Source organism: Pradoshia sp. Z4_20, from assembly GCF_058216035.1.
The window spans coordinates 517,349-575,019 of the sequence record NZ_JBZAJD010000001.1; the positions used below are offsets into that span (position 1 = coordinate 517,349).

65 protein-coding genes and 2 pseudogenes (1 of these 67 cut by a window edge) are annotated in these 57,671 nt (G+C 36.1%); 51 read left to right on the forward strand and 16 right to left on the reverse strand.

Translation table 11 applies throughout. The annotated features are described in order from the left end of the window. The first annotated feature begins 9 nt into the window (after positions 1-9). The 3 genes from AC4BHP_RS02480 to AC4BHP_RS02490 all read left to right on the forward strand — a co-directional run bounded on the left by AC4BHP_RS02480 (position 10) and on the right by AC4BHP_RS02490 (position 1,816). The gene (locus AC4BHP_RS02480) at positions 10-513 is read left to right on the forward strand and encodes a DUF2798 domain-containing protein (protein WP_490551191.1); all 504 of its coding nucleotides are present in this window, start codon (positions 10-12) and stop codon (positions 511-513) included. A 313-nt stretch (positions 514-826) separates the two neighbouring features. After that, complete coding sequence (gene yiaA, locus AC4BHP_RS02485) at positions 827-1,294, forward strand: inner membrane protein YiaA (protein ID WP_490551192.1); 468 nt, start codon at positions 827-829, stop codon at positions 1,292-1,294. Between the two features lie 171 nt (positions 1,295-1,465). Continuing rightward, the gene (locus tag AC4BHP_RS02490) at positions 1,466-1,816 is read left to right on the forward strand and encodes a VOC family protein (RefSeq protein WP_490551193.1); all 351 of its coding nucleotides are present in this window, start codon (positions 1,466-1,468) and stop codon (positions 1,814-1,816) included. A gap of 158 nt (positions 1,817-1,974) precedes the next feature. On the opposite strand, the pseudogene AC4BHP_RS02495 reads toward AC4BHP_RS02490, so the two are convergent. The 3 genes and pseudogenes from AC4BHP_RS02495 to AC4BHP_RS02505 all read right to left on the reverse strand — a co-directional run bounded on the left by AC4BHP_RS02495 (position 1,975) and on the right by AC4BHP_RS02505 (position 4,227). Continuing rightward, positions 1,975-2,658: pseudogene (locus AC4BHP_RS02495) on the reverse strand (amino acid ABC transporter permease). Positions 2,659-2,678: 20 nt separating this feature from the next. Then, positions 2,679-3,539, reverse strand: a complete 861-nt coding sequence (locus AC4BHP_RS02500) for a transporter substrate-binding domain-containing protein (protein WP_066104615.1) — start codon at positions 3,537-3,539, stop codon at positions 2,679-2,681. Between the two features lie 262 nt (positions 3,540-3,801). Continuing rightward, entirely contained in the window at positions 3,802-4,227 is a 426-nt protein-coding gene (locus AC4BHP_RS02505; protein ID WP_066104612.1) for an HIT family protein, read from the reverse strand. Between the two features lie 109 nt (positions 4,228-4,336). Between AC4BHP_RS02505 and AC4BHP_RS02510 the strand changes: the two genes are divergently transcribed. After that, positions 4,337-4,690 carry a DUF3221 domain-containing protein gene (locus tag AC4BHP_RS02510; RefSeq protein ID WP_175354268.1) on the forward strand — a complete coding sequence of 118 codons (354 nt, stop codon included), beginning with the start codon at positions 4,337-4,339 and terminating at the stop codon, positions 4,688-4,690. Between the two features lie 71 nt (positions 4,691-4,761). On the opposite strand, the gene AC4BHP_RS02515 is transcribed toward AC4BHP_RS02510, so the two are convergent. Then, positions 4,762-5,859: a YkvI family membrane protein gene (locus AC4BHP_RS02515; RefSeq protein WP_066104608.1), complete on the reverse strand. Its 1,098-nt coding sequence runs from the start codon at positions 5,857-5,859 to the stop codon at positions 4,762-4,764. A gap of 185 nt (positions 5,860-6,044) precedes the next feature. Between AC4BHP_RS02515 and AC4BHP_RS02520 the strand changes: the two genes are divergently transcribed. The 3 genes from AC4BHP_RS02520 (at position 6,045) to AC4BHP_RS02530 (ending at position 9,254) form a co-directional block, all read left to right on the forward strand. Next, positions 6,045-7,019, forward strand: coding sequence for an ADP-ribosylglycohydrolase family protein (locus AC4BHP_RS02520; RefSeq protein ID WP_257469140.1), 975 nt, complete (start codon positions 6,045-6,047; stop codon positions 7,017-7,019). Positions 7,020-7,498: 479 nt separating this feature from the next. Further along, entirely contained in the window at positions 7,499-7,585 is an 87-nt protein-coding gene (locus AC4BHP_RS02525; protein WP_490551652.1) for a GH32 C-terminal domain-containing protein, read from the forward strand. A 409-nt stretch (positions 7,586-7,994) separates the two neighbouring features. Next, positions 7,995-9,254 (forward strand): cytochrome P450 family protein, encoded by a 1,260-nt coding sequence (locus AC4BHP_RS02530; RefSeq protein WP_066104602.1) that lies wholly within the window; start codon positions 7,995-7,997, stop codon positions 9,252-9,254. Between the two features lie 84 nt (positions 9,255-9,338). Here the strand turns inward: AC4BHP_RS02530 and AC4BHP_RS02535 are convergent, their stop codons facing one another. Together AC4BHP_RS02535 and AC4BHP_RS02540 are read right to left on the reverse strand one after the other, a co-directional pair. Beyond that, positions 9,339-10,073: a glucose 1-dehydrogenase gene (locus tag AC4BHP_RS02535; protein WP_066104599.1), complete on the reverse strand. Its 735-nt coding sequence runs from the start codon at positions 10,071-10,073 to the stop codon at positions 9,339-9,341. A gap of 311 nt (positions 10,074-10,384) precedes the next feature. After that, the gene (locus AC4BHP_RS02540; RefSeq protein ID WP_066104589.1) at positions 10,385-10,780 is read right to left on the reverse strand and encodes a SpoIIAA family protein; all 396 of its coding nucleotides are present in this window, start codon (positions 10,778-10,780) and stop codon (positions 10,385-10,387) included. A gap of 386 nt (positions 10,781-11,166) precedes the next feature. Between AC4BHP_RS02540 and AC4BHP_RS02545 the strand changes: the two genes are divergently transcribed. Next, positions 11,167-12,246, forward strand: coding sequence for a hypothetical protein (locus AC4BHP_RS02545; RefSeq protein WP_066104585.1), 1,080 nt, complete (start codon positions 11,167-11,169; stop codon positions 12,244-12,246). A 216-nt stretch (positions 12,247-12,462) separates the two neighbouring features. Here the strand turns inward: AC4BHP_RS02545 and AC4BHP_RS02550 are convergent, their stop codons facing one another. Both AC4BHP_RS02550 and AC4BHP_RS02555 read right to left on the reverse strand, forming a co-directional pair. After that, positions 12,463-12,804, reverse strand: a complete 342-nt coding sequence (locus AC4BHP_RS02550; RefSeq protein WP_490551194.1) for a GNAT family N-acetyltransferase — start codon at positions 12,802-12,804, stop codon at positions 12,463-12,465. Further along, entirely contained in the window at positions 12,761-12,952 is a 192-nt protein-coding gene (locus AC4BHP_RS02555; protein WP_490551195.1) for a hypothetical protein, read from the reverse strand. Before AC4BHP_RS02555 ends, AC4BHP_RS02550 begins: the two co-directional genes overlap by 44 nt. 509 nt (positions 12,953-13,461) lie before the next feature. On the opposite strand from AC4BHP_RS02555, the gene AC4BHP_RS02560 reads away from it, so the two are divergent. The 4 genes from AC4BHP_RS02560 (at position 13,462) to AC4BHP_RS02575 (ending at position 19,015) form a co-directional block, all read left to right on the forward strand. Continuing rightward, complete coding sequence (locus AC4BHP_RS02560) at positions 13,462-14,418, forward strand: acetylxylan esterase (protein WP_490551196.1); 957 nt, start codon at positions 13,462-13,464, stop codon at positions 14,416-14,418. Beyond that, positions 14,411-16,645: an alpha-galactosidase gene (locus AC4BHP_RS02565; RefSeq protein ID WP_490551197.1), complete on the forward strand. Its 2,235-nt coding sequence runs from the start codon at positions 14,411-14,413 to the stop codon at positions 16,643-16,645. Before AC4BHP_RS02560 ends, AC4BHP_RS02565 begins: the two co-directional genes overlap by 8 nt. A gap of 21 nt (positions 16,646-16,666) precedes the next feature. Then, the gene (locus AC4BHP_RS02570) at positions 16,667-18,058 is read left to right on the forward strand and encodes a glycoside hydrolase family 1 protein (RefSeq protein ID WP_490551198.1); all 1,392 of its coding nucleotides are present in this window, start codon (positions 16,667-16,669) and stop codon (positions 18,056-18,058) included. Between the two features lie 72 nt (positions 18,059-18,130). After that, positions 18,131-19,015, forward strand: a complete 885-nt coding sequence (locus tag AC4BHP_RS02575) for an ROK family protein (RefSeq protein WP_490551654.1) — start codon at positions 18,131-18,133, stop codon at positions 19,013-19,015. Between the two features lie 423 nt (positions 19,016-19,438). On the opposite strand, the gene AC4BHP_RS02580 is transcribed toward AC4BHP_RS02575, so the two are convergent. Together AC4BHP_RS02580 and AC4BHP_RS02585 are read right to left on the reverse strand one after the other, a co-directional pair. Continuing rightward, positions 19,439-19,732 carry a hypothetical protein gene (locus AC4BHP_RS02580; protein WP_066104564.1) on the reverse strand — a complete coding sequence of 98 codons (294 nt, stop codon included), beginning with the start codon at positions 19,730-19,732 and terminating at the stop codon, positions 19,439-19,441. A 153-nt stretch (positions 19,733-19,885) separates the two neighbouring features. Then, positions 19,886-21,079, reverse strand: a complete 1,194-nt coding sequence (locus tag AC4BHP_RS02585) for an AGE family epimerase/isomerase (RefSeq protein ID WP_066104561.1) — start codon at positions 21,077-21,079, stop codon at positions 19,886-19,888. A gap of 455 nt (positions 21,080-21,534) precedes the next feature. On the opposite strand from AC4BHP_RS02585, the gene AC4BHP_RS02590 reads away from it, so the two are divergent. From AC4BHP_RS02590 to AC4BHP_RS02605, 4 genes are all read left to right on the forward strand, one after another. Continuing rightward, positions 21,535-22,470 carry a glycoside hydrolase family 113 gene (locus tag AC4BHP_RS02590; RefSeq protein WP_140462073.1) on the forward strand — a complete coding sequence of 312 codons (936 nt, stop codon included), beginning with the start codon at positions 21,535-21,537 and terminating at the stop codon, positions 22,468-22,470. A 155-nt stretch (positions 22,471-22,625) separates the two neighbouring features. Continuing rightward, a complete protein-coding gene (locus AC4BHP_RS02595; protein ID WP_490551199.1) occupies positions 22,626-23,930 on the forward strand; it encodes an ABC transporter substrate-binding protein in 1,305 nt (434 codons plus the stop codon). Between the two features lie 136 nt (positions 23,931-24,066). Continuing rightward, a complete protein-coding gene (locus tag AC4BHP_RS02600) occupies positions 24,067-24,948 on the forward strand; it encodes a carbohydrate ABC transporter permease (protein ID WP_066104552.1) in 882 nt (293 codons plus the stop codon). Between the two features lie 2 nt (positions 24,949-24,950). Beyond that, positions 24,951-25,832, forward strand: coding sequence for a carbohydrate ABC transporter permease (locus tag AC4BHP_RS02605; protein ID WP_139063833.1), 882 nt, complete (start codon positions 24,951-24,953; stop codon positions 25,830-25,832). An 85-nt stretch (positions 25,833-25,917) separates the two neighbouring features. Here the strand turns inward: AC4BHP_RS02605 and AC4BHP_RS02610 are convergent, their stop codons facing one another. Then, entirely contained in the window at positions 25,918-26,514 is a 597-nt protein-coding gene (locus AC4BHP_RS02610; RefSeq protein ID WP_490551200.1) for a hypothetical protein, read from the reverse strand. A 266-nt stretch (positions 26,515-26,780) separates the two neighbouring features. Here AC4BHP_RS02610 and AC4BHP_RS02615 point away from each other — a divergent pair, with 266 nt between their 5' ends. Then, positions 26,781-27,494: a GntR family transcriptional regulator gene (locus AC4BHP_RS02615; RefSeq protein WP_066104544.1), complete on the forward strand. Its 714-nt coding sequence runs from the start codon at positions 26,781-26,783 to the stop codon at positions 27,492-27,494. Positions 27,495-27,700: 206 nt separating this feature from the next. Here AC4BHP_RS02615 and AC4BHP_RS02620 read toward each other — a convergent pair whose 3' ends face one another. The 3 genes from AC4BHP_RS02620 to AC4BHP_RS02630 form a co-directional block, all read right to left on the reverse strand. Further along, positions 27,701-28,150, reverse strand: coding sequence for a DUF3021 domain-containing protein (locus AC4BHP_RS02620; RefSeq protein WP_225983598.1), 450 nt, complete (start codon positions 28,148-28,150; stop codon positions 27,701-27,703). A 10-nt stretch (positions 28,151-28,160) separates the two neighbouring features. After that, complete coding sequence (locus AC4BHP_RS02625) at positions 28,161-28,601, reverse strand: LytTR family DNA-binding domain-containing protein (protein ID WP_066104538.1); 441 nt, start codon at positions 28,599-28,601, stop codon at positions 28,161-28,163. Positions 28,602-29,124: 523 nt separating this feature from the next. Beyond that, a complete protein-coding gene (locus AC4BHP_RS02630; RefSeq protein WP_490551201.1) occupies positions 29,125-30,186 on the reverse strand; it encodes a YkvI family membrane protein in 1,062 nt (353 codons plus the stop codon). A 280-nt stretch (positions 30,187-30,466) separates the two neighbouring features. On the opposite strand from AC4BHP_RS02630, the gene AC4BHP_RS02635 reads away from it, so the two are divergent. The 15 genes and pseudogenes from AC4BHP_RS02635 to AC4BHP_RS02705 all read left to right on the forward strand — a co-directional run bounded on the left by AC4BHP_RS02635 (position 30,467) and on the right by AC4BHP_RS02705 (position 40,890). Then, entirely contained in the window at positions 30,467-30,979 is a 513-nt protein-coding gene (locus AC4BHP_RS02635; protein WP_490551202.1) for a GNAT family N-acetyltransferase, read from the forward strand. Positions 30,980-31,260: 281 nt separating this feature from the next. Then, complete coding sequence (locus tag AC4BHP_RS02640) at positions 31,261-31,866, forward strand: uridine kinase family protein (RefSeq protein WP_148630028.1); 606 nt, start codon at positions 31,261-31,263, stop codon at positions 31,864-31,866. Positions 31,867-32,103: 237 nt separating this feature from the next. After that, positions 32,104-32,427, forward strand: a complete 324-nt coding sequence (locus AC4BHP_RS02645) for a YjcN family protein (protein WP_490551203.1) — start codon at positions 32,104-32,106, stop codon at positions 32,425-32,427. 141 nt (positions 32,428-32,568) lie between these two features. Beyond that, the gene (locus AC4BHP_RS02650; protein ID WP_490551204.1) at positions 32,569-32,994 is read left to right on the forward strand and encodes a hypothetical protein; all 426 of its coding nucleotides are present in this window, start codon (positions 32,569-32,571) and stop codon (positions 32,992-32,994) included. Positions 32,995-33,468: 474 nt separating this feature from the next. Continuing rightward, a complete protein-coding gene (locus AC4BHP_RS02655; RefSeq protein ID WP_490551205.1) occupies positions 33,469-34,071 on the forward strand; it encodes a CPBP family glutamic-type intramembrane protease in 603 nt (200 codons plus the stop codon). A 138-nt stretch (positions 34,072-34,209) separates the two neighbouring features. Beyond that, positions 34,210-35,213: pseudogene (locus AC4BHP_RS02660) on the forward strand (serine hydrolase domain-containing protein). Positions 35,214-36,064: 851 nt separating this feature from the next. Then, on the forward strand, positions 36,065-36,508 hold the full coding sequence (locus AC4BHP_RS02665) for a GNAT family N-acetyltransferase (RefSeq protein WP_066104516.1): 444 nt from the start codon (positions 36,065-36,067) through the stop codon (positions 36,506-36,508). 607 nt (positions 36,509-37,115) lie between these two features. Then, positions 37,116-37,331 carry a PspC domain-containing protein gene (locus tag AC4BHP_RS02670; RefSeq protein ID WP_066104510.1) on the forward strand — a complete coding sequence of 72 codons (216 nt, stop codon included), beginning with the start codon at positions 37,116-37,118 and terminating at the stop codon, positions 37,329-37,331. Positions 37,332-37,676: 345 nt separating this feature from the next. Beyond that, complete coding sequence (locus AC4BHP_RS02675; protein ID WP_066104506.1) at positions 37,677-37,859, forward strand: hypothetical protein; 183 nt, start codon at positions 37,677-37,679, stop codon at positions 37,857-37,859. A gap of 189 nt (positions 37,860-38,048) precedes the next feature. Further along, positions 38,049-38,567, forward strand: coding sequence for an NUDIX hydrolase (locus AC4BHP_RS02680; protein WP_066104503.1), 519 nt, complete (start codon positions 38,049-38,051; stop codon positions 38,565-38,567). Positions 38,568-38,688: 121 nt separating this feature from the next. Beyond that, a complete protein-coding gene (locus AC4BHP_RS02685; RefSeq protein ID WP_490551206.1) occupies positions 38,689-39,309 on the forward strand; it encodes a metalloprotease family protein in 621 nt (206 codons plus the stop codon). Beyond that, positions 39,282-39,695 carry a hypothetical protein gene (locus AC4BHP_RS02690; protein ID WP_262365980.1) on the forward strand — a complete coding sequence of 138 codons (414 nt, stop codon included), beginning with the start codon at positions 39,282-39,284 and terminating at the stop codon, positions 39,693-39,695. Before AC4BHP_RS02685 ends, AC4BHP_RS02690 begins: the two co-directional genes overlap by 28 nt. A 169-nt stretch (positions 39,696-39,864) precedes the next feature. Continuing rightward, positions 39,865-40,182, forward strand: a complete 318-nt coding sequence (locus tag AC4BHP_RS02695; protein ID WP_262365979.1) for a hypothetical protein — start codon at positions 39,865-39,867, stop codon at positions 40,180-40,182. Continuing rightward, positions 40,179-40,307 (forward strand): hypothetical protein, encoded by a 129-nt coding sequence (locus AC4BHP_RS02700; protein WP_262365978.1) that lies wholly within the window; start codon positions 40,179-40,181, stop codon positions 40,305-40,307. The genes AC4BHP_RS02695 and AC4BHP_RS02700 overlap by 4 nt, the downstream gene beginning before the upstream one ends. A gap of 133 nt (positions 40,308-40,440) precedes the next feature. Then, on the forward strand, positions 40,441-40,890 hold the full coding sequence (locus AC4BHP_RS02705) for a GNAT family N-acetyltransferase (protein WP_490551207.1): 450 nt from the start codon (positions 40,441-40,443) through the stop codon (positions 40,888-40,890). 27 nt (positions 40,891-40,917) lie between these two features. Here the strand turns inward: AC4BHP_RS02705 and AC4BHP_RS02710 are convergent, their stop codons facing one another. Next, on the reverse strand, positions 40,918-41,076 hold the full coding sequence (locus AC4BHP_RS02710; protein WP_490551208.1) for a hypothetical protein: 159 nt from the start codon (positions 41,074-41,076) through the stop codon (positions 40,918-40,920). A gap of 271 nt (positions 41,077-41,347) precedes the next feature. Between AC4BHP_RS02710 and AC4BHP_RS02715 the strand changes: the two genes are divergently transcribed. After that, positions 41,348-41,899, forward strand: a complete 552-nt coding sequence (locus tag AC4BHP_RS02715; RefSeq protein ID WP_490551209.1) for a ribonuclease FAU-1 family protein — start codon at positions 41,348-41,350, stop codon at positions 41,897-41,899. 434 nt (positions 41,900-42,333) lie between these two features. Continuing rightward, positions 42,334-42,531, forward strand: a complete 198-nt coding sequence (locus AC4BHP_RS02720; protein ID WP_148630004.1) for a DUF4177 domain-containing protein — start codon at positions 42,334-42,336, stop codon at positions 42,529-42,531. A gap of 575 nt (positions 42,532-43,106) precedes the next feature. Here the strand turns inward: AC4BHP_RS02720 and AC4BHP_RS02725 are convergent. Next, positions 43,107-43,475: a VOC family protein gene (locus AC4BHP_RS02725; protein WP_490551210.1), complete on the reverse strand. Its 369-nt coding sequence runs from the start codon at positions 43,473-43,475 to the stop codon at positions 43,107-43,109. Positions 43,476-43,749: 274 nt separating this feature from the next. Between AC4BHP_RS02725 and AC4BHP_RS02730 the strand changes: the two genes are divergently transcribed. The 17 genes from AC4BHP_RS02730 to AC4BHP_RS02810 all read left to right on the forward strand — a co-directional run. Then, positions 43,750-43,935, forward strand: coding sequence for a hypothetical protein (locus AC4BHP_RS02730; RefSeq protein WP_066104479.1), 186 nt, complete (start codon positions 43,750-43,752; stop codon positions 43,933-43,935). A gap of 137 nt (positions 43,936-44,072) precedes the next feature. Beyond that, a complete protein-coding gene (locus AC4BHP_RS02735; RefSeq protein ID WP_490551211.1) occupies positions 44,073-44,459 on the forward strand; it encodes a GNAT family N-acetyltransferase in 387 nt (128 codons plus the stop codon). A gap of 244 nt (positions 44,460-44,703) precedes the next feature. Continuing rightward, positions 44,704-44,940, forward strand: a complete 237-nt coding sequence (locus tag AC4BHP_RS02740) for a hypothetical protein (RefSeq protein WP_490551212.1) — start codon at positions 44,704-44,706, stop codon at positions 44,938-44,940. Between the two features lie 216 nt (positions 44,941-45,156). Then, positions 45,157-46,026: an SMI1/KNR4 family protein gene (locus tag AC4BHP_RS02745; RefSeq protein ID WP_490551213.1), complete on the forward strand. Its 870-nt coding sequence runs from the start codon at positions 45,157-45,159 to the stop codon at positions 46,024-46,026. A 607-nt stretch (positions 46,027-46,633) separates the two neighbouring features. Then, positions 46,634-46,951 (forward strand): PadR family transcriptional regulator, encoded by a 318-nt coding sequence (locus tag AC4BHP_RS02750; protein WP_066104469.1) that lies wholly within the window; start codon positions 46,634-46,636, stop codon positions 46,949-46,951. Next, on the forward strand, positions 46,948-47,655 hold the full coding sequence (locus AC4BHP_RS02755; protein ID WP_490551214.1) for a DUF2812 domain-containing protein: 708 nt from the start codon (positions 46,948-46,950) through the stop codon (positions 47,653-47,655). Before AC4BHP_RS02750 ends, AC4BHP_RS02755 begins: the two co-directional genes overlap by 4 nt. A 235-nt stretch (positions 47,656-47,890) precedes the next feature. Next, entirely contained in the window at positions 47,891-48,088 is a 198-nt protein-coding gene (locus tag AC4BHP_RS02760; RefSeq protein ID WP_066104464.1) for a helix-turn-helix transcriptional regulator, read from the forward strand. After that, positions 48,085-48,543, forward strand: coding sequence for a DUF3278 domain-containing protein (locus AC4BHP_RS02765; RefSeq protein WP_139063831.1), 459 nt, complete (start codon positions 48,085-48,087; stop codon positions 48,541-48,543). Before AC4BHP_RS02760 ends, AC4BHP_RS02765 begins: the two co-directional genes overlap by 4 nt. A 209-nt stretch (positions 48,544-48,752) precedes the next feature. Continuing rightward, positions 48,753-49,637, forward strand: a complete 885-nt coding sequence (locus tag AC4BHP_RS02770; protein ID WP_490551215.1) for a M23 family metallopeptidase — start codon at positions 48,753-48,755, stop codon at positions 49,635-49,637. Positions 49,638-49,765: 128 nt separating this feature from the next. After that, positions 49,766-50,227, forward strand: a complete 462-nt coding sequence (locus AC4BHP_RS02775) for a hypothetical protein (RefSeq protein ID WP_490551216.1) — start codon at positions 49,766-49,768, stop codon at positions 50,225-50,227. A gap of 113 nt (positions 50,228-50,340) precedes the next feature. Then, positions 50,341-50,703 carry a YciI family protein gene (locus tag AC4BHP_RS02780; RefSeq protein WP_490551217.1) on the forward strand — a complete coding sequence of 121 codons (363 nt, stop codon included), beginning with the start codon at positions 50,341-50,343 and terminating at the stop codon, positions 50,701-50,703. Positions 50,704-51,115: 412 nt separating this feature from the next. Next, on the forward strand, positions 51,116-51,817 hold the full coding sequence (locus AC4BHP_RS02785) for an MBL fold metallo-hydrolase (RefSeq protein ID WP_490551218.1): 702 nt from the start codon (positions 51,116-51,118) through the stop codon (positions 51,815-51,817). A gap of 584 nt (positions 51,818-52,401) precedes the next feature. Beyond that, the gene (locus AC4BHP_RS02790) at positions 52,402-53,508 is read left to right on the forward strand and encodes an amidohydrolase (protein WP_490551219.1); all 1,107 of its coding nucleotides are present in this window, start codon (positions 52,402-52,404) and stop codon (positions 53,506-53,508) included. 43 nt (positions 53,509-53,551) lie between these two features. Continuing rightward, positions 53,552-54,985: a Na+/H+ antiporter NhaC gene (nhaC, locus tag AC4BHP_RS02795; RefSeq protein WP_490551220.1), complete on the forward strand. Its 1,434-nt coding sequence runs from the start codon at positions 53,552-53,554 to the stop codon at positions 54,983-54,985. Positions 54,986-54,997: 12 nt separating this feature from the next. After that, positions 54,998-56,104 (forward strand): mandelate racemase/muconate lactonizing enzyme family protein, encoded by a 1,107-nt coding sequence (locus tag AC4BHP_RS02800; RefSeq protein ID WP_490551221.1) that lies wholly within the window; start codon positions 54,998-55,000, stop codon positions 56,102-56,104. A gap of 15 nt (positions 56,105-56,119) precedes the next feature. After that, positions 56,120-56,803, forward strand: a complete 684-nt coding sequence (locus AC4BHP_RS02805) for a GNAT family N-acetyltransferase (protein WP_490551222.1) — start codon at positions 56,120-56,122, stop codon at positions 56,801-56,803. Positions 56,804-57,112: 309 nt separating this feature from the next. Then, on the forward strand, positions 57,113-57,671 hold the beginning of the coding sequence (locus AC4BHP_RS02810) for a helix-turn-helix domain-containing protein (protein WP_490551223.1). It continues 1,184 nt past the right edge of the window; the window shows 559 of its 1,743 coding nt (coding positions 1-559); the start codon lies at positions 57,113-57,115; its stop codon lies off the right edge, out of view.

The following is a 57,671-nucleotide window of genomic DNA, read 5'->3' on the forward strand; positions in this document are numbered from 1 at the left end:
AGGGTATATATGCATAGAGAAGATAGGTTGCCACAAAACGCAAGAGAAGGCATATTATTTATGCTCATCATTTCAATCATCTCAGTAAATACGATTGCACCAATTATTATGGGATTGGAACGTGGTTTCAGTAAAGAAAATTATATCGAAACCTTAAAGATTATACCATTTATGTGGATCATTGTTGTTTTATTGGTGAGATTTGTTGCTGGACCTGTGGTTGGTAAAATAATGCCTAAATTCATAGGTAAAACAGATGGATTCAATGCAAGAGTTTTAATGAATACATTTTTCAATGTAACTGTTCTATCCGTCCTTTTAACCATTATCGGTACCTGGGTTGGCTCAAAACAAATCAGCTTAGAACCTTTTCAAAATTTCTTTTTGAGCTGGTTTAGGAATTTCGGTGTGGCATTTTGGATTGAATTAATAGTAGCACAGCCAATTGCCAGATTTGTAATGAAGAAAATCCATAAGAGAAAAGCGAATAGAGCAGAGGCAGTTAACGTATAAGATCTGTGAGATTCTCAGAGATTGTGAGATCAATCTGCAAAATAATAAAGTTCAACCAGAACAAGACTGGTTGAACTTTTTATTTTGCTCATTATATTTTTTGTGTCGGTACTTATGTTGGGTGTTAAAAGGCTAGGATATTCACCACAATCTTGATTAGTCGCATGCTATAATAGGCCCTTGTGAAGACAATTGAATAACGAAAAAAGGATAATATGTACTAATTCGGAAGAATATTCTATACAATAGATATAGAGGCGGAATTCCGCTTTACATAATTACTATTTATATAGAGGAGAGGTGAAAAGACTCAGTGTCGAATGAGAATGAATATTTATTAGATAACGAACAAAGTGTTCCAAAAAAGAAGGTCGAAAGACATCCTGGGGAACCAACGACTGCTTTTAAAGGTGCTACCTGGGCGGCTTTATTGGTAGGGATTGCTGCTTATCTAATAGGATTATTTAATGCTTCAATGGAATTAAACGAAAAAGGGTATTATTTCGCAGTATTAGTATTTGGACTTTATTCAGCAGTATCATTACAAAAGGCGGTTAGAGATCGAGATGAGGATATACCTGTGACAGCCATCTATTATGGAATTAGCTGGTTTGCTCTTATTGTTGCAATCGCCTTGATGGGCATCGGTCTTTATAATGCGGGAAGTATTGATTTAAGTGAGAAAGGATTTTATGGTATGTCCTTTGTATTAAGTGTATTCGCTGCCATAACTGTTCAAAAAAATATTAGGGATACACAGAAGGCTAAAGAAAAAAATTGAGTCATTTATGAAATCAAAAGCAGATACTCCTTTTTGTTTCAAGGGCTATCAGAAGTGGCCCCCAAAAGTCGGATATCAATTCTAACTTTCGGGGGTTATTTCAATTTCTATAGGAAATACACTTTCTTTGATAGAATTTAATTATGGAAAATAATTAGAAGGAGTAGAAGAATGGAAGGACTAGTAAAGAGAATTGATACCGTATTTTTAGAGGTAAGTGATTTAGACTACTCGATTAAATGGTATTCAGAAAAATTAAGATTAAATATGAGATGGAATCGAAATGGGTATGCTGCCTTCACAATAGGAGAAACCTCGTTAACCCTTGTTCAATCAACAGACGTAAAACCTGCAAAACACTACCCATTTATTTTCTTTACAACTAACATAGATGAAGTATATAAGTTCTTTATAGAAAATGAAGTAGATGCCGACGAAATAGCTGATTACCCGGATATACGAACCTTCGATTTTAAAGATCCGGATGGTCATATTCTTAACTTCTGTCAATTTAACGAATAACGACTTGATAGCAGGGTATGTTCCCTGCTTATTTTCTATCAATATGAAAAAATGATAGATTCTCTATCCTTTTTATCCAATAAACTGTGCCCTGCGGAATTTCATATAAATGTCTCCGAACAATAGAAATTGAGTGAGGAGTGGCTTTAGCAGCCATTCTATTTCTGCAAATACACCTCAGCTCTTTTTTCTAAACAGCGCTGCAGAAGAGAAACAGCCGCACATATGCACCAATAGATCATCGCTACAAGTATGTACATAGTCATATAATCAAATTCCCGTCCTCCGACGATTTTGGCATGCTGAAATATTTCAGGGACCGTTATCATCGCTGCCAATGAAGAAGCTTTGATTAAATCCAGCAACACATTAGAGAGAGGTGGTAGCGCAATTCGGACAGCCTGCGGAAGGATAATCCCTCCCATGGTTTGCCAATAGGATAAACCCAATGATTGTGAGGATTCCCATTGTCCTTTATCGACAGAACCAAGCGCAGAACGGTTGATTTCAGCAATATAAGCTGCACTGTTAAAACTGAATCCAATAATAGCCGCTTGCATGGCAGTAAATTCAATTCCGATAATCGGAAAGCCAAAATAAAGAATAAAAATAATCACAAGAATGGGTACACCGCGCATAAAAGAGATGTACATGCTGGCTGGCCACCGCAGTCATTTACTTTTAGAACTCCGTCCAAGAGCCAAAAAGAAACCAATGATCAATCCCAAAGCCATACTGATAAATGAAATCAAGAGGGTATTCGATAAGCCTTCAAGAACATATGGCAATGAATCGATTGCTAATTCTGGGTTAAATATATATTGCCATTGGATATCTGCCATATAAATTCCCTTTCAATCACTTATTTAACTGAGTCCAACTGAACTTCTTTTGTAACGTCTGCGCTGTCATAGAATTTTTTAGAGAGCTCCGCCATTGTTCCATCCGTTTTCATTTCTTCCAATACCTTGTTTATTTCGTTCAACAAGTCACTGTTATCCTTTTTCATCAATATGGCTTGATTGCTTGGGTTGTATTTTATATTAGGATGTACGGTAATATCGAATTCTGGAAATGCAGCTACAGCTAAACGCTGAGTATAATAATCATTTAGAATAATGTCAGTTCTGCCAGTAGAAACATCTCGCAAATATTGATCATTTGTTGCATTGTCATAGATGACTTCTTCAGCTCCATGTTCACGTGCCACTTCCATATATGTAGTTGTTGCTTCTCCAGCTGCTTTTTTCCCTTTTAAACTATCAAGATCTTTAATGCCGGATAAATCTGATTTTCTAACGATGGCAGCGCCGAAGGAATATTTATAGGGTTCAGAAAAAGAAAATTTTTCTCTTCTTTCCTCAGTAGCTGTAATATCATTGACAGCGATGTCAGTTTGTCCATTGTTGATGGAGGCTAGCATTCCATCAAAGGCCATTTCAGTAAATTCAGCTTCTAGGTTTAATCGTTTAGCTACTTCACGTGTTACTTCCACATCGTATCCGGTTAATTCATTTGTTTCAGAATCATGATAGGAAGCGGGATATAAGGTTCCGGAAGTTGCAACTTTTAATTTGCCGGATTCTTTAATGGCTTCCCAGCCGGTTTTTTCCTCTTTTTTGCTTTCTTCCCCTTTGTTATTACTGCATGCAGCAGTAACCAAAGCTAGCATTGCAATTGCTAGAATTGATACAAGTCTTTTAAAGCTATTTGTGGTTATCATATTTTCACCTCGCCTACCATTATATTTGAAAAAAATGTATATGTCATTTGGGAATAAACTTGAAAGGGTATCGCGCGAAATAGAGCGTAGAAGAAATGCAAAAGGGAACAAAATTACTAATGAATGGGAGGGCACAGATGAAGGGGATAGCAGGAGTGATGCTAGTTTACTAAATTTAATAAGTTTAGTCTGGTATACAAAGCAATAAAAAAGAAATAAACGGGTGTAGTATAATGGAATGAATAAAAAAAGGTAGTGGAAATTAATCCAAAACCTTTAGCATTTCGGTGATCTTTCTTTTCGTCTCTTCCAAGTCGTATTCCTTTTCTCCAAGTGTTTCTCCATCTTCAGAATAGAAATCTGCAAAATTTTGTCCTTCATACCGCGGAACTACATGCATATGAAAATGTGTTAATTCATCAAATGCTCCACCGTTCTGACAGACTGTAATGCCATCCGGATTAAACAAAATTTTTATCACTTTTGATAGCCTCTTTGCTGCCATCATTACGGAGCTTGCCGTATTATCGTCAAATTCATTAAAGTATCGAACATGTTTTTTAGGTAAAATCAAAACGTGTCCTTCGTTATAAGGATCAATATCTAAAATACAACAAACATAATCATCTTCAAAAACTACATAAACATTTTCTTTTTTATGTGCTAAATTACAGCCTAAACAATTCATTACAGCTCCCCCTTTATTAAATTATATACGTAATTAAAAAAGTGCAGAGGGGAATTTTAGGAATAACAGAATGAAGGTATTGATAAAGGTGGGTAAGGGAGGTGGAATCTTGAAGATTACGACGAAAGTTTCCCTATATATCGGGTTATCCTTATTGCTTCTCATCGTTCTTTATCTGTATGAACTTGAACGACAAATCGACTCACCTGGAATCGAAGGAACAATTATCATTAGCGAAGCCGATGCTGTATTCATTGTGCTCGATTCAAATTTTGAGAATGAGGACGTGGATTTGCCGATTGAGGAGCTGCAAGCCAAATATAAAAATGTCGGGCGTCTATCCATCCATCAAAGTGATTATAGAGGTGAACTAAAAACCGGACAAAGGGTGAAAGTATGGATGAGCCAAACAATGGAATCCTCTCCCCCTATCTTTAAAGCGATAAAACTGGAAAGATTGTAGCAGTATTTTCATTTATTACATTAAAAAAGCCCCGTGCCATAAATAGTACGGGGATAGAATCCTTTGAAGTTCTAGACTATTTTCTTTTCTTTTTCAGCTACGGGGTTTATGCGATTGATTTCAGGAGCATGGTGCTTAGATTTAATCCAGGACCAGCCAATTGCTGCCAGTAAAATAAATCCCACATAGCCCATGATTGGATACACGGTGTTTACCAATGTAGTAAAACCAGCAAAGCTAAGACCAAAACCAATTGCTCCGAATATCACAACTGAAGGATGAAAGAAGCGTCCTTGAGGAATGATTCGCACTGTGAATGCATAAAACATTCCCACGCATGTATTGTAAATCATAGCCAATAGAATAATAGATAGCAGGTTCCCGATTAAAGGTGAGATACTATTAGCTAAAAATAAAGTAGGCATTTCTACAATTTGCATATTAGCCATATCAGTCATCATACCTATATTAATCAGCAGCATGAGTACACCGAGCAGGATACCGCCCATAATTCCGCCAATAGCTGCTTGTTTTTTATTTTTAAACGTTCCGCTAATAACAGATAGCATAGAGAAACCGACAGCAACATTAAAGGATACATAAAGTAATGCGGACATGAACCAATTTGAAGCCGCTGCTTTGTCTAAATCAACATTACGCTCTATGTCTATAGGAGTGATTCCATTTTTAATTAGCGCGTATCCTGATATAAAAATCATAATAACTAATAAAAATGGTGTGATTGAGCTAATGATAGAGATGATTTTCTCTACCTTCAATAGCATGGTCAGGATGGTGATAACTGTCATAAATAGTGAACCCCAGATGGCAGAAATCCCAAACTGTTCCTCAACAATTGATCCTGCGCCTGCTATCATAATTACACCAACGCCAAATAAAAAGAACGATAAAATTATATCCAGTGCTTGACCAAGAAAACGTCCGCAAAGAACCTCGATGATTTCTTTATGTGAGGTGGCTTGCATATGGCTGCTCAGTTGAGAGAGCTGCATGGCAATAAAGGAAAATAAGACAGTTGCCAGCAAAATAGCAGGTATACTGTAAAAGCCAAAATTCGTAAAAAACTGCATGATTTCTTGGCCAGAGCCAAATCCCGCTCCAACAATGACTCCTACAAATGCACCTGCTAGGTATAAACTTTGTTTCATTTTATCAGTCCTCCTTTATGGTAGTTTGGAGGGATATCCAAAAATTAAGTATTCTGATATATTAACATATTCATTCTATTTTAACAAATTGAAGGAAATGGAATTAAGTTTTTGGGAAATCCCGTTATAGAAGAAAGGTTAGTTTGGTAAAATGAGATAAAAGACAGTATAAGGGAGGATTCCATATGACAAGAAAAGTAGATGGAGTTCCAGCAGATACAATGAAGGAAAAGATATATTCAACCATTATAGGCGGGATTATTGGGGATGCTCTTGGTGTACCGGTAGAATTTAAAGCCAGAAATGCCGGCGTTACAGATATGATCGGTTATGGGACCTATAATATGCCTCCTGGAACATGGTCTGATGATACATCACTAACGATGTGCCTGATTGAAAATTTAATTGCAGGAAAAGATGAAAATGATTTGATGAATCGCTTTGTTTCCTACCAGGATAAAGGCTACTGGACCCCATATGGTGAAATGTTCGATATCGGCATTGCAACCGCAAATGCTATTAGCCGTTATAAGCAAGGTGTACCGGCTGTTCAGTGTGGTGGGAAAACGGAATATGATAATGGCAATGGCGCACTTATGCGTATAGTGCCACTTGTATTTACATTATCGAAAGAGCCAGATTTTCAGACGAGGAAAAAGGAAATAGAGAGAATTGCGCATGTCACGCACGGCCATCCAAGATCTACCCTTGGTACAATTATTTATGTGGAATTTTTGCTGAATATGTACGATCAACATTCACCTTTAGAATCCTTGAAAATTGCACTCAATACATGCTGGGAACAGCTTGGATCAGAGAATGAGTATCAACAAGAATTTGCTTCATATGAAAGAATCTTTAGTCTAAGCTTGCTTGAAGCAGACCGCGATGATATTCGCTCGGATGGATATGTTGTTCACTCACTTGAAGCTGCTTTGTGGTGTTTCTTTAAATCTCAAACCTATGAAGATGCCGTTCTTGAAGCGGTCAATCTGGGCAATGATACTGATACGATTGCTTTTATAACGGGAACTATAGCTGGTATGTATTACGGGATGAAAAATATTCCGGAAAAATGGGTGAATGCCCTGGTCAGTCAAGATAAAATCATAGACCTCTGTGATCGCTTTTATGGCTATTGCGTGGAGAAAGCGAAATAATTTTATAGATAAAATATATGAAATCACTAAAATAGACCTGCTCAGGAAGTCTGCAAAAACGACTTTAGGACAGGTCTTTTTTAAAAGGCTTTTTTTTCGCATAGATTGTTGCTCTGAATAGAAAGAAAGAAGTACTTCTTATATAGATAAATATGTCTAAAGGTAGTGAAATCCCATTAATCTCAACCTTTCGTAAAAAGTATGACAAGAATAATTTACTTTTTATGGTATTGTAAAAAGACATATTCGGCTGAAGAGCAGGCTAATCAGATAAATTAAACTTTTAGACGGGAGAAGCTATCTTGATGGTTATCTATAATAGGCAGTAGAGTTTTCTAGGGCTTGAGACTTAACTTAAAATACTTCTATAGCTCATTTTTATTAGCTTGTTAGTAACGTATGCTTGAAAAAAAGAAAGTGGGTTATAGAAAGCAATGAAGATAGAGTCAAGAACGTGTAAACTGGATAGCCTAAAGACGATGCAAATATTTATAGATACCTCTTCATTAGAAATATTTATTAATGAAGGAGAAGAAACATTCACAGCCGTTATTTCCCTAAGCTAAAAGAAAAAGAAATTCTTTTTAGTAGAGAAGGACGATTTGATTTGATGAAATGGGATCTTGCTTAAATAATTTCCTTATCATGACTTGTATAAATGCCTATTATGGCTTTTGTGCAGGTCTTTTTTTGTAAATATAAGTTTTTTCACCCATGACATTGTGTCTAGATGAGCAAAAAGTATTTATTATAAAAGGGATATATTTGCATATGACAGAAAGGGATTCTTTGAAGCTACACATTCATTCTACCTATATTAAAAAAGTACTTTACTCGCATTTACTCTATAGCAGGGTAATAGTATCCTAAGAAATAGTACACAAATTAGAGTACTAAAAATAGAGTATTGTATCAGAGCTTACAATCATTAAGAATATGTAAGGCTAAAAGAAAAGATGGAAGGAAGGTAGATTGATGAATAAGACAGAAGAAATGGTTTCCAACCAGGTTCTGGGTGTATTAAGTGGAAAGAGTAATGAAGATCCATTTTCTGTATTTGCAAAAATGCGCGAGCTTGGGCCTATCGTTTCTATTCCCAACCCTTTGGGAGAGGCAGATCGTCAAGCTTGGATGGTTGTACATATGGATGAGGCAGTCCAAATCCTTAAAAATCATAAACAATTTACTGTAGATCCTTCCTCTATTGATGGAGAAAAGGGTTTTAGAGATAAAATTTATAGCGAGGTAGATACATCAGCACCTGACACATTTTTTACCGGCAAATCAATGCTTTTTGTTGATGGTATGGACCATAGGAGATTACGGATGTTGGTCTCAAAAGCATTTACACCAAGATATATGGAAGGCTTGCGACCGCGTATTCAAGAAATTGCAGATGAATTACTTGATAAAGTTCAATCTAAGGGTGAAATGGATCTTGTAAAAGACTATGCTTACCCATTACCAATTAATGTGATTTCTGAAATGTTGGGGGTGCCATACGCAGATCGTGAAAAACTCAATATATGGTCCTCCGCGATTGCGAAGGGGATGGGCTGGGGGAGACAAGACCCTACTGTAGCAGCCCATTTACAGGAATTTGGAGAATACACCCAAAACCTGGTTGCAGAAAAGAGAGCCAATCCTTCTGATGATTTAATTAGTCAGCTTATTGCGATTGAAGCAGAAGGAGAACGTCTTGAAGAATCAGAATTAATCTCAATGATTACTTTATTAATTTTTGCTGGGCATGAAACCACCTCAAACTTAATCGCAACGGGATCGATGTTGTTGTTTGAACATCCTGAACAACTTGAAGCATTAAAAAGCGATCTAAGTTTAGTTCCATCAGCTGTAGAGGAATTATTACGTTTCAACGGTCCATCTACAAGTGTGGGTCCACGCTTTGCAAAAGAGGATGTAGAGATAGGCGGCAAAAATATTAAAAAAGGAGATATGGTTCTTGTGACGGTAAAAGCCGCGAATCGAGATGAGGAAGTATTTACTGATTCAGAAGGGTTAGACGTGAAGCGGAAAATAGATCATCACCTAGCATTTGGACATGGTGTCCACACCTGCTTAGGAGCTCCGCTTGCAAGAGTAGAGGGAGATATTGCATTTACTACCCTATTAAAACGTTTTCCTGACTTAAGACTGAATGTACCTCAGGAGGAAATTCAATGGCAATTTGCCCTTTCCTCAAAAGGAATCGATTCACTTCCTGTTGCTTTTTAGTATATATAATAGCAAAAAGCCAAGACCTTGATTTAAAAGGTTTTGGCTTTTTGGTTATAAGTATTAAATTAATGCCTTTAAGTTTTATTGTGCTGTTAAACCACCATCAATGATGAATTCACTGCCAGTTGAGTAGCTGGACTCATCAGATGCCAAGTAAAGCACTAAGTTAGAAACTTCTTCAGATTGAGCCACACGTTTAAGAGGAATGTGTTTAGCAAATGCTTCTACGGCTGCTTTTGTATCTTCTTGTACAACCATTGGTGTAGCAATGACACCTGGGTGAATAGAGTTTACACGAATACCGTAATTTGCACATTCGATTGCAGCTGCTTTTGTCATACCGCGTACTGCAAATTTAGTATCTGTATAACCGATAGCACCAGCAACGATTCCGTTCATAGACGAGATATTAACAATCGATCCACCGCCAGCTTTTTGCATGGCTGGAATAACTGCTTTCATTCCTAAGAATACAGAAAGTTGGTTAATATCCACGATACGGCGATAATCTTCCTCAGTCATGTCTAAAATAGATTTTGCCATTGTAATACCAGCGTTATTGACTAAGACATCGACTTTTCCAAATGCTTTTTCCGCTTCTTCTACAACCTTTGCCCAATCTTCAGCACTAGTAACATTTTGTTTTACAAATAAAGCGTTTTCCCCAAGTTCAGCAGCTGTAGCTTGACCTTTTTCTACATTAAGGTCTGTTAAAACTACTTTAGCGCCTTCTTCTACTAATCTACGAGCATGTGCCGCGCCCATACCTTGAGCCGCTCCAGTAATAATAGCAACTTTACCTTCCATACGTGCCATGATGGCATTCCCCCTCAGCGCCTAATATTTAGTATTAGGCATATTATCCTACACTTATAAATTACCAAATAAATGTTCCGTTTGTCCATTATTTAGGATTAAATATCATTATATTTACATAATTTATCCATTTTTGACGAATGTTAAGAAGGCACTGCTTTCATTAGAAAAAAGAAAGTAATATAGTAGAAGATTACTCTCTTTTAAGGATCGTTAATTTATAACTGAATCGAAGTATGGCTAGCTAATAGATTAATAACACAACCAAAATAACTCCCTAAAAAACTGTAGGGAGTTAATTACTGGCTATTTTAAAGAATGACATTTGTCGGATCGTCACTGAGTTGTCTATATCCGAGTATCCAATTCCAAGCATCATCCAGCTGATCGGAGTCAAAATGCTTAGCTTCAATGCCCGGTACCAAATTACTGAGCGTTGCAATCATATTGGACCAACTCTGATCTGCTACAATTGCAATCTTGTTAAATTGATTCATTCGTTTTGTATCGAATTTGATTCCTTCTGCCAGACCTTTAAGGCTGGCTCCATCAACGTTTTCAATGACAGCTAGTAAATTAAATTCCTTACCATCCAATAAATTTTCTTTTACAAAGTTATCTAATTTACGTGCATCTTCTTCAGTCGATTTCCCGTACATTTCTACTGCGATAGTAGAAGGATCCTTACTTGGTAAAAATGTTAGCATTTCTATTCCTCCTTATGCATCGTTTTATTACACAATTCCCCTGTAGAACAATGTCAAACCAATAATTTACTATTTACAGATACTTGAAAAAACCATCATAATACATATGAGCAAATTTTAGGTATTTTATACTGATAAATCAATTAGAAGGGCGGGTAACTTGGACTATATAAAGTGATATAACAATTTTTTTATCTATTCTTTAGTTTTAACGCTCGACCGTAACATGGATTCTTGGCATGGAATAGAAGCGAAAAGGTATTTAGGCCTCTAAAAATCCAAGTGGTAAAGGAAGCGTTAGTAAAACAATAGAGGTGACAGGTATATTGCCATATACCTTGGCAGGATTAACCTATAAATAACATCATAGATTGGAGATATGTACAGTGTTTATGTTTATCGGTATGGCTGGTTTTTTAGCATTTATAGTTTATTTGATTTTGTCAGTGATTTCCGGCTTACGAAAAACAGGTAAGGCAAAGAAACATCTTAAAATGGCTGCAATCATGTTTGTCGTGTTTATGGTTGGTGCAATGAACAGTTCAGATGAGCTGGAAGAAGCTCCAGTGGAAACAGAGGCAACCGTAACGGATGAAAAGCAAGAAACAGCAAAAGAAGAGCAAAAGGAAGAGATTGCTCCTTCTGCCGTAGCAGATGTAAAAAATGCCATTCAAAAAGGGATGGATTATCAGGATTATAAGCAAATAGAGCAAGATCAATTGAACGTGGAAACAGGAGAGACCTACTCAATTGGAAATGGAAATGAAGGACATGTATTAAAAGCGACAGATGGATACGTGGTAGTAGGAACGGACTATTCGAAAGTGCTGTCAGTTGAATCATTTGCGAGTAACGAAGAAGCTAAATCCTATGCAGACAGATTAGTAAAAGAAGCTGAGGCAGCTGAGTTGGCTGCAAAGGAAAAAATCTATGAAGAGTCCAAAATAAAACTAAGCGGTTCAGGTGATGAATCAACAGATATGATTAATCTGCAAGCTGGATTTGCCGTTTTTGAAGGAAACTACACTGGCGGTAGTAACTTCATTGTGAAATTGATGGATGAAGCAGGCAATAATGTAGAATTGTTAGTCAACGAGATTGGCAGCTACAAAGGAAAGACGTTTGCCATGATTAATACGACTGGTAACTATTATTTAGATATTAAGGCATCTGGTAACTGGAATTTCTCTATAAGTCAGCAAATTCCACCAACCCCAGCTGAACTTCCAACTGAAATCAGTGGAGAAGGGGATGATGTTGTTTTTGTAAGAGCCGGCGGCGGAAACTATAAATTTACATCCACACATCAGGGATCCTCTAATTTTATCGTTCGTATTAATGGAACGGGCTTACTTGTCAATGAAATAGGAAACTATAGCGGCTCCACCCGCAATAAACTGGAAAACGGTGATTTTGCGATTGTAGTCAAAGCCGATGGAAAATGGTCAATTAAGATAGAAGAATAAAAACAGCTCAGTAGAATGATGTTTCACCCCGAAAGTTAGAGTGAACTGCACCCCCAATTGTTAAACGTGTGTCTAACAATTGGGGGGCAGTTCACTTTTGGGGTATTTTTGTTTTGAGAAGGCTCTATTCGTAAACATTGTTGTTAATGAAAAAAGAGAGATAGCATACCGCTGTCTGCTTGTGCCTCTGCAGTCGTTAGCATAATAAGGAGGTATTTAGAAGTAGTCAGGAATATCAAGTGATAGCGTGGCGAAAACATTTTTCTTCGAATAATACATGCAAATGCTGTCTTCATATTTTTGACTATCATTTGGTAGAACAACAAAACCTAATCTTTTGTAAAAGTCTATCCCAATATCACTATAAAGGAAAAAGTTATTACAGTTATCATCCTGTTCTAATTTATTTATTGTTTTATTGACCAAAGTAGTAGCATATCCGTTTTTTCTTAAATAAAAAGGAGTAACAATTGAACCAATACCTTTTACAACTTGTTTTCCAGAAAGATTTAGTTCATATACGACGAGGGAGCTTAATAATTGCTCCTGTTGCTTCAAGAACGTACCATTTCCCCTTTTTATACTTACTAGAGTTTTCACACATAGTTATATATTCTTTAAATGGTAATTTATCTCCCCAAACATCATAGCCCATCTTATAAATTTCTATCATATCCTCTTTTGTTGCTTCCCTAATTTTTCTCAAAGTATATCTCCTTGTATTTATACGGTTTATATTTTCTTTTTGATTTTAAGGTTATTAAGACCTCTATTCTAATTGCACTAAACTGTATCTTAGCAACATAAAGAGTTCAACAGAAAGGGATATTAATCCTACTTGTAACAATGCTCTGTTAGTAGTGAATATATATATAATGACTTAGGCTTTAACTTAATAGAAGGACATGACCCTCCGAATTAAATATGATGGCATGAGAACCAAATCTAAAAGTATCATTAAAAGCCAAGTTTATCTCCCATCCTTAGATTATTTTGTTGCATTTTACTAGATAACTTATTCTCCGCCATTACTGTTTAATCCTCTGTTCAGCCATACTAACAAGTAAAATGTGAATATTTTATGTAAAATGATAAGTCTATTTTACTAGTAGAATTAAATTTAAAAGGATTTACATATTTTCATAAAATATATACATTTACATAATTTTGTATATTCTTTATAATGAAAGCGATACCAAAAGAAGGGGTGTTCTTATGAAAGCAGAAAAAGTCATCCATCAATATCAGAATTATCTTGGAAGTGGAATAAAACCTGCGAATTTTGATGAATTTTGGGATAAACAACTGGAAGAGCTTGAACGGCTTCCAGTGGATTATGAATTGGAGAGAGTTGAAATTCCTTCCCGAGTCGCTGATTTTTATAATTTGTATTTTATTGGTGTTGAAGGAGCAAGGGTGAGATGCCAATATGTTTGTCCGAAACAAGTAAATGGAAAAATACCCGGAATGCTTATGTTCCATGGATATCATGGAGACAGTGGTGATTTTGGCGATAAAGTAAGCTGGGCTGCTGAAGGCTTTTCTGTCCTTGCTATGGATTGCCGCGGACAGGGCGGGCTTTCTGAGAACAACTCTAAAGTAAAAGGAACAACGATGAAGGGACTCATCATCCGCGGTGTCGAAGAAGGGCCGGAAAGTTTGTATTTCCGTTCTGTATTTCTTGATACTGTACAGGCTGCCAGAATTTTAATGTCGATGGATGAGGTCAATGAAGAGGAAATATATATTCAGGGTGCCTCACAGGGCGGAGCTCTATCATTGATTTGTGCAGCGTTGGAACCAAGAGTGAAAAAGGTTGTTGCGCAATATCCATTTTTAAGTGATTACCGTAAAGCTTTTGAATTTAATATTACTTCTTCTGCCTATGAGGAACTTCATTATTGGTTTCGTTTCCGTGATCCGATGCATGAGCGTGAAGATGAATTCTTCAACACTCTTGAATACATAGATTTGCAACACTTTGCACCGCGAATTAAGGCGGAAGTAAAATGGGCGATTGCCCTTGAGGATGATGTTTGTTATCCAGCCCAGCAATTTGCGGTCTACAATCAAATCACTTCGCCAAAGGAAATGATTATCTTTCCGGAATATGGTCACGAATATTTGCCGAAGCTTGGTGACCGCGTAAAGGGGTTCCTATTATATGAATAAATTGATTAAAGTAAATAAAAACAAGCTTGAGTTTCATCTATCAAACAGTAAAGTAAGTTATTTATTCCGCGTGATGGACCAAATCAATCAGCTGGAGCATTTATATTTTGGGAAAAGTATTCGTCATCAGGAAAACTTCGACTTTTTAATGGAAAGAGAAGTACGTCCATCGAATAATCAGTTTGAGGGTGATCATACTTCATCACTGGAACATATCAGACAAGAGTATCCTGGTTTTGGTACCTCGGATTTTCGCTACCCAGCACAGCAGGTTCGCTATCCAGCGGGTGACAGAATCAGTCGTTTTGAATATGCAGATTATCGAGTCATGGAAGGGAAACCAGTCCTTGATGGTCTGCCGGCTACATATACGGAATCTCCTGAGGAGGCAGAGACGCTCGAAATTCTGCTGAAGGATGCGTATTCTGAGCTGACATTATATATATTCTATACGATTTATAAAGATCGGCCGGTTATTGCCAGAAGTGCTAAATTTACGAATAATGGTTCTGAAGACTACGAGCTTGAAACAGCGATGAGCTTAAGCATCGATTTTTCAGATGATAATTTTGAATTGATTCACTTAAATGGTGCCTGGACCCGCGAAAATCATCTTGAAAGGAAACCGGTTATAACAGGCGTCCAATCGATTTCCAGTACACGTGGAGCAAGCAGTCATGCTCATAACCCATTTATGGCGTTGGTTCGACCCGAGACAACGGAGCATGCCGGTGAGGCATATGGCTTCAGTTTAATTTACAGCGGTAATTTTCTCGCCCAGATTGAGGTGGATACATACAAAGTAACAAGAGCGATGATGGGCATTAATCCATTCCAATTCGCATGGAAGCTGAAGCAGGGTGAAAGTTTCCAAACACCAGAAGCCGTACTGGTTTATTCTGACTCTGGTTTAAACGAAATGAGTCAGGCATTGCACGACCTTTATCGTACTCGATTGGCGAGGGGAGTTTGGAGGGATAAAGAACGTCCGATTCTTATTAACAACTGGGAAGCGACCTATTTTGATTTTAATGAAGAAAAAATTCTTGAGATTGCACGTAGTGGTGCTGAGCTTGGAATGGAGCTGTTCGTCCTTGATGACGGCTGGTTTGGTCAGCGTAATGATGATAGCTCTTCATTAGGGGATTGGTTTGTTAATAGTGCTAAATTGCCTAATGGAATGAAGGGGTTATCAGAAAAGATACACGCCTTGGGATTAAAGTTTGGTCTATGGTTTGAACCGGAAATGGTCTGCAAGGATACTAAGCTATTTAAAGAACATCCAGACTGGCTAATCCAGGTTCCGGGCAAGAGACTATCTCACGGCCGAAATCAGTTTGTCCTGGACTTTTCCCGATCTGAAGTAGTCGAAAATGTATACGAACAAATGGATGCGATTCTATCAGACTGTCAAATTGACTACATCAAATGGGATATGAACCGCTATATATCAGAGGCCTATTCCATAGCATTGCCGGCGGATCAGCAAGGAGAGGTATGGCATCGTTACATTTTAGGTGTTTACTCCTTATACGAGAGGCTGATAGCGAAGTATCCTGATATATTATTCGAATCCTGTGCAGGCGGTGGAGGACGTTTCGATCCAGGGATGCTCTACTATGCACCTCAAGGCTGGGCAAGTGATGATACAGATGCAGTTGAACGGTTAAAAATTCAATATGGAACTTTATTCGTTTATCCATTATCCAGTATTGGCAGTCATGTATCTGCTGTTCCGAATCATCAGGTGGGAAGGACAACAAGCATGGAAATGCGCGCTAATGTTGCCTTCTTCGGTACATTTGGATATGAGCTGGATATTACCCTTCTATCGGAGGAGGAAAAGGACCAGATTAAGAAGGATATTACCTTTTTCAAGCAGCATCGCGCTTTGATCCAGCAAGGGACATTTTTCCGGTTATTAAGTCCGTTTACCAACAATGAAACGGCATGGATGGTTGTTTCAAAGGATCAAACGGAGGCGATTGTTGGCTATTATGAGGTTTTATCAAAGCCAAATCGTCCATATGAACGATTAAAGCTAAAAGGATTGGCAGAGGACAAAATGTACCAAATCAATGGAGACGGGAAAAGGTTTGGCGATGATTTAATGCAAATCGGTCTTCTTTTCGGAGAAAACTTTACCGGAAAAGCGGATGAATTTTGGTCCAGAGAGAAAACGAAGGATTACAATAGCAAACTATTTTATTTGAATTCAATAAACTAACTGTTTAGGAGAGAGGCAATCATGAAAAAGTTTCCGGATAATTTTTGGTGGGGTGCAGCTACCTCTGGTCCCCAAAGTGAAGGTAGATTTAATAAAAAACATGCAAATGTATTTGATTACTGGTACGAATTGGAACCCGAGGAGTTTTACAAACAGGTTGGACCTGATACCGCCTCCAATTTCTACAATAGTTATGTAAAAGATATTCAATTAATGAAGGAAATTGGTCTCAATTCTGTCCGGACCTCAATTCAATGGACAAGATTGATTGACGATTTTGAAACAGCGACTGTCAACGAGGATGGTGTTCGCTATTATAATGATGTGATTAATGAGTTCATTAAGCAAGGAATCACGCCTGTTATGGCACTCCACCATTTTGACCTTCCGGTTGAGCTATACAAGAAGTATGGCGGCTGGGAATCAAAGCATGTAGTTGACTTGTTTGCTAAGTTTGCGGGCAAATGCTTTGAGCTGTTTGGCGACCGCGTTAAGTACTGGTTTACTTTTAACGAGCCGATGGTCATTGTGGACGGCCAGTATTTATATCAATTCCATTATCCAAAGGTGGTTGATGGAAAAAAGGCAGTCCAAGTTGCGTATAACTTAAATCTGGCTTCTGCTAAAGCGATTAAGGTTTTCAGGGAGTTGGGTCTTCATAATCAGGGTGCAAAAATTGGAATCATTCTCAACCTGACTCCATCCTACCCGGCATGCAATAAGGAAGAAGACGTAAAAGCAGGGAAAATTGCGGATCTATGGCGCAATGAGATGTTCTTAAATGCGGCTATATATGGAGAATTCCCGGCACAATTGGTTGAGATTTTAACAAAAGATAAAGTGATTTGGGAATCAACGGAGGAAGAACTGGCGATTTTGAAGGCAAATACGATTGATACCCTTGGTGTTAATTTCTATCATCCGTCTCGCGTAAAGGCGCCGGATATCTCACCAAACAGTACAGCCGATTGGATGCCTGACCGTTATTATGATCATTATGATATGCCTGGCAGAAGGATGAATGTGGACAAAGGATGGGAGATCTATCCGAAGGCGTTGTATGATATCGCCATCAATATTCGTGATAATTATAAAAATATCGAGTGGTTTGTGTCTGAAAACGGAATGGGTGTTTCACGTGAGGAACGTTTCCTGAATGATGAAGGCATGATTGAGGATGATTATCGGATTGAATTCATTGAGGAGCATCTAGAATGGATCCATAAAGGAATAGAAGAAGGGTCAAATTGCTATGGTTATCATTTATGGACACCTATTGACTGCTGGTCATGGAAGAATGCGTACCGTAACCGTTATGGATTTATTTCGAATAACATCCATACGCAGGTGAAGACCATCAAGAAATCGGGTTATTGGATTAAAGAAGTTAGTGAAAATAATGGATTAAAGTAAGTGATTGATCAAGCACCTAATTTATATAGAATAACGGAACTGATTATTCCAAGGGAGCAGGAAGTGAAAATCATGTCATTACTTGTTTTTGATATTGGCGGTTCGGCTGTAAAGTATGCGGTTTGGGATAAGGAAGAAATAGTAGATAAAGGATCATTTATCACTCCATCTACATGGGAGGAAATGAAAACATCCTTATTGCAGGTTAAACAGAAATTTGCTAATCAGTTCATGATTGAGGGAGTTGCAATCAGTTCACCTGGAGCTGTCAATCAAAGAAGAGGAGTCGTGGAAGGAGCAAGTGCTGTTCCCTATCTTCATGACTTTGAGATTTACCCTGAGCTAACAGAGCTATTCGGTTGCCCCATTTCCATGGAAAATGATGCGAATTGTGCAGCGCTTGCAGAAGTTTGGAAGGGTGCAGCGAAGGGGCTGAAAGATATTATTTTTGTAGTAGTCGGCACGGGTATTGGCGGTTCCGTAATTGTCGACGGGAAGATTCATCATGGGAAACATCTTTTTGGTGGAGAATTTGGGTATATGCTTCTGAACCACGATGAGACCTTCAGTACATTAGCAAGCCCGGTCAAAATGGCTGTCCGCTATGCGAAACGGTTCAATCTGCCAAGCGGAAAAATTAGCGGAAAAGAAGTATTTGAACTGGCGGAGCAGGGTGACAAAATAGCAATAGAGGAAACAGAAAAGTTCTATTATAGCCTGGCACAAGGAATCTATAACTTACAGTACAGCTATGACCCTGAAAAAATTATTATTGGCGGGGGAGTCTCGGCTAAACCAGATTTGATTCCACAATTACACCGTAAATTTAAGGAAATATTAGATAAGGTACAAATTGCAAAAATTGTTCCAGACATTGCTATTTGCAAGTTTAAAAATGATGCCAATCTTATTGGAGCAGTATACAATTATCAACTAAATCACGGCGAAAGCAAATAACAAACAAATCCTGCATCTATACCATGCAGGATTTTTATTTGGCCCTGTTTATAAAGGTTATTGCGAAGGGTTAGTAAAGGAGAAATGTTTTTGGTCTCATTTGTTTATTCATGTCCATCTGATTGTTTAAGTGAAATGCTTCGCAAACACGTTCAAGTATACTTGATGACCTCAATTTAGTACCTATGGTAAATAGGTTAATCAAAAATATTACTTATAAAGCGAATGATCATCCTTGGTATAAACATTAAAATCTCCCAAATTATTTCACCAATGATCTCAAACAGGGATTCTTTAAAAAAGCCGTTTCTATTTCTCCTTCTATGTCTCATCTTCTTTTAACTCCTAATTAAAAATGATTGATTTGGAGCAAAACATTTACCTTTAAACAAATTCTCTTTCATTTCTTAATCGAACAATTAGCTAGATGAAGAAATAGTCTTCCGCTGCTATCAAATAAAAGAGTAGTGCACAAATAAACCAAATTAAGTAGCCTCTACGATTTGTTTCTTTTACTAGATAATTTTCTATACCATTTAATAGGAAGCTAGTTCCAAGCATAAGATACATCCAATAAAATCGACTAGTATACAACACTGGAAACGAAGCAATACCCATGCCAATCCATACAGTAATTTGTGCATACATAAGAGGTTTAACTGGATGTTCAGCTTTTTCAAAGAACAAGCTTATAATATTTTTCATAATAGAATTCATATTTTTCCCCCATAGATCATTTCAGGAACTATCAGTTCTAAATTAACTTCACTGTAATAGTTTACCATTTTTTAAGGTTATACAACTATACTAATTGAGCTAATATTAATGAAGAGGGATAAAATAAGGCTCTGCTTAAACAGAGCCGTTTATTTATTCTGGAAGTCTTTTTATTAGCTCATAACACATGCGGCCGTTATGATAAAATCCTTTCCAGGAGTCAGCGATATTTTCAGGTGTTTGGTATTGATCATTTCTGAGTGAGGAGATTACCTCTCCGTGCTCATCTATCCTTGAGAACCATTCTCCTCCCGTACGAGGGTCGTGAATCTTTTTCTGAATATACGTCCAAGCACGTTCGCTGAGTTGGATAAATTGTTCATCTTTAGTAAGCTGATAAGCATTATAAAAGCCGATAACTGCCTCTGCCTGCGCCCACCAAATCCTTGTCTTATGTATGTTTCCCTCTTTTTTAGCATCATAGATAGATCCATCCGGATCAATGCCTTCAACTGCAACCTTGTAAGCAATCTGCTTATTCATTTCTACAATATCTGGCCGGTCAAGACCGGTTATATGTAGGGTTTCGGTTAAGAGCCAGCTCGTTTCGATATCATGGCCGTAGGAGTACGCCTCTTTTGTAGACTGCCAGTTTTCATCAAAAGCGACTCTGCAAACATGTTCTGTAGGGTGATAGATTTTTGAATAAAACAAATCCAACAGATAATTGATTTTGCTCAACAGCTGCCTATCAGGCCAAACACTATATAAATTTGTATAGGCTTCTAATAGGTGAAGATGACTGTTAGTAGTAAAAACAGCATTAGCACCTTCATTCAGCAGATGATGCTCGGTCTGTATCCAGTCCTGTGTAAATTCCTCTTTGTAACCTCCGTATGTAGTAGAAAAACATGTATCTTCAAGAAGATGAAAAAGATCAATGGCATAGGTTAAGGCTTCCTTATTGTCAGATGCCTTGACATATTCACTAAGTCCATAAATAGCAAAGCTTTGTGCATAGATGTGCTTGGTTGAGATGAGAGGCTGCCCAAGGTGATCGACAAGCCAATAGATTCCTTTATGTTCTTGGTCCCATAACGCATTAATCAAGAAATGGTAGGAATGCTCAGCGGCCCGCAAATATTTTTCATCTTTCGTGAGAAGGTAAGCGCCCGAGTAGCTCCACAGGTGACGTGCTCCTACCACACCTCCTTTAGGACTATCTTTGTGCATGGTTAAATTATAATCTAGAATTCCATATGATCCGCCATTATCATAATCTAATAGTTTCATCCAAAAGGGGAGAATTCTTTCGTTTAATTCCTTTTTAAATTCAATCTTTTCCAACTGGAACAGCCTCCTCATGTTCTTCGACAATATTTTGGATCCATTTCTTAGATAACGTTCGTTTTACACCGAGAAGAGCCCGTATGATTTCATGTGAGCTTGCAAGGGCATATATAGCAACTTAATATAGCGTCTGCTCTAGGTTTTCTTTGATCATTTTCCAGGAAATAAACTCCTTTTTAACAAGCAACATGAAAAGAAAACTTGTCTGGACGAAATCATATTCAAACTGGAGATGATTAATAACTGAATCGTGATTGGAATGGTGAAGTAAAGCATTTTACGGTAGTATTCTTGTTTATGATCCATATCTGCACGTACTTTCAATTTTTTAATTTTTCTTTACGAAAATAAATGGAAAATATATAATTAATTTACAACAAATGTATATACTTATCAATCTATTAATATTACTTTTTGTTACATTTTGTTAAATCATTTGAAAGGAGAATATGATGGATTTTATTAAGGGATTTAGCTTTGGTTATATGAGTAAGCGCGGAGAATGGGAGGATGTGAAGGCAAAACAGTCTTTAAAATCTTTAAAAGAAAGATGCGGAATTGATCATGTCGTTTTAACGGTTGTGGCAGAGCAAGATCGACCCCAGTCCACTGTAATTAACTGGAGGGAACATCCGAATGTGGTCAGTGATGAAGAAATCATCGAGATGGTCCATTTTGCACAATCACTGGGTTTAAAGGTTATTTTAAAACCGATGGTGAATGTTTCGGACGGGACATGGCGTGCCCATATTAATTTCTTTGATACCGATGTTCCGTGTGAGCCTAAATGGTCTGAATGGTTTGCCTCTTACAATGAATTCATTCTTCATTACGCGAAACTAGCTGAAGAAACGAAGTGTTCCATGTTTGTGGTCGGCTGTGAAATGGTCAATGCAGACCGCCGTGAAAAGGAATGGCGTGATTTAATAAATGAGGTCCGGAAGCTGTACAGTGGACTTGTTACTTATAATTGCGATAAGTACCAAGAAGATATTCTAAAATGGTGGGACGCTGTTGATGTGATCTCTTCTAGCGGTTATTATCCGATTGATAAATGGGAACAAGAGCTTGACCGTATTGAAAGCGTTGTCAAGAAACACACTAAACCATTTTTCTTCTGTGAAGCCGGCTGTCCGAGCTGGGAGGGTGGAGATTTGCTCCCAAATGACTGGACATTAAGAGGGAAAGCAGATGTCAATGTCCAAAAAGAGTGGTACGAAAAGATGTTTAGCACAACGGTAAAGCGAGATTGGGTAAAAGGATTTGCCTTATGGGACTGGAAAGCTCATTTATATCCTATAGAAAAGGCAGATTCTGATCAGGACTATGCTGTCTATGGAAAGCCGGCAGAAAAAGTTATTTATCGATATTATAAGGAAATCTTTTAATTTACAAGACTGAAAGATTGTCTGTTTTGTTGATAAAAAGTTACAACATTTCAAAAGTATTACTTTTTTGTAATAAAAGACTATACAAACTAAAACATAGGATGCTACAATATTTTTGTAAGCGTTTACCAAATTATACTTTGGAGGGGACTGGAATGAAGAAATTATTCCGTATGGGGGTTGCCGCAAGTGCTCTGGCCCTTGCATTAACAGGTTGCAGTGATAAGAGCAATAGTGATTCCGATTCTAAAGAGTCAGGAAAAGAAACAATCACTTTTATCAACCACAAGACAGACTGGACAGGTAATGGGAAATGGGATGAATACATAGCAGAGTTTAATAAAAATCATCCCGATATAGAAGTAAAAGTGGAAACGATTACAGACTATGCCGGTCAAATGCAAATTAGGATGAACTCAGAAGACTACGGTGATGTGTTCATGATTCCAACAACGATTAAGCCTGAAGACAATGCAAACTTCCTTGAGCCGCTTGGTAAACAGGATGAATTATCAAAGAAATATATGCTTTTAAGTGACCGTTCTTATGAAGGTACTTCCTATGGTATTCCGATTGCAGTTAATACGACTGGTGTCATCCTTAACATGAAGGTATTTAAAGATGCAGGTATTGATACTGTTCCAACAACACCAGAAGATTTCGTAGCTGCATTAGAAACAATCAAGAAAAAGAACGCGGATGTAACTCCTTTATACACAAACTACGCTTCCGGCTGGACATTAACTAACTGGGACTTCATCCGTACAGGTGCTTCCGGTGATCCGGATGTTACGAATAAAATGGTGAAAGATAAAGAACCGTTTGCAGATGGTAAAGTAATGAACACAAGCTACAAACTTTTATATGATTTAGCGGAAAAAGGCTTAACTGAAGCTGATCCTTCCACTACTGACTGGGAACAATCCAAACAAGATTTGGCAGACGGAAAAATTGCTGTTATGGTTCTAGGCAGCTGGGCAATTGAACAAGTTCAAGCTCTTGCTGAAGATCCAGAAGATATTCAGTATGCAGCGTTCCCAATTACCGCACAAGATGGCAAACAGTATGCAGCGATTGGCGGAGACTACAATATCGGTATTAATGCGAACAGCAAACAAAAAGAAGCTGCTCGTAAGTTCGTAGACTGGTTTATTGATGAATCTAACTATACTAAAGATACAGGAGCCATCTCTCCTAAGGTTGGCGAAGAAATGCCAGCAGCTCTTAAAACGATGGAAACAGCTGGAGTAGAATTTATCCAGGCTAATCCATCACCTAAAGGAGAAGAATCTCTATTTAGTGACATCAACAACACATCTGAAATCGGTATTGATACAACAGAAGCAACGAAGCAACGTATTATCGATGCGGCAAAAGGCAATACAAAAGAATCCTTTGATGCCATTATGAAAGACTTGAACAAAAAATGGTCAAGTGCAATGGAAGAGGTTGGCAAGTAAGGAGAATCATCTTATTGAATATACTGGGGTGTTTGCAGAATTCATACTGTAACACCCCAGTTCCTCTAATACAGAAGGATTTGAAAAGTATCTTTGTCCATTAGGGCCAGCTAATGAGATAAGAGGAGTAAAAGCGATGAAAAAAATAAATTTGAGTTATAAGGCGCAGCGTCGTATTATCATTTTTCTGTTTTCAGCTTTACCTGTTTTTTTGCTTTTATTATTTTCTTATTATCCGCTAGTAAAAATGCTTCAATACAGTGTTACGGATTGGAATGGGATTAGTCCGACGAAGGAGAATGTTGGTCTCGCCAACTATTTAAAGGTCTTTACAAACCCAGAGTACTTTTCAGTATTTAAAGTCAGTCTCTACTATTTTGTAGCGACATTTATCCAACTGGGAATTGCTTTATACTTTGCCACGATCCTAACTTTCAAGGTGAAATTCGCAAACTTTTGGAAGGGTATTTTGTTTTTTCCGTACCTTTTAAATGGAGTGGCTATTGGGTTCATCTTCTTGTATTTCTTCAAAGCCGGAGGAACATTGGATACGGTCATGACTTTCCTTGGGTTAGATAGTCAAATCCAATTATGGCTTGGAGACCGTTCTATAAACAATATGTCCCTGGCGTTTACGTCGATTTGGAGATATATGGGGTTCAACTTCATCATATTCCTGGGAGCTATTCAGTCCATTGATCCTGAAATTTATGAAGCAGCGGAAATTGATGGTGCCAGCCGGTTCCAGCAATTTTTATACATTATTTTACCGAGTATCAAACAGATTGTGTTCCTGAATATCATTTTAGGAATAAGCGGTTCCCTAAGTGTATTCGATATCCCATACATTATGACGGGTGGATCAAATGGAACGAAAACCTTTGTCATTCAAACAATCGATACAGCCTTTAAGTACCAGAAGCTAGGACTGGCGTCTGCCATGGCCCTCATATTGTTAGTCATTGTCATCGTCGTGACATTAATTCAAAAATACATGACTAGAGAGAAAGAGGTGTGACCATGAAGGCAAATGTCAGTGTGACAGAACCAAAGATTCCAGCAAAGCAGGATCATGCATACAACATTAAGAAACTGCTTGGCGCCATTGTAAAATACGGCAGCTTACTGCTTGGAGTAGCGGTTGCTATTTTACCTGTATTGGTTGTGTTTATTGGATCATTCAAGTCAAAAGAGGAATTCCTGACAACTGGTGTTCTTGCTTTACCGGAACAATTTACGTTTGACAATTATACAAGAGCATTCATAGATGGCCAAATGACTGTTGGGTTTAAAAATACGCTTATCATCTTTATTGTTTCAATTGTAGGAAAACTCTTGCTTGGAACGATGATTGCATATGTTTTGAACCGATTTGATTTTAAATTGAAGAAACCTATTATGGGACTCTTCCTCCTTGCAACCCTGATTCCGGCAATCACTACACAGGTTGCAACATTCCAGATTATTGAAGGAATGGGCTTATTCAATACGATTTGGTCGGTTATTGTGCTGAATCTTGGCACAGACGTAATAGCTGTCTATGTATTCCTGCAGTACCTTAACAATATTCCAGTTTCATTGGATGAAGCAGCAATCATGGAAGGCGCATCTTACTTTCAAATTTACCGCAAGATTATCTTGCCTTTGCTCAAAGCTCCAATGATTACGATTCTTATTATTAGCGGTGTGGGAATCTACAATGACTTCTACAATCCATTCCTGTATATGCCGTCACCTGAATTGAAGGTTATTTCAACAGCGTTATTTGCCTTTAAAGGACCATATGGAACGGATTGGCCGGTCATTCTGGCGGGTGTTATTATCGTAATTACACCAATACTAATCGTCTTCCTGGCCCTTCAAAAGTATATTTATAACGGAGTTTCTGGTTCAGTAAAATAAGTATTTCAAGTCCATTATAGTAGAGGAAGAAAAAACTGCTTGAAAGGAAAGCCCTTCTTTTCAAGCAGCTCTTTTTATAAAGGTATTAGTTTGTCAGAATCTTAGGGATGAAAACAATTTTTTTGGTCGCAATGATTAATAGAGGCGGTGCCAAAAAAATAAAGGCGACTAAATTTACTTTGATTATCAATGTGAAAGCTAAGATCATCAGCAATATAACCAGGCTACGGAGTGGATGGCGAATGCAAGTATCAAAAGCCAGTGCATAGATCCATTTTGCGGAATGAGTATTCCGTTGATCATGAGCAAGGAAGTAAATGCTATAAATAGCAATGGTCCATAAAAGAAAAGTCCAGATCAAAATCGGTATTTGCAGCGATGTTAAGATAGGCAAGGCCTCGTGAAGCGGTGGATAGATAGACATCAGCGAAAGTCCGCTGAATAAAAATAATAGAAACGATAACCCTATATAACTTTTATTCTTATTATAGGATTCTTGAAAAGCTGAACGGATTGAATCATCTTCTTTCCGGTGAATGAGTTCAACAGCATGGATCAGTCCAACTGAAGCGGAAACAAATCCATAGATGATTCCACCTCTAACTATATAAAGCCAGAAATAATAGCTGGAAATAGTATATTGAGAGACGAAATCAATAAAAAGTTTTATCAGATTCTTCATGTTGGCCCACCCTAACTTTTACAATATATTCTATATATACCTTTAAATGATTACAAATTCAAGGGAAAGTTATAATCATTTAAAGATATAAGTATAATCATATCTTCAAGCATGATTTGATATTTCGATGTAATACGTTATATGGAATAGAACAAAGAATCAGGGCATTGATTACTATAATTTGCATACCTTTACTTTTACACTATATTTTTCCTGTGATAGTATTTATGATTGACTTATAAGAAGCGTTTAGGAAGGTGTTAGGAATGAACAAGTACGAGGCCATTGCAAATGAAATGAGGCGAAGGGTAAAGAGTGATTATTACTCAAAGGACCAGCCGATTCCAGACGAATATACTCTTTCGAAAGAATTTGACAGCAGCAGGGTAACGATGAAAAAAGCTTTGAATATTCTTGTTACAGAGGGGCTTTTATATAGGAAAAGAGGACATGGTACCTTTATTATCGAGCCTCCATTTGATGACAATAAAGTGAATATCATCAGTGAAGAAAATATTGGACTATCCAATCTGGCCAATAATGATGAGGTAAAAAGCAAGGTAATTGCCTTTGAAATTCAATTTCCCTCTGAGCAAGTAGCCAGTAAACTAAGGATCAGCCTTGATACACCTGTCTATCATATTATTCGTCTCAGGATTGTAAATGATGAACCATATGTAATAGAAAAAACATACATGCCGGCTAATCTGGTTCCCGGTATTAATGATGAGGTTCTTCATTCTTCCATATATAAGCATATTAAAGAAACACTTGAATTAAAAATGGGTGGAGCACACCGTAAAATCAGAGCATGTAAATCAAATGAACTGGATCAAAAATACCTGGATTGCAGAGCTGACGATCCTATCTTGGAAGTCGAACAAGTTGCCTTTTTGATTACTGGTATACCATTTGAATACTCTTTCTCACGGCATCATCACGACAAGTTCGTCTTTACAACGGTAACGGTAAATCGATAGGAAACCGCATAATTTGGCTCAGAAAAAGAAAAGGTGACTCTAGAGAGAATAGGGTCACCTTTTCTTATTGTAAGAATAACTTGAGTTGTACAAATCTTATTGGGGTGTCTTTATAGATATTAAGTTTACCTCCTATCAAAACTATTTTTAAAAGGAGGCAGAATACCTTATTGCTAGTAGGAAAACTGTAATTCTAAAGTGGGTGTCTATGGTTTATTTAATGAATGATTCAAACGATTAATTTCTCGCTTCCAAAATAGATACTGGAAGACCCAGAACATTAAATAAATGACCACAAAGATAAGGAAGTAAAGTGAAAATCCTATAAAGGAATGCTCCATCCAATGGGAGTAATAGGCGACAGGAAACATGGCGATGGTAACTAAGCAAAAGTGTAGAGTTGTTTGTTTTGTAAGACTCCAATTATCATGTTCAAAAATGATAGAGCCTGCAGCAAAAGCAACTCCTAATAATCCGCTTAAAATAAATTGCAGTAGATAGGCATTTAATTCTGTACCCATGGTCTCTATTAAGCTGGGTACTACAGCGTAAAACGTCCCATCCCCAATGCCAAGTGAAATGCAAAGGGTTATAAAGGTTGATATAAAAACGCCTAGCGGAAATCCTATTGCCCCTCTTACGATAATTGTCTTCATCTTCATCACCTCATATTCCTAAATGTTTTTTTATCTTATTAATATAACGCCTCGAGACATATGATTGATCGCCGGTATTGAATTTCAGAGTGATTGTTCCGCTTATGCTCATATCTAAGCTTTTAACTTTTTCAAAATTGACAATCTCAGAGTTTGAAATTCTGATGAATTGTTGGCGCGGGACCATTTCTTCTAATTGGTATAATCTTTGTCGTAAGCGCAATTTTTCATTATTTACTTGTGCATAAACATATTGACCTTCAGTATAAATCCGCAAGATATCGTCCATTTGTATCAAAAGAATTTCATCACCTTTATAACCCATCAGTGATTGGTATTCATTGCCTGAAAGTTTTTCAAGTAAACTTGAAATTTCATTTGTCATCTCACTAGCATGTATGACGATTTTGGGATCTTTACATTCACTATCTAACTGGATTTCTATCCTCATATTCCACCCCCACCCTTTTTTATGGATCTTTCTCCCTTTATTATAGGAAGCAATTGGATATAGTACTACAGCATTTATATACCTGGTCAGATTTTTAATATATATGGATGAAAATGAATAATGGCATGATAAAAGTGGAACCAATCCTTAGGGATTAAACCCGTAGCCAATGCGAGCCGAAGTTTAAGGGGATGAACTTAAATGACCGAAAACCTACAAAGCAGGGGACAATCCTTTTTTAATGAAGAAACAGTTAGTTAGGGTTAGATGAGAAGCAAAAATGCTTTATTCAGCGTGAAAGATCTACAATTGATAATCTCCAGATGATACTCAAGAGAAATCGAATACACTCAGTTAAATTTGAATTGATAATTGGAAGTAAAGGTGAGCTTAAAGGTAAAATCAGCACAAGAAACAGAGATTCATCAAAATTGACGAATCTCTGTTTCTATACAGTGGATTTTTTATTTTCTTCGGAAGAATGCTAATCTAAATCTTTATTGAAACGCGCAATTGATACCGATTAATCAGTTTTATCTTTCAGAGGCTTCATTCTAATTGATGCGATAACGAGTACGACAATTAAAATCATACCGAGATATCCAAACAGTGGGTAGAAAAAGGAAACTAACTGCTTGAATCCAAAGAAGCTTGCAGCAAAAGCGACGAGTACAGATATAACCACGAACCAATTGTATTTTTTCGTTTTCGGGGTAAAGAAGCGTGTACCAAACGAAAAGAACATACTAACAGCTGAATTAAAAATCATGCCGAATAGAATGATGGAATAGAGAACTCCAAAAAGTGGCGATATTTGATTGGCCAGCCCTAGTGAGGGCATGTCCAAGTGCCCTACCTTATCAACTTGTGCAAAGATGGCTAGATGATGCAGGACAATTAAGATTCCTACACCTATACCTCCCACCAGTCCTCCAATCGAAGCGATTTTCTCCTTGGGTTCATCTCCACCCATTACCAGAGTCATGGACGCTCCCATTGCGATTGCAAGTGAAACATAATTAATGATAGAACTCAGCCAATGATTTGTAGCCGAAGACTGTTCGTTCGCTATAGAGTCCAGCTCAAAGAAAGAATATTCCATGGTCACCATACTATGTATAAATAATACGACCACTCCCAATATGAGAAAAGGGGTTATCATAGCAATAACTTTTACAACCCGGTCTACGTCGGAAAGGATTGTGATTAAAATGAGAATCGTCATGATAATGATGCCAACGAAACTTGGCAACCCAAACTGCTGATTGAAAATAGACCCTGAACCAGAAATCATGACAATTCCAATTCCAAAAAGGATAAATACGAGGATAGAATCGATGAGAACGCCGAGGTAACGTCCACTGATTTTGTAAATAACTTCCTTATGTGAGTCTGTCTGAAGCCGGCTGCCCAGCTTAGTTAAAACCATTCCCAAATATCCGAACAATAGGATCGAGAGAAAGGCTCCAATCGTTCCCTTCATTCCAAAACTAGTAAAATACTGTAAAATTTCTTGTCCTGATGCAAAACCGGCACCTATGATAATTCCCATAAATGCACTGGCTATTTTAATAATATTCTTCATGTCTCCTCCATTCGTAGTATTATAAAGAATTTGAGGCACGGTTCAGCCACTGCTTCTGAACCGGAATAGTCCTCAATAGAATTATTTTCCCTATATAAATAGTGTTAAACAAAAAATATGAAAATAGAAGAATTTGTTTGTGAGAAAAGAGACAGCAGTGTACAGGAAATAATTAAGCTTTTTATAAGATGGGAGGTTAGTGCAAGAAGGATATTAGGAGCGAAAAAAAGAATAGATTATGCAATACATAATTCCATCAAATTAAAGGAGTGAGTAGTTGATGAATATTCGTATTTTAGAAGAGTCCGATGCTCATTTATATCAGAAAGTGCGATTGAATGCATTGAAAATGAACCCGGAAGCATTCGGTTCAACCTATGAGAGAGAGGTGGGATATTCATTAGACATGGTAAAGGAACGAATAAAACCAACAATGGACAAGTATATTGTTGGTGCCTTTGATAATCGGAAATCTTTAATTGGCATTGTTACCTTTGTGCGTGAAGACAATCTCAAAACCAGGCATAAAGGGAATGTTTATGGAATGTACATAGCTCTAGGCAATCGAGGTCAGGGTTTAGGAAAGTTATTAATGAATGAACTTATTAGTAGGGCGAAGAACTCTGAAGGATTGGAACAAATCAATTTAACGGTTGTATCTGATAATCACTATGCAAAGAAATTATATAAGTCGTTGGGATTTGAGGTCTATGGTATAGAAAGAAATGCCTTAAAGTTTAATGGCCGATATTATGATGAGGATTTGATGGTACTAAAATTAGCAGTGAAATAGAGATATCTTTATGATGACTTTTCTTTATGGAAATAAGAAGGAAAGCTTATGGATTATGCTATTGGTCAATGACTTATAGTGAACATAAGTTAAGAATAAAATTGAACTATCAAAATCCAGTTTGTAAATTATTCCACAGATTTTAAAATCGAAGGTAATAAATTAATCATAGATTTAGATAAGGTGTAGGGCAGGGAAGAAGGATTTAATAATAAATTAATAGAAAATATTTTATACAGGTTAGTTAACAAGATGGTTTTCCAATTTAAGGCGGTGAGGTTATGAATGATAAAATTCTTAAAAGCAGTAATGATTTTGAACATTTGGTTAGGCTGATTGATTCAGTTCCTCAAAAACAATCAACTTTGTTAATTGGGATAGATGGCTGTGGAGGTTCTGGGAAAAGCACACTCGCTGATAAGTTAAAAGGGAGATTATTAAATACAACTATTGTGCATATGGATGATTTTTATTTACCATCTTCTCAAATTCTAAAAACACTTCCAAAGAACAAGCCTATAGGTGCAGATTATGATAGGAGGCGTATTTTAAATCAGGTTCTTGAACCCATAGCTCAAAATAAAGAAGGACATTATCAGCGATATGATTGGATAATGGATGGTTTAGCGGAGTGGCATACTGTTCCAGTTGGGGGAATTGTCATAATAGAAGGTGTTTATGCAATATGTCACGAATTTTTTAGTAAATATGATTTAACGATATGGGTTGAATGCCCACGAGAAACAAGGCTTTCACGAGGTCTTGAAAGAGACGGAGAAACAGCACGTGATAGGTGGGAAAATAATTGGATGCTATCAGAAGACGTTTATGTTGAAACCTATAAACCTTTTGAAAAAGCTAACTTAATAGTAAGTGGTATTGAATAAATATACTAACATCAGGATAAACAGATTTTTATCTTTTCTAAAGAAGGGTAAATATTGAGCAATTGATTCCAGAGAAATTTAAAACTGAAAAAGGGTATAAGGATAGAATTTGATTTCATCAGTACAATTTCTATTATGCTAATTGGCTAAGAAGAATTAATGTCTTTTTGTGTTGAATTTCTTATTGGAATACAGGAGCAGGCTAACGGAATAAAAGTGGTGAAAGGAGGAATCAATTTGAAAAAGAAAAAAAGACTTTTAGTAGTCGGCTTGCTGGTATTATTAGTGATAATAATATTTCCGCCTATATTAGGACAAATGGTACACAATAATGATTCGCCAAAATCTGCAATAAGAGATGAAATACTTAAAGACGGGCATCCATATCAAAGTTTCTTTGCTTTAATAACGAAGAATGATTATAAAGATAAAGTATACGGACAGCTATACAATGTAAATTGGTTTGACTACGACAATCCTACAGGACATACGGCAACACTGTGTTATTCAACAAAGATAGAGAGCGGAAAATATGAAGTCTCTTGTGGTACAGGGCCATAATACATTAGTCCGATTTCCCTTGAAGCCCTATGACCAGCTCTATTTATTATTTCACAAACGGAGCAGTTTAGTAACATGAGGTTTTAACTAGTAAAGGTAGCAATGTTCTATTACATAAAACCAAAAGTGTGGAGAGAAAATATGAAACCAAATTATACTGACTTAGGATACGCAGATAAAATGGGTCCGAAATTAAGAATGTTAGTAGAAAAACAGCTATGTGATGACCTCGTTTTTTATGGAATAACGGCGAATAAGTTTAAATTTGATTGGTCTGAAAGTTGTATAGAGGGTAACGATGCCAGTTATTTAGATGGGGTCATGGAAAACTTCTCGGGAATTAATATATTTGATGAAAAAGATAACCATATTGCAGAGGGATGGATGGAGTTTATTTATGAGCCAACTTATAACGTTTTCATTTCTTATTGGGAATTTCTTACCTACTTTAATGCGGGGATAGAAATTGATATTAAAGATAGAGTAGGAATCCCCCTTCATATTTTTAATAAGATTCCAGTAACGATACGATTTAAGTATGAGACGAAGCTACTAACAGATTTTTAAATTATATCAAGTTATGAATAAATGTAATTAAGCAACCAGGGGCATTGATCAAAGAAGGATTAATGTCTTTTTGTGTTGAATTTCTTATGGAAGTAAAGGGGGCAGATTAGTTCAAGAGTGTTGTTTAACTATTGCTCAACAATCGGTCATTTAATGGAATAAGGTTGAGTGAATCATATCTAAAATTAGATGTTCATTGTAACGTTGATTTTAATTCACTAACATTAAGAAACTGTAAATATAGAACTTGGTTAATACATAGTCTATAACAATACGTCATTAATAGAAAAGGGGCATTCAATTGAGTTCTTTGAAATTTAGTATTAGTCGGTTGCTTTTGTACTTTGTACTTGTATCATTATTTCTCTTTGTTTCGGGTAATGTCGGACAATATTTGACTGAAAATCAAGGTATGGATCGACAAAATAGTATGCTTTTACAAGGAGTAACCTTTAGCGGGTTACCCCCTCTAGATTGATATTCGGAATCGCGTTGCCTTTTATTTTAGTCATAACAGGAATTATAACAGCTTATTTATTTGGTGGTATTAAAAATGTCAGCTTGAACCTGACAGCCACTGTTATAATTTCCATTTTAATTAATACAGTGACAGCATTTATGTATGAAGCGTTTCCAGAAGAAGTCTTTATCCGTGGACTAATATTTGAAGAATTGCATAAGAAATTCCGCTTCATGATCTCATTGATTTTACAGCCGTTAATCTTCATTTGTGTACCGGTTACGGTGATGGCATTGGAGTCAATATTCTTTAGTAAACCATTTATAATAACTATAGATTATATTATATTGCTCTTTACATTTGGAATTGCTCTACAGTTATATAGAAGGTATACAGGAACACTATGGATGAGTATAATCTTCCATGTCGTTTATCTTGAAGTGGCTAGATATATATCCATGGGAGGTATGTATGACCAAGACGTCGCTCTTTTAATATTCGATGAGACATTTAGTGGATTCATGACTCTATACCTATCATTTCTGTTTATAGTGGTATTTAGTGTAGTGGTGTTATCATTTTTATTACTAATTGATAAAAGAAAAAATACGCTATAAATATATTCACTTTTTCTTAATGCCTTTTTGTGTTGAATTTCTTATAGCAGAAACGGGACAGGTTAGCGGAAGAAGGATTTCAAACAACCAGTAGAGAATAGTAATAAAGGTTTTCATAAAATCAAGGAGATGGTTCATTTGGAGAAACTTGAAAACTTAATTACTTGGGTAGATGAAATAAAGAAAAAAACGGAAGCAGTGCCTCCTCATTATATATTCTAAAAGATAACGAAGTAATATTGGAACACTATGATTGTTATCATTCTAATTCTCCTGACTCGGCTCCAATCACCCAAGTTTCTCAATTTAATGTTGCTTCTGCCAGAAAGAGCTACCTTGGTTTAGTCGTTTCATATGCTCTTTATGAAGGGAAAATCAAAAGCCTTGATGACTACGCAATTGATTATTTCAGGGAAATGGATGAACAATTGCTAGGAAAAACAACAATAAGGCATTTAGTCACTCACTCCCATGGGTTACATGAAAAAGAAGATGGCACTATTTTTCGAGAGTTTGAACCAGGTCAAGGTTGGGCTTATAGAGGAATCAATGTGTTAATGATGACTCGGCTGGTAAATCGTCTATTTAAAATGAGCTTTCCAGACCTTTTAGAAGAACGGGTATTTTCACCTTTAGGTTTTAAAGAAACAGCCTGGCAAACGAAAGAGAATGAATTATTAGTTAAACAAATTGATGATCCAGATTCGGAGGGTTCATTCCATCTGGGAAATTATAGTGATGGAACGGAGTCAAACTTACATACTTCTGCTAGGGAATTTGCAGAATGGGGTAATCTTCATTTAAACAGAGGGTTTGCAAAAGGGAAACAAATTGTTCCAAGTGAAGTAATTGAAATTGCCACACAAGTCCAAAGTCCTTTTTACAAAGATCGTAAACTTCCTCAAAATGGTTTGTTTTGGTATGTGCAAGGTATTCCAGCTGCCCATAGTGAGCTCGGTGATCGGGTTCCAGAAGGATCTTATCAAATATTGGGGATAACAGGTCCAACTGTCCTTATCATTCCTGAATACAGAGTGGTCGTTGCAAAGATGTATAACAAACGATATAACTATGGCGGAGACGACTACCTTTACTACCTCAGAGAATTTAGTAATATAGTTGCTGATACTTTTCGGAAGTAAGGAACGGTAAGGGTTTCGCTCAATATATCGGAGGATTAATGCTTCTATATATTGAACTTCTTATTAATAGAAACAGGCAGGTTAGCCTGAACCATTTGTAAAATAGTTATAGGTATATCCGCTAATCCAATTTATCCCAAGGTCCTTTTTCGTTACTTAACTCAACAAAAAAAGGAAACAACAAAATGAAAATAAAGCCAGGGCCATAATTGCTCATAAACTGGAATGATTCTGCTTTCATATATTGTAATCTATTACAATGAGGACAGTTCTTACCATCAAAGGGTCTATTGATAATTGACCAAATTATTTTAGCTTGCAATTTTTTATTACAATTAGCACAGCGTGTCATTTTGTCACTCCCTTTTATTAGAAATACGTGGAAAATTAGCTTAAGTTTCAAAATATAAAATGTAATTCATATTTGGAGTGAACTTTTTTATGAACTTAATGGGGGAGTTTAGCTTGTTAAGGAATGTATGACAGAAACTCAGACCTAGGGGCATCGATAGATGATTAAAGTTAAGTTGTTTTTCTACTACTTTTTAGGATTATTAGTCTTAAAAACGAGCGAACTAATTCATTATACTAATCCACATAGTATTGCTTGGTTCATGTTAATGATTTCATTCATTATTATAATAGCCGATAAAATATATGAATTAGCAAAGCTAATAGAACCGTCATTGAAGTTCACATTTATAGCTGTGATATCAGCGATTATATTTTCTAATCTGGTCTTTTATTTCGATAATTTATTATCATTTTTTGATATGAAATAATTGAGGCGTTGTTCCAAGAAGTTTAAGATATATTTAAATGCATTTGAAAAAAATAAGAGGTGAATTTTTATGAGTTGGAAACTCAAAAAATTTGATGAGTTAACAAATATTGAACTATATAATATTTTAAAAGAAAGAACTTTAGTTTTTGTGGTGGAACAAAATTGTCCTTATCCTGAAGTTGATGGTAAAGATCCTTTTTCATATCATCTTTTTAAAGAAGACAATGGAGAAATCGTTGCATATTTAAGAATTGTACCCGCAGGTATTGCTTATCAAGAAACTTCTATTGGAAGAGTTATTGTAAAGAAAGAATACAGAGGAGAAGGGATTGCAGGGGAACTTTTAAAGAAAGGACTAGATTTTATCCAAAACGAATTAAAAGAAACAAAGGTTAAAATTCAAGCCCAAGATTATTTAAGAAAATTCTATACTTCCTTTGGTTTTCAACCTATATCCGAAACATATTTAGAGGATAATATCCCTCACGTCGATATGATATTACAAAAATAACACACTCGTTATTACCCGGCTAGGGATTGGAGTTATATCAAGGTATAGAAGAGATTGAAAAAGATTACATTTCAACAAACAGAAGCATTGATCTAAGAAGGATTAATGCCTTTTTGTGTTGAATTTCTTATAGAAGTAAAAGGGCAGACTAGCTTAATTAAGATTCGGTCTGGTTTTACAAAATGTTACAAATGAACTAGGTTTTTTGAAGAAGTTAATTATTTTGGTTGGGAGGATATTGAATTAATGAGTAATTGGCTATACATACTTTATGCTGTAATTTTAGGAATACTATCTTGGTTTACGGGGGAAGTAGTAACATTTGTTATGTTAGGGGTTATTCTTATTGCTTTAAATAACATAAATTCCCTCTTAAAAAGATTTATCTTCAAAATAATGTGAGAAGCAATAACGAAGATAATTAGATTTGATAATATTTTTTTTATAAACGGGGCTTTGATCTAAGAAGGCTTAATGTCCTTTTCTACTGAACTTCTTATGGAAGTAAAGGGGACAAAGTTCATATCCTGAATTAATAAATAGGATTTTCGTATTATAAAGATAATTCATTTAATATACTGTTAAGATAAAGATAGGAGATGTTTGTGTGAAAGACGTTAAATTAGTAAGATCCCGCTCTAACAAAGTATTATCGGGTATATTTGGAGGTTTAGCACCGATTTTAAAAATCGATGTAACCATCCTGCGGCTTGCATTTGCTTTCCTCTGTATATTTTCAGGTGCATTTCCTGGATTAATTATTTACTTAGTGGCGAGTGTAATTATTCCATTGGAAGATGAAGAATGGCCAAATTCTAAATAAAAAATCATAATGTATTTTTGCAAATGCATATTCCCCGTACATTTTTCTATGTATTGGAATATGCGTTTTTCATTAGAGAACTTATTCGCTTCAATTGTTGAGTAATTCCGAATCCCTTTCTCCGTAAATACCTTCAAAAAAATCTTTTCTCGACCCTCTCTGTATTTACCAAATACAATTTCAACGATTGGAACGATTTAATGAAATACTTAAAGATTATTACTTATGAACTTTTTGTGTTTTTAGTTTTTTATCTTCTATTCTTGCATATTCGAATTGCTCAAATTCCTAATCAAACTGTACCAGATAATGCTGATTATTTAATTATTCTAGGAGCAAGGGTGATTGGAACTGATCCTTCGCCACTTCTACAAGAACGAATTAACACAGCTGCTGCCTATCTGGAAGATAACCCATTCAGTCGCTATTGCTACTGAGGGACAAGCACCCAATGAAAGCATCCCTGAAGAAGAGGCTATTAAAACAGTCCATATAAACAGAGGAATAGAGGAAAATAGGATCAAGTAAAGATTCTTCTTTAACTAATAGAGGTGTTGATCCAAGAAGGATTAATCCCTTTTTATGTTGAATTTCTTATTGTAGAAATGGGGAAGGTTTGTTCAAGAAGGTTATAGGTGATTATTTGTGTTCATCATTGGGACATATTCTTGCAGAGTTTAAGAATCTTAAGGCAAAACTACATTAAGGAGCTTAGCAATGGAAAAATGGGATTTATATGATAAGCATCGTAATAAAATAGGCAAACAAATAACTCGTGGAGATGATATGACACCAGACGAGTTTCATTTAGTAATACACGTTTGTATATTTAATTCAAAGGGAGAAATGCTTATTCAACAACGTCAGCCCTTTAAGCAAGGTTGGTCGAATCTTTGGGATATCACTTGTGGTGGAAGTGCTGTTGCAGGCGATACAAGTCAGCAGGCTGCTTCAAGAGAGTTATTCGAAGAGTTGGGTATTCATTATAACTTTGAAATGATACGTCCGCAATTTACTATTAACTTTGCGCGTGGATTTGATGATTATTATTTAATTGAATATGATTTAGATTTGAATGATTTGACGTTACAGACTGATGAGGTGCAAGCAGTGAGATGGGCTTCAAAAGAGAAAATCTTAGAGCTAATCGAATTAAAAAAATTTATACCTTATTATGAGAGTATCATTGCGTTTCTTTTTGAGGGTCGAAAGCATTATGGCTCTATTCGTTTTTAAATGAAACGTGCAAGGAATCAAATATAAACCTTCATATACAAGCGATTATATGATCCCCCTGAAAAATGGCTTTATTTAGGTGGTTGTACTTTAAACTTAAATTATTAATGGAGTGGATTAAATGAAAATACAAAGTAAATTACCTAAAAGTGACCCGCAGTTACATTTACAGTTAATTAAAAATAGATGGATTCTATTGAAAGAACCCAAAGATTTAGCAAGTGCTATTTTGTTATCCACCCCTTTAATGATTGTCGCAGCAATCATCTCTATTGGTGTAATAAATATCTATTCTAGTATTTCTTTGAGCGATTTTGGCCTAACGCCTGATGCAATCTCAATTACTATTAACTTGAGTAGTGTTTTTTTGTTAATTATATTTTTAATACTTCACGAATTACTCCATTTAATTTTCATTCCAAATTTCACAAAATCAGAAAAAACATATATAGGATTGACGCTGTTCGGAGGTTTTGTGTTAACAGAAGAAGAGATTTCAAAATCAAGATATATCTTCATTTCAATTGCTCCTTTCATTATTATTTCAATAATTTTGCCACTTGTATTAAGTTCATTTGGACTATTAACAACGACATTAAAATTTTTAATAATATTAAACGCAATGGGATCATCAGTTGATTTACTTACTCTTCTTCTTATAATTAAACAAGTCCCAAAAAATGCAATTTTAAAAAACAATGGACCAAACACATATTGGATAAAAACAAAGTTCCTCACATAACAATAGGTCCTGATGCTCAATGGTTAAATATAGTTGAATACAATGAAAAGGATGAAAGAAACGAAGTATTTCAATCGGTGGTGGGATTGATGTTGAATAAAAGTAGAGTAGGGACAATTTTAGGAATTTTATCTATATTACCAGTGATAGTAAGTATTATTTTTTTCTATACAAAAAGAGGACCGATTGCTGATATTTACCTTTTTATTACTATTGTCAGCATTTTCTTCATTATAGGTATTATACTTGCCGGAATATCTTCAAGGATGTCTATAGGTCGCATAAGCAAATTATTAATCGGATTGGTCGGGATAATTACAAGTCTAGCGGTTATAGTTGTTGCTTTTCTATTATTACTAGCTATGGGAAGCATTTTAGCAGAATAAGGATCTCAGTAGCCTGCCTTGTTCTTTTTCCGCTAAAGGGGAAGGTTAGTTCAATATGTTTAATAGATCAGTATGAAATCCTTACTTCAATGCAGGAAGTAAGGATTTTCTTCTTGAATAAATAAAATTAGGGTATTTTGAAATTTTTATGTGAATGGGAGAGGTTAATATGTCGATTATGATAGTTAAAAAGGAGTTTAAGCTTGTTGGATTAAAAGGTATTGGGGAGTTTGTTAACTTTGGTGATGAAGTACCCTTGCTTGCAAAGCAACTATTAAGTCGCTCAAACGAAATCCTAAATCCGATAGAAACCGAAATTGCCTTATTTGAGCCCAAAAAGGATGAGGGGCATAAGGTGGGTCATTATTATGTAGGCTTAATTGTGAGTGAGAAATTATATGAAGTACCAACAGGAATGGATTATATTGAAACAGATAAAAGTTACATAACTACAAGAGGGAATATAAATTGGGAGAACTTCATTTGAATTTATTGAATTGGGCAGTAAAACAAGGTTATCAAAGAGACCTCGATTCTTATATTGTGGAGACATATCACCCTATAGGAGAAGGGGAAGAGGAAGTACAGATTTACTTACCAATTCAAACTTAAAATTAAAAATCCTCTTCAACAAACGAGGCAGGTTAGCTGAATAAGAAATTTGGTTTTTTTGTGGTAGAATAATCTATAAATTAAACGGTTAAGGTGGCTTTAATAATACATTTAGCGATAAGGGGAATTCACCTTGGAAGTTAAACTATTAACAGAAAATGATTTAATTAAATGTACGGACACATTTATTGAAGTATTCAATGATGAGCCTTGGAATGATGAATGGACATTTACAAAGGCTAAAAAATATTTGCTGGACTTTTACCAAACACCTGGATTTTTAGGCGTTTTAGCGGTAGAAAACAATGAAATTCTCGGCTTTATTTTTGGTGTAAATAGAGTATGGTGGAGCGGAGATGAGTTTTTTATTAATGAAATGTGTGTAAGAAAACAATGTCAAAATAAGGGTATTGGAAGAGCGATGTTAAATCATTTGATAAAAGAACTTCATAGCAGCAATATAAGTAACATTACACTTCTCACAGATAGAGGTATACCTGCCGAAGAATTTTATAAGAAAAATGGTTTTGAAGAAATAGAAAGAATCATTTTCTTGCATAGGAACATCAAACTATCATTATAGAGGTGGATGAATATCCAAAACGTTAGATTAATTGCCACTCTCTACGTCTTTCTGAGTATCGTTTATAAGCTCATTTAAGAGTTTCTCAGCTGTCTCATAGTCTTTTACCATAAGAGCCTCTTTTACGTCTTTTAAATCTCTTAATAACAGCCTAGAATAGCTTTTAAAAATTAGTTCATCTTCCACATTGTCAGCTCCTTAATTAAAATCATAAGGTGTTAATTATATCTTATTTTCTGGTTTTTGTCTGAAAAATAAGTAAAACATAAAAGGCGATCAGTTAATGTAACAGGTTTGGTTCAGGGGCATTACTTCAATATCAAGGGCTGAGATCAGCTCTTTTTTTGTAATTCAGCTAACGGGGCAGTTTAGCGGAAGAAGAAACCGCCTTATTATAGTGATTTACTTTAGACTAAATGTAATAAACAGGTGATTTTCTGTTGGAGTGGGGATGGAAATGATAAAGAGAAAATATGCAAATCGTTCAAGATGGAAACGTGTCTTGGATAAAAAATATGCCCAAGCGTTTCTTGATACCAAAAAATTCAAGGGCTATATAACTTTATTGCAACTAATGAAAGTTGCTGAACCATTATCCTTTCGATATGAGGAACAGAATATATGTATTGTTGATGATGGCTATATGTGGCTTCAACAATTCCCCTTAGAAAAAAAGCATTCAGTAACAACAATGTTCGATAATAACGGAAATATCGTGCAATGGTATATTGATGTTTGCCTTGAAAATGGTGTAGAAAATGATATCCCTTATTGGGATGATTTATATTTAGATATCATTTTGTTGCCTTCTGGTGAAGTAATTCAAAAAGATGCTGATGAGCTTGAAGAGGCTCTTTTAAATGGAATTATTGACAGGTCTCTTTACGAGTCGGCGTGGGATGAAGTACATACCCTAACTGAGTTAATTAATACTAGGAGCCTTGAATTGCTTGATTTATCTCATCATCATAAAGAATTCTTAGTCAATGAATTAAAAAAGCTTTATTAAGCTAACGGGGGCATTGATCAAGGAGGATTAATGCTCTTTTTTGTTGAATTCCTTATTGTAGAAATGGGGCAGGTTATATCAATAATATATGGTATATTATGGTTAGTGTGGTGGTGGAGAGGTTTATTAAATTTTATTACAGGATGGTGTTTATTTGGATAGTAATAAGAAAGTTAAATTATACTTTGCTGGTTATTTTGTGGTATTTCCAATAATATTTATCGTCAGTTCTTTCGTATGGAGGGCAATGATTCTAAATAAAGAAATTGCAATGGTAGCAACAGATGCTTTGTCTATAATAGGTATTTACTATTTAATCATTAGTATAATTTCTATATTTGTATATATAAAAAATATAAAGTCTTTATTATCCAAGTAACAACTTTAAGTAGCTATTTATCAATTATTTATAAACAGTAGTAGGAGGAATAAGTATGTATGAATATAAGTTTGTGAAAGTCGAATTTAAAAGATTATCAGGGAAACCTACTGAAGATTATCGAGAATTAATTAAAAATCACGCAAAAGAAGGTTGGAGATTTGTTCAGATTTTCGCTCCTGATTTCGTAACTTCCGGGGTTGCGGTAGGTACTTACTATGAACTAATTTTCGAAAGACCACAACATACATAAACTAACGAGGCAATAGCAGAAGATCAAGGCTGTCAAATTGATGGTCTTTTCTTATGCTGCTAAATGGGCAGTTTAGTTCAAGTAGGAATATCTGAACTATACATATTGTGGAATGTAAGGGTGAGTAGATGATTAAATATATTAAAAGTATTAATAATGCTTTTTTTACAGTAACACTATCTAGCTTAGCTGTGTATTTAGGAAATAAAACAAGAGATATTGATTTACCTGTTTTTCTGTATGTAGCCTTAGTTTCGTTAGCAGGTCTCATAATAACTTCTTTGATAATTCATTCGAAAAAAAGGAAGGAAACACACAAAAAATAAAAAATCAGGCTAACTTCTCCTGCTTTTTTATGCGGTTATATAATTCTTGATAGATTCTCATACTCGTTTAATCGCTCAATTTCTTCACCTTTCAACTGATGTAGCTAAAAAGTTGTGGAGTGAGCGTGGTGAAATTTATAAACGGGAGCGTTGATCCAAGGGTGAACTGCCCCGTTCTGTTGAACTCTTTATGTTACTAAAGGGGCAGGTTAGCTCAATAAGAAGTTAAAATTGAACTTTTAATGTTTGTTACTTATTTTCAAATTGGAGATATTCTAAAATATTTCCGAAGGGGTCTCTAAAACTAATATATTTTCCTGGAGGACAATTAGTTGGATCATCTACAATAAAATCTACTTCTTTTTCTTTTAAGAATTTAACCGTTTCATAAATATCTTCAGTTCGTAATCCTAATACAACTCCTGAAATTTTATTATCTTGATTATACGGCGTATTAACGTTCTCCTCTAGAATAATTGGTAACTCTCCGTGTACAAGTGATGCAATATTAGGACCATACTGCTTATTTAATTCAAAACCTAAAGTATTGGTATAAAAGTCAATTGCAGTGTTTAAATTTGGAACGTAAATGCTTATAACACAAACCTGATTCACCATTTTATTCCTCCTATTTTTAGTGTTATGGTAAATATTCAACACTCATTAATAAAAACCTTTTTTAATTCCACTCAATGTCTTATTAAAATAAACAGCTAATAATTATGAATATCAAGGCATTGATACAAGAAGGGTCAATGCCTTTTTCTGTAGAACTTCTTATTGTAGAATCGGGGCAGGTTAGCGGAATAAGAACTTATTCTTCCTCCCAATAATGGGGATAAAGAGTTAGATTAATAACAAAAATTTATTCAAAAGAATGGGAGGCAAAGAAGTGAATAGGAGAGTGCTAAAAGATGCAAAGACAATTCTAGCTTTTACTATAGCTTTTGCGTTCGAAATTATAGGAATAGTATTAGCAGCGAAAAATGAAGATGGTTGGGTAGTGTTTGTTATTTTTGGTATGCTTTTAACGTTTTATGGTGTGAATAGAGCTAATCGACTTTATAAGGAAAATTAATATTAATGTTTACAACCATATCAAGGATATTGATTCAATGAATAATGCTCTATTTTTGAATTTCTTATGAAAGTAAGGGCAGGTTAGTTTAACAAACATAGTTTATAATTTTAGTATTGTTTATTGGGGGGTTAATAATGTTAATTAGAGAGATACAACCCGTGGATGCCGAAAAATTTATATGTCTAATTAAGCAAGTTGAATCTGAAGCTAAGTTTATGCTTATGGAAGCAAGAGAAAGAAAAACCACTCCTGAACAACAGCGTAAACAATTAGAACACATCAAGCGGCAAAGTAATTCAACAATATTTGTTGCAGAACAAGAAAAGGGAGAACTTGTTGGCTATTTAATAGCCATTGGCGGTAGTGTAAAGAGAACAAAGCACTCTGCATATCTCGTGGTGGGTATTTTAGAAAAGTACAGAGGTCGTGGTATAGGTACAAGTTTATTTCAAAGATTAGAAGAGTGGGCAAGAAACTCTAATATATCAAGATTAGAGCTAACAGTTGTTACTCAAAACTAAGCAGGTATTTCTTTATACCAGAAAAGTGGATTTGAGATAGAAGGTATAAAAAGAAATTCGTTGTTAATCAATGATGAATTTTATAACGAGTATTTTATGTCTAAAATATTTTAATCTTACTTATTAAACTAACAAGGGTATTGATCTAAGAAGGATTAATGCCTTTTTATGTTGAATTTCTTATTGTAGAAACGGGGCAGGTTAGTTGAATAAAGAGGATTGAAAGGAAAGGGAGTTATAAAAGGTGGACTTATTATTCTGGATAACTATTGTTTTCATAATAACGGGATTTGTTATTCTCGCTTCTATGAAAAAAGGTATGGAAAGTAAGGTAGCTTTTATAAAAGCCAATATGGAAGACGAGGAAAATTCATCAAAAGCCAAATCCGTAATTTGGTGGATATGGAGTACCGTTGCTTGGGGCATAGTGAGTATGTTTCTTGTGATTTGGTGTTTTAAGAATTACTTTGGAAACTATTAGTTTCAAATGTATTTAAACTAACGGAGCCGTTGTTTCATTTTAAGGCGCTTTTTATGGTTTGTATTATGGATTTAAGGAAGATAGTTGGTAGTCGCCATCTTGTTATGACGGGAGCAAGTGTTATTCTTTTAGATCAGAAAAAAGGCTGTTATTACAATTGAGGAAAGATAATAACTTCGAATTTATAAATCAAGAAATGTTTTAAGGAGGATAATTATGAAATTTTGGCTTAAAGCACGTGAAGATTATTATAGAAGGCCACCCGTAACTGAAGCTGAATTAGAAGAAGCTGAAAAGGAACTGGGACATAAGCTCCCTGAAACTTATCGTAAGTTGCTATTAGAACAAAATGGTGGGTCTATTCGATTTAATGCTCTCCGTTTAAGAAAACGCCCAATAGATGGAAACTTTTTTGTGGAATTTGATCATCTGCGTGGAGTTGGAGAATGGCCTGGTATTTTAGATACAGCTTACATGACTGAAGAATGGAATTTACCTAAAGGACTTGTCTTATTAAATGGGGATGGTCATACTTGGTTTGCTTTGGATTATAGGAATAATAGATTTGAGCCTGCTGTTTCATACATTGATACAGAAGGAGATTTAGATTTTGTTTTAGCTGATAATTTTGATGAATTTATAAAGGACTTATACATCCAGGAAGAGGGGCTATACTTCTTTAATCCTGACGAAGAAGAGGATTACAAATTAGATGCGATGCCAGAAGATGAATTAATCTCTTTATTACAATCAGGTCATTTTACTAAAATCATAAAAGCACTGGATAATTTATTCTATTACCCGAAAAATAGTATTACAGAAAACTATGTCCTAAATTTATTAAATGAAACCAAAGAGAAGGTTCAAGATAAGATAGGATCAACTTTATTTCAATACATAAGCTTCCAAAGGATTAAATATGATCTTCCTATTGTAAATAAGATAATAGATGAGTTAAAGAAACACCCTAATGTTGCCCATTATTCAACTCTGATAAGCGAATTTATTAAAGAAATGGAAGAGGCAAAAGAGGAGCAAATTTTTGATGATGATGAATATGAAGTAGTACCATATGAAGATGAATAATATAGAGGTAAAGAAGAATAAAAATATTTAAATAGTGAAATTGAAGTTAGAAGCTCTCAGGCAACTGGTGGCTTTTTTCTATAAATATTTTTAATGAAAGGGGAGGATTGAATGGAAATGCACATCTTTATCGGACAAGCTTGCTTTTTTTTTGACAATTTTTTTTGGCGCTTTACCTTTTAAAAACAAACCTCCAATGGTGGTACGCAGCACCAAGAAGCTTATTTGTTGTTCCGGGGCCACAAAATTATTGATGCTTTTTTTATTCTCATTTTAATTAGAGTCGTTTTTTTGTTAATTTAATTTTAAAAACTTCACTAATCTCACTTCATAAAAGTGAAATAACACAATTAATAACTCTAATAAAAAAAGATTAGTATTACAAAACTTTCTGATACATCGCTTTGTCATATTGATTTAAGAATTTTATATTCGAAAGCAAAGCCCGATTTGTATAGTTCCTTTTTAATGATAAAGGTTAAATATCAAACTTTAATATATCATTTTGTGATATAAGTATGGACATATATATCACAAAGTGATATATTGATCTTAAATAGATATATCATATTATGATATATCGTAAAAGGATATAGAAGGTGATACCTTGAAGAAAACGGAGCAATTAACTGATTCAATGTTTTATATTATGGCTGCTTTAACTAAGCCAAGACATGGTTATGCAATTATGAATCTAATTGAAGAAACAACAAATGGGGCCATTAACGTAGGGCCAGCATCCATGTACACAATTATCAAAAAGCTATTAAAACAAGAATGGATTTATTTGTATGATGGGTCGGATTCAAGGCGTAAAACGTATCTGCTTACTGACAAGGGCAGAGAAGTATTAGAGGAAGATGTAATCATACGAAAACAGATGATTCAATTAGCAGAAATGGGATTGAAGGAGGGAGAAGAATGAGACAAACAAAGTATATTATGTCAGAGGGATTAGCTTTTGCTGAGGATAAGGACATGGAAAAATTACGACGATATTCTTTGAAGGGATGGCATGTCAGTGATTTTAAGTTAATGGGTTATACACTAAAAAAAGGCGAAAGCTCAGATTATATCTACAGTGTAGATTATCGATCTTTAAAAGAAGATGATGAATATTTTGACCTTTTCTCAGCCTCAGGATGGTCACATGTTGCCTCCACAGGAGATATACATTTATTTCGAGCAAAACCCGATACAAAACCGATTTATAGTGATCGAGACACAGCTGTTGAAAAGTATGAAAGTTCAGCTCGTTCAATCAATTATTTTGTGATTCCGGTTGTTTTAATCACACTACTTGCTTGGGTTGGAACAATGCTAAGCTCTGGTATATTGCATTCAATACTTATTGTAACCGCAGTTATTTCTACTGCCATTGCCATTCCAGCAGCTATGACTATTATTGCAACGTACAATAATAAATGGAGTATAAAGGAAAAGAAAGGGTTAGTTAATCTTCTTAAAACTATACCAGTCATCCTCTTTTTAATAGCTGTTTTTATGTTGCTATATGTCCGTGATATCGGAGTTAACATTTTAGCATCTATGATTATTGGAGCATTCGCATTTCCAACTGTTATTTGGATCATCATGTCCCTTTATCATAAAATAGGGAAGAAAGCTTAGTATAGAAGTCGAATAATAAAGCTTATAAATATTATATATAGTAAGTAAGAATAGGTGAATTATATATAGAGTTTTTTTATAGATCTAACGAGGGGGCGTTGATCCAGGATGGATTAAGGCCTTTTTAAGTTAAACTCCTTATGATTAGAGTCGGTTTCTTTGTTTTATATGTAAATCTAATGTAAGATATAAATTGCATATGTAAACTATATCTTACATGAGTAAGGTGGAATATATGAAAAATAATGTAAAGATAACACGAATGAAAATTTCAATGACTCAAGAACAATTAGCAAGAAAAGTAGGGGTGACTAGGCAGACGATTGGATTGATTGAGAAGGGGGAATATAATCCGACTCTTCATCTTTGTGTTGCAATAGCAAAAGAACTTAATAAAACATTAGATGAATTATTTTGGGAGGTAGAGAGTTGATGAAATCCTGGATATCTTTTTTAATGCCTGATGATGAATATAAGGAAAAAAGGATGCTATATTTCTTCGCGGAGGGTGGGGTACTTCTTTTCCTTTTCCTTGTACTAACAATGTTCTTAAACAAGTTTGTTTCAATCGACTTAGAGATAATTTTACTGTTAGCCATATCCATATTCGTTCTATATATATTTACAAGGTATATTGTAGCTGGTATTGAATATACGGAGGTTGCAACAAAAGTAGCTTATAGGAAAGAGTTAAGAGTTATTTTTACTAAAACAGTTACATTTTTTGTTATTTTCACTCTACTGTATTTACTATTGGTTGATACGCCTTCAAGTATTAGCGGTTGGAGTGAACTAATAGGGTTTACATTATTCGGAGGTGTAGTGATGTTCCTCATCAATTATATTTCATTGAAACGTTCTTATAATAAAAATAAGGAACTGTTATAAAGGAACGACACGGGTGTTACTCTATTTCAAGGGCTGTAAACAGCTCTTTTTTTATGCAGCTATCGGGTAGTTTTGCGGAGGAAGGATTTTTCTAATTAATGAAGAATATTGTAAAAGTAAATACTGTCAGACAGTCTAGAATTATTAAAGGAAATCTCCAACTTAAGAATAATATTAGGTAGGTTTATAAAGAATTGGGGGAGTTTAGTTTGAAGGAGAATCAAGCAGAAATATCTAAAGTTTCACCCGAGGATTTCGGAGAATCTTTTCTGAATGGAATGTATTCAACCTTATATCACCAAACAACAATTGATTTTAAAAATATTGTACCTTTACAACAATTCATTGAATATGGAACAGATTTTAATGCTGGAGTCGAAAGGTATACATTAGAAATGGTTACTAATTTAATAGAAGGTATTAAACAATATATCTGGTTAGACAATTCCAGGGAAAAAGTTATAAGTGTATCCTTCGGAGAAAATAATACAATTTACAGCCTATCTCTTGCTCCTTTTATCACTCATCCTGAAAGTGATCAGATATATACAATGAATAAATATATTATGCCGATAAAAGGTGAATGGTATGTTTTCTGGGGTGGAACTAATCAGTTTATCAATTATCACTATGTATATGAGGATCAAAGATACGCGTATGATTTACTTATTTTGAAAAACGGTAAATCTTATAACGATGACCCAAAGAAAAATGAAAACTATTATGCTTATGACAAGGAAATATTAGCCCCGGCAGATGGTGTAGTGATAAAAGTGATAGATGGAATCGAGGATAATGTGCCAGGGGAAATGAATCCTGAACTTCCTGAAGGAAATTGCATTACAATAGAACATCAAAATAACGAGTATAGTATGCTAGCTCATTTGAAAAATCATTCTATCCTTGTTCAAGAAGGAGAAAGAGTTCAGAAAAGACAGGTTCTTGGTACTTGCGGAAATTCTGGTAACTCAAGTGAAACTCACCTGCATTTTCAAGTGATGAATTCAGCTGATTATTTAAAGGGAAAATCAATCCGTATTCAATTTGAAGACGGAAAAGAACCCATTCAAGGTGATTTCATTAACTCTCTGTGAACTTCAGAAATCAGTAACTAATCTATCAACTGACAACCATATTCAGTACAAGAGCTGTATGATTAGCTGTTTTTTATGCAGCTAAGGACAGGTTAGCTTTAGAAGGAGATAAAGGGAGTGATAAACCGGTGTTTACGAGAAAGTTTCGTGAAATATACCCAGGTCAAATTTTCGAATTATATCTTCAGCAAATTAAAAAATATGTTTACGGTGTCATTGTAGCGGGCGATAGACGAATAAAAAAAGATGACATAAAAATCGCATACATAGAATCTTTTACTGAACAGCCAATAAACCTTCAAGAAATAAGTAAAGATATAGTGATAAAGAATTTCTTATTTATTGCTAATTCAGGAATTGCTTCAATTCTAAATCATTCCTGGAAGTATGTTGGTTTTTATTCAAAACCGATAATGGAAATGGAAGAACTGAGTAAAGTGGAATATGTTATAGAATTTATGGATAACTTTTATAGAAGTGTTGGTAATAGCCTCTTACCCTTATTTGATTGTGAAAAAATAAGTGAAGAATATAAAAATATCCCGAATCCTCTTGGATTGTTCGGGACATTGCAATTCAAGATTACTTAATAGATATTGCAAACAATCGATTGTAAGTAAATGAATTGTTAGGTTTTTGGAGCATAAAATCGAATTAAAAAAGTAGTTAAGATGTTGAGAATAAAATGAAGGAGGGCTATTTCATGTTGTTTATGATTATTGTTAAAGCTTCAAAGAATTCAGAAGCTGGGAATCTTCCAAGCCAGGAACTCAGGGAAGCCATGTCAACCTACAATGAGGAATTAGTAAAGGCTGGCGTGCGGGTTATGGCGAAAGGACTTCATCCAAGTTCAAATGGGGTTCGCCTTTCATATCCTAAGCCGGGAGAAAAGCCAGTGGTCACTGATGGACCATTTTCGGAAACGAATGAAGTGATTGCGGGATTTATTCTCATTGATGTGAAGTCTAGGGAAGAAGCCATCGAATGGGCTAAGCGAATGCCTGATCCACAAGGATTTGGTGAAGGTCAAATTGAGTTGCGACAAGTCATTGAGTTTCCTGAGTAAAAGTAATCAATCTAGCGAGTAAATCTATACAAATGTTCTCGACGAAATACGTATGTCCTGTTATTCGATAATCGGGCGTTAATAGACTAGATAGAATAAAAGAGACAATCACAAATGGTCTTCTGAAAAGATGTGAGCCATCCTATTACCGCCTGATTACCTCTTTCATTGGGGTAAGTTGGTCCCCAGAATTTTTACGTTCCGTGTTGCCGCGATTGTTCCCTCAGTCGTAGCGCTGATGTGGGTCGAATCTTTCGTCCAAAACCCTCCTTATCCCAGCAAATCACGATGTTTTACTCACATTTTGTCTCAATGGTCGGAATTATATTTTACCTCCCAGAAAATTTCTTTCACTCACCTTGTTTTTCCTTAGATTCAATACATAACCCAAAATATAAGTTGGAGGAGTTTAATGAGATTAACAAAGATAAATAATCTTTACCAGCTTTCCTTTATGCCGAATCTTTTTCCTGTTAATTGTTATCTCATCGAAGAAGAGAAGTATTTAATCGTAATCGATGCAGGACTTCCTTTTTGTAAAAAAGCAATTTTAAAGACAGCAAAGGTTATAGGAAAGCCGATTAAGAAAATAGTGTTAACACATGCACACACTGATCATGTAGGGGCTCTTGATGGACTTACTCAGGAGCTTCAAGACGTTGAAGTATTAATTCCCAGACGAGAGCTGAAAATTCTAAAAGGAGATGCATCGTTAGAGGAAGGTGAAGGGAATATGCCTATAAAAGGCGGTATTCCCAAAAATATAAAGACAAATCCGGATACCCTATTACAGGATGGTGATCGGATTGGATCGTTGATAGCCATTCATACCCCGGGTCATACTCCAGGAATGATGTCGTATTTAGATATTAGGGATCATAGTTTAATAGTCGGAGATGCTCTTCAAACAAAGGGCGGAATAGCTGTAGCTGGTGATACTCGATGGAGTTTTCCTTTCCCGGCATTGGCAACCTGGAATAAAGAAAAAGCAATCGAGTCCGTTGAAAATTTGTTGGATTATAAACCTTCTTTACTGGCAGTCGGGCATGGAAATTTAATAAGGAATCCAGTAAAAGATATGAAACAGGCAATTGAAAGAGCAAAAAGTCGTTAACAGGGACATGATGATGGAGTCAGCAAAGTTAAGCAAATACATAGGGGAATGAAAAAAATACAAATTGAGATTAGAGTAGTAGATTCAAATGTAAAATTTAGAAAACTATTTAACTAATACTGGATTATTAATATAAGGAAGGACCTGCTCAAAAGTCTATGAAAAATGACCTTTGAACAGGTCCTTTTTCGTGTGGATGACAAATTGTTTATCATATACCTCCTGTTAGCGGGTTAATTAGCAAAGATGGGGACTTTGTTACTAATTTATAAGGGTTTGCCAACCTAAATAGGAAACTTTATTTGTAAAGAATGGATTAAACAAGAAATTATTTGAATTTTTTGATAAAATGTTTTTTAAGCATTTCAATACATGGTATCTTATCGACAGTCAGAAGCACTCCAAGTATGAATTTACCTGAATAAATGGGAGAAATGCTTGTTTATGTAGGGTTTACCTGGTTCTTTTTTCTCTGGGGCTTTGCAAATGATAGGAGCAACTGTGTTCAATGAATCCTCTGACAGGTGGAGTGATATGCTGGAAAACGTTATGGCAGAATAAGGGGATTGTTAGGAGAGTGATGCATGATGAGCTATGAGGAACAAATTTTGGGGTGGTATCATCATTTTCATGAACATCCCGAAATCAGCGGAAAGGAATTCGAAACAACCAATACAATTGCCGAGATATTGGATAGTTTTGGGGTTCGTTACGAACGTTTTTCTGATTGTACCGGATTAATTGCAGAATTGGGAGAAGGTAGTGGTGCAGTGGCGCTGAGAGCAGATATTGATGCGCTATGGCAGGAAGTTGGAGGTATCATGCAAGCGAATCATTCATGTGGGCATGATGCCCATATCGCCATGGCACTCGGTGCGATTCTCTATTTGAGGGAACAGCCGCTGAATCGTAAATATCGTTTTATTTTTCAGCCGGCCGAGGAGAAGGGAAATGGCTCGTTATGGATGATTAAGCGAGGTGTAATGGAGGGCGTGTCGGTATTGTTTGGTATGCATGTGCGTCCAGAAGAAGAACTAGCATATGGTCAGTTTACTCCTTCTATCCACCACGGAGCCTGTATCTTCCTCGAAGGGAAAATCAGAGGCACTGATGCACATGGAGCAAGGCCGCATCAGGGAAAGAGTGCGATTGATGTGATGGTTGCTATCCATGGTTATCTGGCAACTTTATATGCTGATCCTGCAGAGAACTATTCTATTAAGCTGACCAAAATGATAGCTGGCGGGCAAAACACTAATATTATCCCAGGCAATGGCTCATTTGCGATTGATGTCCGTGCGCAGTGTAATGCTGTTTTAGATGAAATGATAGATTCTATCGGGAATGGTTTAAATCGGATAGCTGAGCTCTTTGGTGTACACATTGATTATGAATGGAAGGATTATACTCCAGGAGCCACTGTTTCAAAAGAGCCAGAAAGGTCTGCAAGGGAATCAATCATAAAAGTTGCCGGAGAAGAAGCTTTAGAAGAGCCAATCATCACGTCTGGAAGCGATGATTTTCATTTTTATAGCCGGAAGCATCCAGAGGTACAAACAACTATGATCGGAATCGGTGCCCAGGTTAGCCCGGGATTGCACCATCCCAAAATGCAGATACAAACAGACATCTTAGATCTCGGGGCAAGGGTACTTGCGGAAGCGATGCAGCTTGTCCATATAAAAGTATAAATAACGTTTCATTACGGATTAAATTCAAACAGGGGGAGAACAGATGGAGAGAAAAATATCTTTTGGGCTGGCAATTATACCGTTAGTAGTGCTGATAGCAGTTATGGCTATTACAATTATTGTTTTTGAAGAGGGACCACATATCCCGTTAATAGTTGGTACAATCACGGCCGCACTTGTGGCATGGATGGCCGGCTACAAATGGGACGAGCTTGAAGAGGCCATGTACAATGGAATTCGTTTAGCATTACCAGCTGTAATCATCATTATGTTAATCGGTCTGGTAATTGGATCATGGATTGGCAGTGGCGTGGTCGCTACCATGATTTATTATGGATTGAAGATCATCAGTCCTTCTCTTTTCCTGGTGTCAATTATGCTCATTTGCTGTATTGTTTCCATTGCCATCGGTAGTTCTTGGTCAACTATGGGAACGATTGGCGTAGCTGGGATGGGGATTGGCTTAAGTATTGGGATACCGGCCCCGATGATTGCGGGAGCGATTATATCAGGTGCCTATTTTGGAGATAAAATGTCACCATTATCGGATACAACCAATTTAGCAGCCGGATTGACCGGCACTGATTTATTTGTACATATTCGCCACATGTTTTACACAACCATTCCAGGTCTAATCATTTCGTTAATTGTATTTGGGTTCTTGGGGCGTGACTTCGGCAAAGGCAGTGTGAGTACAACTGATATTGAACAGACACTAGCTGTCTTGCAGGATGAGTTCCTTATTTCCCCTTTCTTATTATTGATTCCACTTATCGTCATCATCTTGGTGGCTAAAAAAGTGCCAGCCATACCTGGCTTGGCGATTGGGGTTCTTTTGGGCTTCCTTACTCAGGTATTCGTACAGGGAGATACATTCGCTGATGCTATTTCAGCCCTGCAAGCAGGGTATGTAATTGAAACCGGTAATTCCATGGTGGATGATCTCTTCAATGGCGGCGGTTTGGACAATATGATGTACACGGTATCCATGGCCATCGTGGCAATGACATTCGGAGGCATGCTCGAGCATACGGGAATGCTGAACGCAATCGTTTCACAAATTCTTAAATTAGCAAAAACCGCAAAAAGTCTCATTATTTCTACGATATTATCTTGTTTTGCGACAAACGCTACCTGCTCCGAACAGTATATTTCCATAGTCATTCCGGCACGTATGTTTTCAAAAGCGTATCGTGATAAAGGACTCTCTTCCAGAAATCTATCCAGGGCGCTTGAGGACGGAGGGACACTAACGTCTGTTTTCATCCCATGGAATACATGTGGCGTCTTTATCTTCGGTACTCTTGGTGTAAGTGTATTTGAATATGCCCCATACGCGATTTTGAACTTTGCCGTGCCGATTATTGCGATTCTTTATGCGATAACAGGGTTTTCAATTGAAAAAATGAGTGATCAAGAAAGAGCAAAGATTGAAAAAGAACTTAAACAGCAAAAAGAGGATACAATTACAGTATAAGGGGACTTTCATATGATTAAAGCTATTTCACTATATGCCATCCGCCTGCCTCTTCATGAACCATTCGTTGTCAGCTATCATACATATCACGATATGCCCTCCATTATTGTGAAAATGGAAAGTGATGACGGTTTTATTGGTTTTGGGGAAGCGGTTGCAGATGAACATGTAACAGGAGAGACATGGGAGAGTACGTATAGTCTTCTCAAGCATACATTAGCGCCGCTTCTAATTGGTCAGGATCCAGGTGAATTTGAACGTATACATGAACGAATGAATAAAATGGTATACGGAGCCCCTGCAGCAAAGGCGGCTATTGATATTGCCTGTCATGACCTAGTGGCCAAGAAACTGGGGGTACCGGTTTATCAGCTGATCGGAGGACGTTATCATGATCGTTTTCCAATCACCCATGTACTAAGTATTCAGGAACCAGCTGCAATGGCGGAAGAAGCGGTGCTGAAGGTGTCTGAGGGATACCTTTCCTTTAAGATGAAAGTTGGCAAACAGGTAGGGCAGGATATGGAACGAATTCGTGCTGTTCGCAGGGCAGTTGGGAATGAAATCGCCATTCGTGTCGATGTTAATCAAGGTTGGAGGAATAGCTCCAATGCATTGAGGGCTCTCCCGTCTCTTGAAAAACTGCAAATAGACTGGCTCGAGCAACCAGTGCTCGCTGATGATCTTGAGGGTATGGCTGAATTGAAAAAGAAAGCACGCCTGCCATTAATGGTTGATGAAGGTCTAAAAGGTATAAAGGATATGAGAGAGGTTATCCAAAAGAAAGCGGCTGATAAAATCAATATAAAGCTTATGAAATGTGGGGGCATCTATCCAGCTGTGAAGCTTGCCAATCAAGCAGAAATGGCTGGAATCGAGTGTCAAATCGGGTCGATGGTCGAATCGTCCATTGGCTCGGCCGCTGGATTTCATGTTGCTTTCTCCAAGAAAATCATCACATCCGTTGAGTTGACAGGACCTTTAAAATTCGCAAAAGATGTTGGGAATTTACACTATGATGTCCCGTTCATTGAATTAAATGAAAAAAGCGGTCTCGGAATTGATGTGAATGAAGATATACTTACAGAATTGACCGTTCACAGAGATGTTGTTCAATGAAAGGAGAGACTTTAGATGATCGATAAAGGCATGTTTCCCGACGGACAAGCTTATGTTGTTCGCCGTTTAACAGAGACCGATATTCCAACTGTGTTACGTTTGCAGGATAAAGTGGTACAGGATCTGGATGATAAAACGAGCCTTCAGCCTCTTTCAGAAGAGGAGTTCCGTTACATAACGAGTGGTAATGGTCTATTAATCGGCGTATTTGTTAAGGAAGAATTGATTTCATTCCGCGCTTTAGTTGTGCCAGATACGATGGAGGACCATTTGGGAATCGATGCAGGCCTGCCAGAGAGCGAGTTGGATTTTGTTATTTATCAAGACATTAGCAATGTGGATCCGGACTGGCGTGGATTGAGCCTGCAACGCCGTATGGCAAAATGGATCATGGATGAACTGGCACGTAGCAAACATCCCTATAAATATGTATGTTCCACAGTTGCTCCGTTTAACATCCCGAGCCTAAAGGACAAGTTTGCTCAAGGAATGGAAATTGTTGCATTGAAGCCTAAATATGGAGGGAATTTACGTTATATCTTCTTTAAGGAACTCGAAAGCTCGAATAACCGAGAAGGAGAACCGGTATTATGCCAAATGGCTGATACGAAGGGACAGCAAAAGCTACTCGCAGAGGGCTATCGTGGTCAAAAGCTAGTAGTGATTGATCAAGTATACTATGTGGAATTCCGGAAATGAAATCTAATTAATAGGGCTCTGTCTCTGATTTTTTATTTGTATAAGAAACAACACGTATTTTGGTATGAAACTTCATTATATGAATGAAGTTTCATAACCTACCAGCTCCACCACTAAGGTGCTTAGTGAACTATACTCTTTGAGAGGCCAGTATCTAATCACTGAGGTTCTATTGTTTCATTTATTTTTTTAATGATGCTCAAGTTTATTTTAGCGCTAAACGGGGCGCTTTGAGTTTTGTTTTTTTGACTTCTAAGAAGGTTCGTAAACTCTTAAAAGAGTGAAGAACAGCGGGAAGATGGGGATACGATGGAGAGGGAAAATAACAGTAAAAAGAGACTGCATACCTTCATTCAAATGTCGAAAAATATCACTTCAAACAGTAGTTTAAATGAATTGATTAAAGATATTATTTCAGATGTGATTGATGCGACTGAAAAAGCAGATGCCGGTTTCTTATTATTATGGGATGAAAAGGTACAGCTACTCCGCATCGAGGCCGCGGTCAACTTTAAGGAAGAGATGTATCTTAAGAATACATTGCTTTCGGGTGAAGGGATAAGCGGTAAGGTGTTTGCAAGTGGAGAGAGTATGTTACTTCATGCGGAGGAAATTGCTAAAGCAATGTCCAATATGCGCCATCAGACGATGGAATATTACTTAAAGTCAACGGTCAATACTCTTATGCCCGTGAGTTGTATATCTGTACCACTTACTCATTTGAATCAAAAAATTGGTGTGTTAACGATTGATAACTTTCTTAATGATGATTCTTTCAATGAAGAGGACGTCGAGTTTTTAGAAGCAATTGGTCATCAGATTGCCATTTCTATTGTTAATGCGAGGGCTTTTTACGAGAAACAGAAAC

Excerpts from the sequence above, each read along its gene's own strand:
- AC4BHP_RS02480 (WP_490551191.1), top strand. The coding sequence starts at position 10 with ATGCATAGAGAAGATAGGTTGCCACAAAACGCAAGAGAAGGCATATTA.
- AC4BHP_RS02490 (WP_490551193.1), top strand. The coding sequence starts at position 1,466 with ATGGAAGGACTAGTAAAGAGAATTGATACCGTATTTTTAGAGGTAAGT.
- AC4BHP_RS02500 (WP_066104615.1), bottom strand. The coding sequence starts at position 3,539 with ATGATAACCACAAATAGCTTTAAAAGACTTGTATCAATTCTAGCAATT.
- AC4BHP_RS02505 (WP_066104612.1), bottom strand. The coding sequence starts at position 4,227 with ATGAATTGTTTAGGCTGTAATTTAGCACATAAAAAAGAAAATGTTTAT.
- AC4BHP_RS02515 (WP_066104608.1), bottom strand. The coding sequence starts at position 5,859 with ATGAAACAAAGTTTATACCTAGCAGGTGCATTTGTAGGAGTCATTGTT.
- AC4BHP_RS02520 (WP_257469140.1), top strand. The coding sequence starts at position 6,045 with ATGACAAGAAAAGTAGATGGAGTTCCAGCAGATACAATGAAGGAAAAG.
- AC4BHP_RS02525 (WP_490551652.1), top strand. The coding sequence starts at position 7,499 with ATGCAAATATTTATAGATACCTCTTCATTAGAAATATTTATTAATGAA.
- AC4BHP_RS02530 (WP_066104602.1), top strand. The coding sequence starts at position 7,995 with ATGAATAAGACAGAAGAAATGGTTTCCAACCAGGTTCTGGGTGTATTA.
- AC4BHP_RS02535 (WP_066104599.1), bottom strand. The coding sequence starts at position 10,073 with ATGGCACGTATGGAAGGTAAAGTTGCTATTATTACTGGAGCGGCTCAA.
- AC4BHP_RS02540 (WP_066104589.1), bottom strand. The coding sequence starts at position 10,780 with ATGCTAACATTTTTACCAAGTAAGGATCCTTCTACTATCGCAGTAGAA.
- AC4BHP_RS02560 (WP_490551196.1), top strand. The coding sequence starts at position 13,462 with ATGAAAGCAGAAAAAGTCATCCATCAATATCAGAATTATCTTGGAAGT.
- AC4BHP_RS02565 (WP_490551197.1), top strand. The coding sequence starts at position 14,411 with ATGAATAAATTGATTAAAGTAAATAAAAACAAGCTTGAGTTTCATCTA.
- AC4BHP_RS02570 (WP_490551198.1), top strand. The coding sequence starts at position 16,667 with ATGAAAAAGTTTCCGGATAATTTTTGGTGGGGTGCAGCTACCTCTGGT.
- AC4BHP_RS02575 (WP_490551654.1), top strand. The coding sequence starts at position 18,131 with ATGTCATTACTTGTTTTTGATATTGGCGGTTCGGCTGTAAAGTATGCG.
- AC4BHP_RS02580 (WP_066104564.1), bottom strand. The coding sequence starts at position 19,732 with ATGAATTCTATTATGAAAAATATTATAAGCTTGTTCTTTGAAAAAGCT.
- AC4BHP_RS02590 (WP_140462073.1), top strand. The coding sequence starts at position 21,535 with ATGGATTTTATTAAGGGATTTAGCTTTGGTTATATGAGTAAGCGCGGA.
- AC4BHP_RS02595 (WP_490551199.1), top strand. The coding sequence starts at position 22,626 with ATGAAGAAATTATTCCGTATGGGGGTTGCCGCAAGTGCTCTGGCCCTT.
- AC4BHP_RS02600 (WP_066104552.1), top strand. The coding sequence starts at position 24,067 with ATGAAAAAAATAAATTTGAGTTATAAGGCGCAGCGTCGTATTATCATT.
- AC4BHP_RS02605 (WP_139063833.1), top strand. The coding sequence starts at position 24,951 with ATGAAGGCAAATGTCAGTGTGACAGAACCAAAGATTCCAGCAAAGCAG.
- AC4BHP_RS02610 (WP_490551200.1), bottom strand. The coding sequence starts at position 26,514 with ATGAAGAATCTGATAAAACTTTTTATTGATTTCGTCTCTCAATATACT.
- AC4BHP_RS02615 (WP_066104544.1), top strand. The coding sequence starts at position 26,781 with ATGAACAAGTACGAGGCCATTGCAAATGAAATGAGGCGAAGGGTAAAG.
- AC4BHP_RS02620 (WP_225983598.1), bottom strand. The coding sequence starts at position 28,150 with ATGAAGACAATTATCGTAAGAGGGGCAATAGGATTTCCGCTAGGCGTT.
- AC4BHP_RS02625 (WP_066104538.1), bottom strand. The coding sequence starts at position 28,601 with ATGAGGATAGAAATCCAGTTAGATAGTGAATGTAAAGATCCCAAAATC.
- AC4BHP_RS02630 (WP_490551201.1), bottom strand. The coding sequence starts at position 30,186 with ATGAAGAATATTATTAAAATAGCCAGTGCATTTATGGGAATTATCATA.
- AC4BHP_RS02635 (WP_490551202.1), top strand. The coding sequence starts at position 30,467 with ATGAATATTCGTATTTTAGAAGAGTCCGATGCTCATTTATATCAGAAA.
- AC4BHP_RS02640 (WP_148630028.1), top strand. The coding sequence starts at position 31,261 with ATGAATGATAAAATTCTTAAAAGCAGTAATGATTTTGAACATTTGGTT.
- AC4BHP_RS02650 (WP_490551204.1), top strand. The coding sequence starts at position 32,569 with ATGAAACCAAATTATACTGACTTAGGATACGCAGATAAAATGGGTCCG.
- AC4BHP_RS02665 (WP_066104516.1), top strand. The coding sequence starts at position 36,065 with ATGAGTTGGAAACTCAAAAAATTTGATGAGTTAACAAATATTGAACTA.
- AC4BHP_RS02680 (WP_066104503.1), top strand. The coding sequence starts at position 38,049 with ATGGAAAAATGGGATTTATATGATAAGCATCGTAATAAAATAGGCAAA.
- AC4BHP_RS02685 (WP_490551206.1), top strand. The coding sequence starts at position 38,689 with ATGAAAATACAAAGTAAATTACCTAAAAGTGACCCGCAGTTACATTTA.
- AC4BHP_RS02695 (WP_262365979.1), top strand. The coding sequence starts at position 39,865 with ATGTCGATTATGATAGTTAAAAAGGAGTTTAAGCTTGTTGGATTAAAA.
- AC4BHP_RS02715 (WP_490551209.1), top strand. The coding sequence starts at position 41,348 with ATGATAAAGAGAAAATATGCAAATCGTTCAAGATGGAAACGTGTCTTG.
- AC4BHP_RS02720 (WP_148630004.1), top strand. The coding sequence starts at position 42,334 with ATGTATGAATATAAGTTTGTGAAAGTCGAATTTAAAAGATTATCAGGG.
- AC4BHP_RS02725 (WP_490551210.1), bottom strand. The coding sequence starts at position 43,475 with ATGGTGAATCAGGTTTGTGTTATAAGCATTTACGTTCCAAATTTAAAC.
- AC4BHP_RS02735 (WP_490551211.1), top strand. The coding sequence starts at position 44,073 with ATGTTAATTAGAGAGATACAACCCGTGGATGCCGAAAAATTTATATGT.
- AC4BHP_RS02745 (WP_490551213.1), top strand. The coding sequence starts at position 45,157 with ATGAAATTTTGGCTTAAAGCACGTGAAGATTATTATAGAAGGCCACCC.
- AC4BHP_RS02755 (WP_490551214.1), top strand. The coding sequence starts at position 46,948 with ATGAGACAAACAAAGTATATTATGTCAGAGGGATTAGCTTTTGCTGAG.
- AC4BHP_RS02760 (WP_066104464.1), top strand. The coding sequence starts at position 47,891 with ATGAAAAATAATGTAAAGATAACACGAATGAAAATTTCAATGACTCAA.
- AC4BHP_RS02780 (WP_490551217.1), top strand. The coding sequence starts at position 50,341 with ATGTTGTTTATGATTATTGTTAAAGCTTCAAAGAATTCAGAAGCTGGG.
- AC4BHP_RS02785 (WP_490551218.1), top strand. The coding sequence starts at position 51,116 with ATGAGATTAACAAAGATAAATAATCTTTACCAGCTTTCCTTTATGCCG.
- AC4BHP_RS02790 (WP_490551219.1), top strand. The coding sequence starts at position 52,402 with ATGATGAGCTATGAGGAACAAATTTTGGGGTGGTATCATCATTTTCAT.
- nhaC (WP_490551220.1), top strand. The coding sequence starts at position 53,552 with ATGGAGAGAAAAATATCTTTTGGGCTGGCAATTATACCGTTAGTAGTG.
- AC4BHP_RS02800 (WP_490551221.1), top strand. The coding sequence starts at position 54,998 with ATGATTAAAGCTATTTCACTATATGCCATCCGCCTGCCTCTTCATGAA.
- AC4BHP_RS02805 (WP_490551222.1), top strand. The coding sequence starts at position 56,120 with ATGATCGATAAAGGCATGTTTCCCGACGGACAAGCTTATGTTGTTCGC.